This window comes from Pseudoalteromonas sp. SR43-5 (assembly GCF_014163835.1).
Classification (GTDB): Bacteria; Pseudomonadota; Gammaproteobacteria; order Enterobacterales; family Alteromonadaceae; genus Pseudoalteromonas; species Pseudoalteromonas distincta.
In genome coordinates this window covers 1-50073 of record NZ_JACJEA010000032.1, presented here as the reverse complement: position 1 = coordinate 50073, position 50073 = coordinate 1, and the positions used below count along the sequence as shown (strand labels likewise).

Below are 50073 nucleotides of genomic sequence, written 5' to 3'. Positions count from 1 at the left end.
GGATGCGAATAATACACCCTTTATTTTTCGAGTCAACACTTTGTTTTAAACTTTCTTTTTAGAAGATTTAAAACCGAAGTTTTATTTAACTCTCTGAGTAGTTCGTGCCTCGCTATGCGTTGGCGCTTCCCGTCTCAGTGGGGTCGCATTATAGGGAGCGGCGGATTTTACGCAAGCGTTATTTGCATAAAATAGTAATTAAAATTAAGCCCCAAGCAAGCGCACACGATAAACACAAGTTACCCACAAAACCCTGTTGATAACTCTGTTTTTGAACTTTAAAACTAAACACTTTTATCCTGATGTGATAAGTTGCGGTCACTTTTTTTAACTCATGTATTTAGGCAGTATCCATGACAGACATAATAAATAGTATAAGTGCCCTTCTATGGGGGCAAGTTCTCGTCTACTTATTAATAGCAGCGGGCCTCTTCTTTACTTTTCGACTAGGCTTTATTCAATTTGTGCAATTCCCACATATGTTCAAAGTTATGTTTGGTTCTCGTAAATGTGCCGATAACGAAATTTCATCCTTTCAGGCTTTTTGTACTTCATTAGCAGCTCGTGTCGGTACTGGTAATATGGCAGGTGTTGCTGTTGCCTTATATCTAGGTGGCCCAGGTGCTATTTTCTGGATGTGGCTTATTGCATTAATAGGTATGGCTACAAGTTTTGCCGAGAGTACTTTAGCTCAGGCTTATAAAACAAAAGATGCAGATGGTAATTTTAGAGGTGGCCCTGCTTATTATATGCAAAACGGTTTAGGCAAACGTTGGATGGGAACTTTATTCTCGTTATGTTTAATTTTAGCCTTTGGTTTAGTATTTAACGCAGTACAGTCAAACTCTATTGCTGCAGCATTTGAAGTAGCGTTTGATGTACCTAAGTATATAGTAGGCATTTGCTTGGTTATTGGTTCTGGCATTATTATTTTTGGTGGCCTAAAAACAATTTCTCGCTTTGCTGAAATGGTTGTGCCATTTATGGCATTAGCTTACCTGCTGGTTGCTCTTTATGTATGCGCAATTAACTTTACTGCACTACCAGATGTGCTAGTGCTTATTATAAAAAGTGCTTTTGGTATTGAACAAGCTGGTGCTGGTGCTATTGGATACGGTGTCACACAAGCGATGATCCAAGGTATAAAGCGTGGTTTATTCTCAAACGAAGCTGGTATGGGTAGTGCAGCTAATGCCGCGGCTACTGCGACGCCTTACCCTCCTCACCCAGCATCACAAGGTTATGTGCAAATGTTAGGCGTATTTATTGATACTATTGTTATTTGTACAGCGACTGCTTCTCTTATTTTACTATCGCAGCAATTAGTACCTGAATCTGGTGTTATGGGGATTGAACTTACACAAGCAGCATTACAAGAACATGTCGGCAACTGGGGTACTTACTTTATTGCTATTGCTATATTGTTTTTTGCCTTTACTTCTATTGTGGCCAATTACTCTTACGCTGAAACAAATTTAATGTTTTTAGAGCACAACTCTAATAAAGGTATGTTTATCTTTAGACTTGTTGTTTTAGGTATGGTGATGTTTGGTGCTGTTGGTGAGCTTGGTTTAATTTGGACGCTGGCAGATATATCAATGGGTTTAATGGCCATTGTAAACGTTATAGCGCTATTTATGCTTTCAGGTGTTGTTGTATGGCTTTCAAAAGACTATAACGAACAACGCAAAAAGGGCTTAATACCCACCTTTGACAAAAGTAAGCATCCTAAACTTGCTAAAGAGGTTGACCCAGAGGCCTGGGAATAGAAAATAATCAGCGAGCTACGGCTCGCTTTTTTAGTTCTAAAAATAACAAATACTACGCTTAATCATCTCATTTCTTATAAATAAAAGTTATATTAATTTTAAAACTATTTTATATTTAATTACGTAGTGCGTAGGATGTATGAATTAAGTTATCTATAAAAAGGAGATCCGATGGATGACATGACAAAAAAATACAGTATAGACACTACTGATTACCAAGTTGGGCAAGATAATGTACAAAAGTGGGGATTTGATATCCATAACCCAGTATTTGGTATAAGCGCCTTCTTAGTTGTTTTATTTGTAATACTTACCCTAGTTTTTGACCCTACCGTTACCCGTGATGCACTAACCTCGACTAAAGACGCAATAATTAATCAATTTGATAGTTACTTTATGTTACTAGCCAATGCCTTTGTGATCTTTTGCGTTATTTTAGCATTTTCTCCTTTAGGTAAAATTCGGTTGGGTGGCGTAAAAGCTCGTCCAGAACATGGTTACATGTCATGGCTTTCAATGCTCTTTGCAGCAGGCATGGGGATTGGCTTACTGTTTTGGGGAGTTGCTGAGCCAACTGCATATTATACTGGTTGGTATCATATGCCTATGGGCGTTGAGCCAAATTCACCGCAAGCACACTCATTAGCTTTGGGTGCAACCATGTACCACTGGGGTTTACATGGATGGGCGATTTACGCAGTTGTTGGATTAAGCTTGGCTTTTTTTGCATTTAATAAAGGCCTTCCTTTATCTATACGTTCGGTTTTTTATCCATTATTTGGTGATCGCGCCTGGGGGTGGCTTGGTCATATCATAGATATACTCGCTGTACTGTCTACTTTATTTGGTTTAGCTACATCGCTAGGCCTTGGCGCTCAACAAGCTACCAGCGGGATAAATTACCTGCTAGGCACTGATTACGGGACCGCTTTTCAAATATCTGTTATTGGTTTAGTAACGTGCATTGCAATTTTCTCAGTTATTAGAGGTATTGAGGGGGGTGTTAAAGTACTGAGCAATGTTAATTTAATTTGTGCATTTATTTTATTATTAGCTGTTATTGCCCTTACTTTCTCTGATGCAATTACTGCTATTTGGTTTACCCTTGGGGCGTACGTAGAGCACTTTGTACCTTTGAGTAATCCATTCAATAGACCCGATGAAGATTGGATGCACTCTTGGACTGTGTTTTATTGGGCATGGTGGATATCATGGTCGCCGTTTGTTGGGATGTTTATTGCTCGAGTTTCAAAGGGACGCACTGTACGCGAGTTTTTACTCGTCGTCATTGGCCTACCAACGCTTCTTAGTTTGGTTTGGATGGGCGTGTTCGGAAATATGGCAATTACACAAGTTATAGATAAAGTTGGCCCACTTGGACAAAATGGTTTAACTGATATCTCAGTGACTTTATTTCAAGTATACGAGCAGTTACCTCTTTCTAGTTTTATTTCTATTATTTCTATAGCACTCGTTTTGGTGTTTTTTATAACGTCGTCTGATTCAGGATCGCTAGTAATAGATGGTATAACTGCGGGCGGTAAAATAGATGCACCAGTGCCACAACGTATATTTTGGGCTACAGTCGAAGGCGTGATTGCAGCAGTATTACTCTGGGTTGGTGGCTCGCAAGCATTGCAAGCGCTTCAGTCGGGCGTAGTTACTACAGCTTTACCGTTTTCAATAGTACTTATTTTAATGTGTGTTGCGCTTATCCAAGGCTTGTTGAGCGAGTATCCAATTTACAAAGCTCAGAGTAAACTGCAATAACAATTTATCCTTTATAAGCGATCCTCAAGGGTCGCTTATAAAATCTTCGCAATTCATATAACTAAGTGCTTAACGCATTCCCTATACTCCCACCTTAAATTTATTTTAGACACCGCACTTCTATTACATTCATTAATGCCACCCCTCGTTAAAACTTAGGTACAGGAGTAATTGCCAAGAAAATTAAATAACCAGCGTTCTGATTTTTGCTTTGTTATAAACAGGTGCTCTTATACCAATTCAGTTAATTAACCAGCTGGGATAAAAGTAGTAACTGTTAAATACAAACAGGCAGCTTTATAAATGTATGATGGTGAAACTCTAAGATATTAAAAAGAAATAGATTTTAAAGGTAAGTAGGTATTAAAAATAAGATTAGAGAATTTAAGTAAGAATAATTTTTGAATGTTTTAAAATTAGAAGCAATTTAGAATTTAATCTGAGGATTTGAATAAAGATGGTGCCCGAGGCCGGACTTGAACCGGCACGACTTGTTAGTCGAGGGATTTTAAATCCCTTGTGTCTACCAATTCCACCACTCGGGCATCGAGTTTGCTAATTAAAGCGTGTGGAGTAAATTATATGGAGGCGGAACCCGGAGTCGAACCGGGGTAAACGGATTTGCAATCCGGTGCATGGCCACTCTGCCATTCCGCCTAAATGTTTCCAAATAATTTGGAGCGGTACACGAGGCTCGAACTCGTGACCTCGACCTTGGCAAGGTCGCGCTCTACCAACTGAGCTAGTACCGCAAAATACTATTTTATCAACTTTAAATTATCTTGGTTAAACAATTTAAAGTGGTGCCCGAGGCCGGACTTGAACCGGCACGACTTGTTAGTCGAGGGATTTTAAATCCCTTGTGTCTACCAATTCCACCACTCGGGCATCGAGTTTGCTATTTAAAGCAAGTGGATAAAACTAATATGGAGCGGTACACGAGGCTCGAACTCGTGACCTCGACCTTGGCAAGGTCGCGCTCTACCAACTGAGCTAGTACCGCATCATATTAATTCTAAATTAACCATTTTATAAATTACACTTGGTAATGCAATTAAACCACAAAGTGGTGCCCGAGGCCGGACTTGAACCGGCACGACTTGTTAGTCGAGGGATTTTAAATCCCTTGTGTCTACCAATTCCACCACTCGGGCATCGAGTTTGCTAATTAAAGCGTGTGGAGTGTTGAAATGGAGGCGGAACCCGGAGTCGAACCGAGGTAGACGGATTTGCAATCCGGTGCATGGCCACTCTGCCATTCCGCCCCAGTACGGGGTATTAACCTTAAGATAAACTTGGAGCGGTACACGAGGCTCGAACTCGTGACCTCGACCTTGGCAAGGTCGCGCTCTACCAACTGAGCTAGTACCGCATTTTATTTATCAGTTATTTGAATTAGCACATGATGATTTATGTGAACATTCAGGTAACTGATTAATTACCGTTTCGTTTATCTCGGGGGCTATGCCCTCTCAACACGGACGCATTCTACAGAGATTATTAAACGCGTCAATACAAAAAATGCTAGTTTTGAACTGTTTGCTTGTTTTTTATCTAAAACGGTGCGTTATTATACATTTAGAGTTAATTTTTAGTCAATTCACCCCATGCTGCACGTAAATATTGCATCATAGAACTCAAGGTTAAAAAGGTCGCAATGTACAGTAGTCCAAAACTTAAATAGTTCATCCATGTATCATATTGCCAAATCAAACCGATAATGGCTAACATTTGTGCAGCCGTCTTAATTTTACCCATGTTTGATACAGCGACATTACCACGCTTACCCTGCTCTGCCATCCATTCACGAAGTGCAGATATGATAATTTCACGGCTTATTATAATAAGAGCAGGTATTGTCATGTACATTGACTGGTACTGATCAGATAACGCTACAAGTGCGGCACATACCATTACTTTATCAGCAACAGGATCTAAAAAAGCACCAAAAGGGGTTGATTGCTCAAGCTTTCTTGCTAAATAACCGTCTAGTATATCGGTGATTGATGCAAGCCAAAAAATAAAGGCGGCAGCAAAAAAAGCCCAGCTATAAGGCAAATAAAATATCACCAAAAAAACGGGGATAAGAAAAAGTCTAAATGTTGTGAGTGTGTTTGGAATATTCCACATAACTACTTGGATATGTCTTTTTTGCTATATTCGCATGTAGGGCTAGCCCTTGTCATGCAAATGGTTAAATATCTTCTCAGCCATGTCAGGGCTGATCCCAGGAACTTTCTTTAACTGTTCTATATTAGCAGCTTTTACTCCCTGCATGCCCCCTAAATATTTTAATAATGTTTGCCGACGCTTAGAACCGACTCCATTTATTTCTTCTAGTAGTGATTGCGTACGTTGTTTTTGGCGTTTATTACGATGACCTGCAATTGCAAAACGATGAGATTCATCACGTATATGCTGTATTAAATGTAGCGCAGGTGCATCTGAATCCATAGGAATGGTTTTTCGACCACCGTCAATTAATAGTGTTTCAAGGCCTGGCTTACGGCTAGTACCTTTAGCAACACCTACTAACAAAGGCATTTTTGTATGTGGCCAGTTAGAAAAGTACTGCTCCGCGCGCCCCAGCTGCCCCTTACCACCATCAATAAAGATAACGTCTGGAATTTTGTCTTCATCTACTAATTTGTTGTAACGCTTATTAAGTGCAAACTCCATTGCAGCATAATCATCACCACCGGTTATACCCGTTACATTATAGCGCCTATACTCTTTCGTATTTGGGCCTTGTGAGTCAAATACAACACAACTTGCAACAGTGTTCTCCCCCATGGTGTGGCTTATATCAAAACACTCCATTCGGGTAATATCATCAAGTCGCAGTGTTGCTTTTAATTGTGCATAACGTTTATTAATAGAGTCTTGGGTACTTTGCTTAACTGCAATACTGTTTAATGCATTTTTATTGGCCAGTTGTAAGTATTGAGCACGCTCACCACGGGTAACTACTTTAAGGGTTACTTTGCGCTCACTTATTTGTGTGAGTGCTTCACCGAGTGCCCCGCTCTCTTCTATTTCAAACGGTAATATGATTTCTTTTGCAATACGCCCTGTTGCTCCTGGCGCTAAATAGTACTGTCCTAAAAATGAAGTCAATATTTCTTGCTCACTTGAATCTTTAGGTACTTTTGGAAAATACGTTTTACTACCTAATACTTTGTGATCGCGGATCATTAATAAATGAATACCATTTAAACCATTTAAATGAGCAAAACCAACTACGTCCATTTCAGCAAAATTACCTGATATAGACTGTTGCTCCTGCATTTTACGAAGTAGCATTATTTGGTCGCGAACTTTTGCCGCCAGTTCAAAGTTTAATTGTAGGCTGGCTGCTTCCATTTTCTTTATTAAATCAGCAATAACTTCGTGAGATTTACCCGTTAAAAACTTACGGACATAGTCAACTTGCTCGCTGTAATCATCATCCGTAACTTTATTCACACACGGAGCTGAGCAACGCTTAAGCTGATATTGCAGACACGGGCGACTTCTTGCGCGGTAATAAGCATCTTCACATTGACGAACAGGAAATATTTTTTGCATTAACCGCAAGCTTTCAGATACCGCTCCCGCGCTCGGAAAAGGTCCAAAGTACTCACCTTTAATTTTACGGCTGCCACGATGAAACGCTAAACGAGGGTGTTTATGGCTAGTTAATAAAATATAGGGATACGACTTATCGTCGCGTAATAATATGTTGTAGCGAGGCTGGTATTTTTTTATTAGATTATTTTCAAGCAACAGCGCTTCTGTTTCAGTATTAGTAAGTGTGACGTCAATATCACAAATATTACTCACTAAAACGCGTGTTTTGCTATCGGTAATGTTACTTCTAAAGTAACTGCTCACACGCTTTTTTAAATGCTTAGCTTTACCAACATAAATAACTTGGTTGTCACTATCAAGCATGCGGTATACACCCGGCTCACTTGATAGCGTTTTGAGAAAATGTACGTGATCAAATTCAGACATAAATTATAGTTAGTACGAAACGTCTATATCAATCATTTTATGACGAATTGCTAAATGGGTAAGCTCAACATCACCACCTACATTTAGCTTTTCAAACATACGGTAGCGATAGCTATTTACTGTTTTTGAACTTAGGTTTAAACGCTCAGCTATATTTTGTGCTTTTTCACCTTTAGTGATCATAAGCATAATTTGCAGTTCGCGTTCAGATAAGCTCTGAAAAGGATTTTCGTCTGTGCGACCTGTCACTTGCGCAAGTGCTATTTGCTGTGCAATTTCAGGGGCAATATAACGCTGACCGGCATGAACACAACGGATGGCACGCACCATTTCGTCAGAGCCAGCACCTTTAGTTAAAAAGCCATGTGCACCAATTTGCATTACTTTACTCGGAAACGGGTCTTCACAGTTAACGGTAAGCACAATAATTTTTACATCAGGGCAGTAACGACAAATCTTTTTAGTCGCTTCTAATCCGCCCATGCCTGGCATATTCATATCCATTAATACTATGTTTGGCGCATGCTGACGACAAAACTGTACAGCCTCTTCGCCAGTTTTAGCTTCACCAATTACTTTAAACCCTCGTACATCATCAAGAATACGCTTTATTCCTGTTCGTACAAGTTCATGGTCATCAACTAAAAGTACATTAATCAATGGAACATCCTCACTTACCTAACAACATGCAATTTAATTAAATTAATTTGCCACAGTAACATACATAAAGCGAAACAATAACTAATATTATTGCCTCGCCCTAATAGTTTAAGATGACGATTTTTCGCTAAATCTGTCAACCCATAACGCAATGATACCATCACCCGTTACATTACACGCAGTACCAAAGCTATCTTGTGCCAAATAAAGTGCAATCATTAATGCAACCGCGCCTTCATTAAACCCAAGCATGCTTGTTAATAGACCAAGCGCCGACATAACTGCGCCACCTGGAGCACCTGGTGCTGCAATCATTACTACACCTAACATCATAATAAACGGTAGCATACCCATTAATGAAGGGACTTCCATGCTTGGCGATAAAAACATAACAGCCATTGCACAGGTTACTATAGTGATAGTTGAGCCAGATAAATGAATGGTTGCACACAGTGGTACGGTAAAGTTTGCTACATCTTCTTTAACGTTATTTGCTTTACTTGATTGAAGCGATACTGGAATCGTTGCTGCACTTGACATAGTACCTAACGCTGTAAAGTAAGCTGGTAGCATATTTTTAACTAATTCGATTGGATTACGTTTTAATAGTACACCTGTCGCTATATATAAAACGCTTAACCATAACCAGTGCATAACAAGCGCTGCAATTAGTACTACGCCAAATGTTCGCAGTGTATCTACCACAGTACCCGCTACCGTCATTTCGGCAAATACACCTGCAATGTAAAATGGTAAAGCAGGGATAATTACTTTTGATAATAATCCGTCAATCACATCTCGGCCCTGATCAGACACCTTTTTAAGCGTATCAAGCTCTAATTGGCTCATGCCTATACCAAATACAAAAGCAGTTACTAATGCGGTCATTACCCCCATCAAAGGTGGAATTTCTAAATCAATAAAGCTGCCAATTTCTGTAGCAACTTCTGCCTCGAATGTAATACCACCGCTTAAAAAAGGGATAACAGCACTTACTAATAAAAATGCAAGCGTACCTGCAATAATTGTAGAGCTATAAGCAAACCCGACTGTTTTACCAAGTAAGTGACCAGACCCTTTTGGTAGGCCTGCAATACCTGATGCAATAAAAAATAATATAATAAGTGGAATGGTAAAGGAGATAATTTGACCAATCAGCTCTTTTACTGTGAATAAAAGTTCAACACCAGTTATAGGTACATATAGTCCAACTAGGATACCGGCCACAATACCGGCAATTAATTTTAAGATTAATTTCATTGTGATTGCTTAATTGAATTTAGATACGTGTTTTTATCATGTTTTAGACGCATTGTGTGATAAAACTATTCAAGTTACATTCATATGCACAAATATTAAACAAACACAGCTTAATTCAATACTCTTTTGAACATTTTTTGACTAAACGAAGTTTTACTCTTTAAATTTTAAATTAAGCCCGCACCTATAATAACTAAAGCACCGCTAATAATTGATTTTTATTTCGACTGGTTATAAGCCCAATAGATATATGTTATAGCCAAACTTTACTTTAGTTTTTTTAAACTCACAGTAAAGTGTGTTTATATAGTTAATAGCAAAGGCTATTAACACGTTGATCAGATTGCATCCAAAGGAACATTATGTCTACTATTTTTGAAGATAACTCACTAAGCATCGGTAATACACCGCTGGTAAAACTTAACCGTGTTACAGGTGGGAATGTATACGCTAAAGTTGAATCTCGTAATCCAAGCTTTAGTATCAAATGCCGCATTGGTGCATCGATGATTTGGGAAGCTGAAAAGTCAGGTCAGCTTGTTGAAGGTAAAGAACTTATTGAACCAACATCTGGGAACACCGGTATTGCACTTGCATTTGTTGCAGCAGCACGTGGTTACAAGTTAACGCTTACTATGCCAAACACCATGAGCCTAGAACGTCGCAAGCTATTAAAAGCATTAGGTGCAAATCTAGTACTTACCGACGGTGCAAAAGGTATGAATGGCGCAATTGAAAAAGCAAAAGAAATTCAAGCAACAGCACCTGATAAGTATATTTTATTACAACAATTCGAAAACCCTGCAAACCCAAAAATTCACTTTGAAACAACAGGCCCTGAAATTTATGATGCGCTTGATGGCAAAGTAGACTTTTTTGTAGCCGGTGTAGGTACTGGTGGTACTATTACAGGTGTTAGCCGTTACCTTAAAACAGAAAAAGGTCTAAACGTTAAGTCTATTGCTGTTGAGCCAACTAACTCTCCAGTTATTAGCCAAACGCTTGCCGGTGAAGAAATTAAACCAGGTCCTCATAAAATCCAAGGTATTGGTGCTGGCTTCATTCCTGGCAACTTAGATATGGACTTAATTGATGGCGCAGAGCTTGTATCTAACGAAGACGCAATTGCAATGGCGCATCAGTTAATGAAAAAAGAAGGTATTTTAGTAGGTATTTCGTCAGGTGCAGCGGTTGTTGCAGCTAAGCGAATTGCTGAAAAGCCTGAAAACGCAGATAAAAATATTGTTGTTATCCTACCTAGTGCAACTGAGCGCTACTTATCAAGCCCAATGTTTGATGAAGAGTTTAGTGAACAAGAACTAGTACAATAAGTAATTTTAAGATTTTTAGAAGGATGCTTTAGGCATCCTTTTTTATTATTTATTATCCAATTTTCTATTTATTGCCTGCCATACCTTTACATCTGCATAGATAAACCACACACTTTAAAAAAACTAATTAATAATAATTAATATGAAAAAAATCACGAGTTTATTAAGTTTGGTCATCTGTTTATTTTTATCAGCCTGTGGTGACGATACCAAAACACTTGGCGACACTCCTGGCGATACAGCAACCGCTTATTTTGATGCGCTTTATAACCAGCAAGACCTTCAAAAAGCCAGCACCATGGCAACCCCCAACCTTACACGTATAATGAAATCCTACGGCACCGCTAAACAGTTTTCTCGTAACTTAGTAAATATGCAATACGATGAAGTCACCATTGAAGTTGATATGACCAATATGAGCGTCCGTGAACAATACGGCGATAACGCTAAAATAAACCTTATTTTTACCGGCTATTTAAATGGTGATAAAATTGACGAAATGCGCAGTGTAAAAATGCTTCGTAAAAAGGGAAAATGGTATATAGATAAAATTGTTGCCGACCCTTACGCTCGTTAAAAATAAATGAATTAAACATAAAAAAGGCCTTACATTCGTAAGGGCTTTTTCGCTTTAGCAGGGCGTGTTGATCTTTGTGGATTGAAATTTGTTCAATCTAGGGGCGATTTAATCGCGGCGCGAGGTTTGTAACCTAGTGGGCTAAGTAAAAACCGAGCAACAAAGAGTTAATCGTCCCTAGAAAGAACCCAAAGGGCAGCGCATGTTTGGCATTTATGCTGCGTTATCGCCTATTTATGGGGAATAACCACACTACATAGGCTCTGCCTTGCCTAAAAACCAAACAGTCTGCTGCAAATTCAACCACGAAAGGTCAACACGCCCTAGTATTCAAAGTACTGCGCTACAGCTCACCAGGTTGAAAGTTATCAACTGCAATGGCTTTCTTACGTAGCTTATTAGCATGATGCATTGCATCAGCATCCGTTTGCTCTAACAACTTATTTTCAAGCGCATAATTTATAGCACCTTCAATATCAAGCGTTGCAGGCACACTGCCCTTACGCTGCCATTGTTTTAAGTCTTTAAACTGCGCTTGCATATCATGCATAGCTAAAAATGCGCTTTCCATGACCCCTGTACCTGCATTTTCATCTACATAACATAAATGCGTTAAGCGGTTTCTAAATACACCAGGTTGAGTCATAAGCTCGCAAATACTTTGTGCTATTTCATCACTTGGTCTGTGGTAATGGTTTCCAAGCGGGAACACGATACGTTTAAGGATAAAATTCACAACCGGATTTGAAAAGTTTTTAAAGAAGCCATTAAACGCTTGGCCAATTTCAAATAATGAGTTCTCAATTGCATATTTTACAAATGGTAAATCAGCTTGTTGGCGCCCTTCATCTTCATAACGTTTTAAAACAGTTGATGCTAAGTACAAATGACTTAATACATCACCCAAACGCGCTGATATCATTTCTTTACGTTTAAGTTCACCGCCAAGCATTAACATTGCAACGTCTGTACAAATAGCTAAGCCTCGGCTCATTCTACTCAGTTGTTTATAATAAATAGCCGTTTCACCACCTACAGGCGCTTTAGCAAAATAACTACGTGTTAAGCCATGCACAAATGCCATACCTGCATTACTTGCTGCAAATATTATATGGTTCATTAATAAACCATCAAATTGTTCAAGTGCTGCGTCGTCATCTTCCATTGCAGCGGCTTCCATTTCTTTTAAAACAAATGGATGACAGCGTGTTGCACCTTGGCCAAATATCATTAAGTTACGCGTTAAAATATTCGCGCCTTCAACTGTAATTGATACTGGAATCCCCATATAGCCATGCGCCAAATAGTTATTAGGCCCTACTTGAATTCCTTTACCTGAATGAATATCCATTGCATCATTCATTACCGTACGACCCATTTCAGTCATATGGTATTTAGCAATCGCTGTTACAACCGACGGGCTTAATTTTAAATCAATCGCACCTGCGGTCATTAATCTGCACGACTCAAGTGTGTAAGTTAAACCACCAATACGTGCAAGTGCCTCTTGGACACCTTCAAACTGCCCTATAGATACACCAAACTGCTGGCGTACCATGGCGTATGCCGATGTCATTTTTGAAGCTAAATGTCCAGTTGCTGCACTTAATGCTGGTAGTGATATACCACGCCCTGCACTTAAACACTCAACAAGCATTCTCCAGCCACGCCCTGCGCATTCTTGGCCACCAATGATCCAGTCCAATGGTATAAATACATCTTTACCGTAAGTGGTACCATTCATAAAGGCCATATTAAGCGGATAATGACGCTCACCCGTTTCGACACCCGGATGATCGGTTGGTATAAGCGCACACGTTATGCCTAGCTCTTTTTTATCACCTAATAAAGCGTCTGGATCATACATTTTAAATGCTAAACCGAGTACAGTAGCAACGGGTGCAAGCGTAATGTAACGCTTTGACCAATTTAAACGCAAACCCATTACTTGCTCGCCATTGTGCTCACCCATACACACCACACCGGAATCAGGAATGCTGCCAGCATCAGAGCCCGCCTCTGGTCCCGTTAAGGCAAAACAAGGAACATCTGTACCATTAGCTAAACTTGGCAGCCAACGATCTTGCTGCTCTTTAGTGCCATAGTGAAGAAGTAACTCGCCCGGACCTAAGCTATTAGGCACCATAACAGTGACTGCGGCTGTTAAGCTTTTAGTCGAAATTTTTGACACTATCGTCGAATTAGCAATTGCTGAGAACTCACGACCGCCAAATTTTTCAGGAATGATCAGTGCAAAAAAACCTTCTTTTTTTAGGTAATCCCACACTTCTTTTGGTAAGTCTTTGTCTTTTTGTACAATTTGATAATCATCAAGCATCGCCAATAAGGTTTCTACTTGGTTAGCCATAAATGCGTTTTCTTTATCGCTAAGCTCTGGTTTTGGAAAGTGGTGCAGTTTTTGCCAGTCTGGGTTACCACTAAATAACTCACCATCCCACCAAACATCACCTGCTTCCATTGCCTCTCGCTCTGTTTGCGATAATGGCGGAAGCACCTTTTTGAACATTTTAAACGTAGGACGACTAATCAAGTTTAGGCGAATATCTTTAACCGCAAAAATAACCACCACCACGACCAGCAATATTATAAATATTAACATGTGCACATTCCTTACACATTGAATGAAAATAGTAACTTAATTATGACCCATCTTAATTTAAATACAATCATTGCACGACGAGTCGTGAGCCTTAACGCATTCATTTTATTGTTTTAAACATCACTGCTATTATCAACGTTTTAATAACAATAAATTAAAGGAATAGCATGACCCCTTTTAGATTTAAACTAAGTATGAGCGCCTTAATGGTAGCAAGTACTCTTGCTTTAACGGCCTGCGATGCGCAAGTATCTATCGACACTACCGATTCACCACACACTAAAAAAGCTGTAACAGCTAAAGATGCAAATACATTTATAACAAACACAGAAAAAGAACTGAGTGCACTTTATTTAGAATCGAGCCGTGCAGAGTGGATTTACGCAAACTTTATTACTCACGATACATCTGCTCTATCGGCTGAAGTTAACCGTAAAATGACCGAAACAGTCGTGCGTTTAGCAAATGAAGCTGCAAAATACGACGAACTAGAGCTTGATTACGATGCTCGCCGTAAGCTTGATAAACTAAAACTAGCACTTACACTTCCAGCCCCACAAGACGCTGATAAAACAGCGAAGCTTTCACAAATTGTCGCAGAGCTTGGCGGGCTATATGGTAAAGGTAAATACTGTAAAGAAGACGGCACCTGTTTAAGCCTTGGCGACATGACTTCAAAAATGGCCACCAGCCGAGATTACAACGAACTACTTGATTTATGGCAAGGCTGGCGTGAAATATCAAAACCCATGCGCCCACTTTACGAGCAACAAGTGGCACTTACCAACGAAGGTGCAAAGGAGCTTGGTTATGCCGATACGGGCGCTATGTGGCGCAGTAAATACGATATGCCTGCTGATGACTTTACCACTGAGCTTGACCGTATTTGGGGCCAAGTTAAACCACTTTATAACTCGCTACATTGCCATGTTCGCGCAAAGTTAGGTGAAAAGTACGGCACCGACAAAGTACCTCAAGATCAGCCAATACCAGCGCACTTACTTGGTAATATGTGGGCGCAAGCATGGGGTAATATTTACGATGTAGTTGCACCAGAAAACGCCGATCCGGGTTACGACGTAACCGAGTTATTAGCTCAAAATAATTACGACGAACTTAAAATGGTCAAAGGGGCTGAAAACTTTTTTACCTCAATGGGTTTTGATGCACTACCAGAGACATTTTACGAGCGTTCACTGTTTGTAAAACCAAAAGACAGAGATGTGCAGTGTCATGCATCAGCATGGAATATCGATAGCAAAGACGATTTACGCATTAAAATGTGTATTCAGCGCACAGGCGAAGAGTTTTCAGTTATTCATCATGAATTAGGTCATAACTTTTATCAACGCGCTTATAATAAACAGCCTTTATTTTATCAAGAAAGTGCAAACGATGGTTTTCATGAAGCCATTGGAGACACCATTGCCTTATCGGTTACACCGGGTTACTTAAAAGAAATCGGCTTACTTGAACAAGTACCTGACGAATCTAAAGATATCGGTTTGTTGATGAAAATGGCACTTGATAAAGTAGCCTTTGTACCGTTTAGCTTAATGGTTGATCAGTGGCGTTGGCAGGTATTCTCAGGTGAAGTAACCCCAGAGAACTACAATAAAGCTTGGTGGGAATTACGTGAAAAATACCAAGGAGTGCAAGCTCCTATCGCACGTAGCGAAAACGACTTTGATCCGGGTGCTAAGTACCACGTTCCGGGTAACACGCCTTATACACGTTACTTTTTAGCGCATATTTTACAATTTGAGTTTCATCGCAGCTTATGTGAAATTGCCGGTAACGATAAAGCCATTCATCGCTGCTCTATTTATAATTCAAAAGAAGCAGGGGATAGGCTAAACGCTATGCTTGAAATGGGTTCATCTCGCCCTTGGCAAGAAGCGCTTGAAACTGTAACAGGTAAACCGCAAATGGATGCAACAGCAATGCTCGATTACTTTGCACCATTACAAACATATTTAGATAAACAAAACGAAGGCCGCAACTGCGGCTGGTAAATAGCGCTGAATAAAAAGCCCGCTCAAATGAGCGGGCTTTTTATTCATATTCTAATTTTAGTTAAATTAGAACTGTAAGCTTACATTTGCAAAGTAAGCATCATAATCAGAATCATCCCAGTTATTGCCGTAACCTGCTTCTAAACCAACATTGTTGTTGAAAAAGTGTTGAGCACCAAGAGTGTAATCATCATTTTTATTAACTGTAACAAAAACCGATGTTGCTTTGCTGAAATAGTAGTTAGATGCTAATTCCCAGTTACTTGAACCGCCATCAACATCTTCAAATTTACCTTCAACAGTCAAGTAGTTACCTTGCTGTAAATCAACAAAGTACTTAGCTGCTACTGCACGGTAATCAAACTCATCATCTGTTGTTACTGTAAAGCCAATATAATCAGTGCTGTTTAACTGGTGGTTATATGCCAAATCAAACACAAACTGATTGTCAGCATCTTCTACATCAACAAACGTAGCTTTTAATACAAGGTTTGGGTTAAAGAAGTAACCAGCTGAAAGTTCAATTACATCCGTGCTTGAGCCAAAATCACTATCGAAATTATTGTACTGTGCACCTAATACAAAATCTTCTACAAAATACTCACCGCCAATGCTGGTAACATCTCCAAAATCATTATCACTGTATGCACCATAAACATTTGTTTGCTTATTGATGTATTCAAATTGATCGTAAGGACCTAAAGTCGCTTTTGGAGAAAAATAATAAGTTGAGTCAACAGTTATTGTGTCATCACCATCTACATCCACGTATCCTACATGGCTGATTGATTGGTAAGTATCTGCAGCTATTGCAGTGGTTGCAGCGCTTGATAATAAAATGCTCGAAATGATAACGGCTAATTTTTTCATTTTAAATTCCCTATAAATATTACTTTTTATGCCTCAGCTGTCTAGCTAAAGTCGGGGCGCATCCTAACGTCAAAAAAATGAACAAAAACTGAATAAGAGGGCAAATTAAAACCACTTGAGATGTAAATAATTACAAGTGAATGTAAACAACAGGTATCAACAAAATCTACATAACAATAGTCTGTCATCATTTAAACTCAAAAAGTAACAAATAAGGTACAAGTTGTCGCTAAATTAAACACAACTTAATTATTCGATAAACCTCATCAATATAACCTCCCCTCACTAAATTTTTCTAATTTCTCAAAATAATGACTATATTTAATTCATTATTTCTGAATTTATAATAAAAACTAGGTTTGTATAAGTGCATATTTTTATCTGTTTTTTCCAATAACCATTATTTACCAGCAAAAAAAACTCCAATACTCATTATTTTATAGCTATTATCATCGACTCTACTTAATGGCTTTAATAACAATCTAGCCATTTATGGCAACTCTATTTATAACTTAAAGGGGTTATTTAGATGGGCATAATAAAAGCCGTAATTATGGTTGGTAAAAGAACAAACGTTTATAAACAACAAAGCCCGCTAAATTTAGCGGGCTTTTGATAATACTTTTGTATTAACTAAGTACGGGACTTAATTAAAACTGGAAACGCATGTTAGCAAAGTACGCATCGTTGTCAGAATCATCAGCGTTGTTTTCGTAACCCACCTTTACACCAATATTTTTATTGATGAAGTGCTGAGCACCAAAGCTGTAAGTGTCTTGCTTGTTGTAGTTAGCAAATACAGATGTTGCTTTTGAGAAGTAGTAGTTAGTTTCTGCTACCCATTGGTTTTCTGCGTCATCAATGCTTTCGTATTTACCTTCAAAAGTTAGGTAGTTACCTTGCTGTAAATCAATAAAGTATTTAGCAGCAACTGCACGGTAATCAAAATCGTCGTCTGATGTAAGTGTAACACCTACGTAATCTGTGCTGTTTAGCATGTAGTTGTAAGCTAAATCAAATAATGCGTAATCGTCGCCGTCTTTGTTTTCAACTAGTGTTACTTTTGCAAGTAAATCAGGGTTGAAAAAGTAACCACCCGTCAGTTTATAAAGCTCACTGTTAGAACCTGAATCTGGGTCTAGGTTTTCGTAAGATGCGCCAACAACAAATTCATTAATGAAGTATTCACCACCAACTGATGTTAAATCGCCAAAGTCGTCATCAGCATAGCCACCATATACGTTAGTTTGTTTATTGATGTATTCAAACTGATCGTACGGACCTAAAGTTTTTTTAGGAGATAAGTAGTAAATAGAATCTACAGCAACGGTGTCGTTGTTATCGCTATTTTTGTAGCTTAGGTTACTAATTGAATTATAGCTGTCTGCAGCAGCCGCAGTGCTAGATAATAAAATGCTCGAAATAATAACTGCTAATTTTTTCATTGTAAGACTTCCCTATGTACATTGCTTTTTATGCTCTAGCTGTATTGCTAAAGTCGAGGCACATGCTAACGTTAGGAAACTGAATGAAAACTTAACTAACCAGTTGTATTTATTAAGTTAATTGTAAGGAAGTGTTGTAAACTGTAAAATTAAAGTAGTTGCAACATCTAGTCAACAACTACTTAAAACATGTACTGTATTAAAGCGCGTGTTGGCTAATAATTCGGTAAACATCGTTAATATTATCGCCAGACTTAAACTCTTTACTAATTGGTGTTGGATCTGAGCCAACCCATATTTTTAGCTCGGCATCTAAGTCAAAATGGCCTGCACTTTCTTTACTAAACTTGGTAATTTTAGAGTAAGCAATACTCACCATTTCCATTTTAGAACCGGTCATACCTTGCTTATCAATTAAGATTAAGCGCTTATTAGTAAAAATAAACATATCACGTACTACTTTATATGCTTTTTCTACTTGCTCGCCGTCAATTAATGTATTGGCGAGGATTTTTTCTAAATCAGAATCGTCAACTTCGCTTGCATTACCCATAAGTCCGCTAAGTAAACCCATTATACTTTCTCCTGTTTAAATATTTGATTCTCTAATGTATGACCATTAACTAACTGCCGGTACTGCCAGTGTTGTTGATGACAAAAATTCAGTAGTGCAATATCAAGTGGATCGCTCGTTGGCTGATACTCAACTACGTATTCTTTATGTTGGCTCATATACACACGACTCACACCTGCAATTGCTTGAAGCTGTTGCTCAACATTTTGATAAGCCTCGCTTAGCATTAATGTATAAAAGTGTTTATCGGTATTATTAGTTTTTGTTTGATGCTCGCTTAGTACGCCTTTATCTAAATGAAGTACCTGTGAGCATAGTCGCTCAAGCTCAGTTAAATCGTGAGAGCTTAAAATAAATGTAGCCTGTTCACTTAATTCTGATACCAGCTCACGTACTTCTCTGGCATGAATCGGATCAAGCCCTGCGGTTGCTTCATCAAGCATTACAATTTGTGGTGCGCCAATAAGTGCTTGCGCTATCGTAACGCGCTTGCGCATACCGTGCGATAAATCCCCCGCACGCTGCTTTGCAATTTCTTTTAAGCCAACTAAATCAAGTACACGTAGCGCCTCAGTTTGGCTTTGCTTTGCCCCCATACCTTGTAGCTTTGCATAAAAGGCGAGTTGCTTATCTATATTAAAACGAGGGTCAAGTTGCGCGTCTTGCGGTAATGCACTTACTTTATTAAATAAAGCAGCACTACCAGGTTTATGCCCTAATATTTCAAGGCTGCCTTTACTTGGCGCAATATAGCCGCACAACAAACTAAATAAGGTAGTTTTACCCGCACCATTTGGCCCAACAAGTGCCACTGGCGCGCCTTTGTTAATTTCAAAGTCCACATTATTAAGCGCAAGTTTTGCACCATACGATTTACTCAAACCGCTAGCTGTAATTAATGGTCTCATAGTGAGCTCCTTGCAAAAATACGTTGAGCAACGCTTAGTAATACCGCAGTTTGCACAAGGGGAATAGCCACAGCGCTCAATAATGGTAAATTTTGCCCCGCTAATAGCTCTATTTGCACACCCGGAAATAAATAATCAAGCAAGCCTAATGCGGGTATTTGCCATTGCAATATACCAACTAAAATACCGCCTGCTGCAAAATATAAAATTGCCAATACAATAGATAAACGCGATGAGCGAGCAAAGGTATTAATTAACGTCATTAGTGCTACAAATGGGCACAAAGTAATCACTAATATTAAAAATATAGAAAGCGCACGGGCAAAACCACCAGCCAGTAAACTTGGCTCTCTAAAACCCAATACCGCGAGTGTAGCCACAAGCGTTATACCCACTAAGCAGGCTAATACTCCTAGCTGCCCTAAAAAACGGCCAAACAGTATTTCAAAGCGAGTGGAGCGCAGTGATAAAAACCTTAGTGTGCCGCGCTCTCTATCGCCTACCGTTTGGTCGCTACAAATAAATAAACCAAAAACGGGAAAGCTATAAAGGGCTATTAACCAGTACATAGCAAATTCCGCCTCAGGCCAATCCAATAATTTACTTAAACCAATAGAACCTGATATATCACGGGCTATTTGCTCAAAATCGGGCGCACTTACAATGCCTACTGCCTGCCCTATTGGGTAGCGCAGTATTATTAGCCACACCAATGCAAAGGCAGCTAATGCAATAAGTCCACGTTTAGTTAAAAACATACGTACAAGCTCAAATCCCGCTATTTGCGTTAATCGCCCTACGTTTATCGGTAATGGTGTTGCCATTGACTATCCTTAATGACTTTTTATTTTCTGTGTATTTATCCACACTAAGTGTAAACACCTTGAATTACCAGCAAAAAAAAGCTCACCTGTGGTGAGCTTTGTAACAATACATTTAAATGTAACAACATAAATTGCGATATAAATTATAAATACTGCTTATAAACCTCAAGTGCTTGGCTTAAATCGCTAATTAAATCTTCTACATCTTCAAGGCCTATGTGCAAGCGAATAACCGGCCCTAAATCCCAGCCTGTATTTGAGCGCAGCCCTTTCATAGTTAAATTAGCCGTTACTAAGCTTTCAAAACCGCCCCACGAAAAGCCCATTTTGATATGCTCAAGGCTATCTAAAAATGCATCAATCGCTTTTTGATTGCCGGTTTTCATCACAAATGAAAACAACCCATTACTGCCATCAAAGTCACGTTTAAAGAACTCATGCCCTGGGCAGCTTTCAAATGCAGGGTGTCGAATATGATCAACAAGCTCATGTTGCTCAAGCCATTTAGCTACTTCTATTGCTGCTTTTTCATGTTGATTTAAACGCACACCCATTGTACGCAGGCCTCTAAGTGCTAAATACGCATCATCGGCACTGGTACATTGCCCTAGTAAGTATGAGTTTTCGCGCAAGGTTGGCCAGTACTTTTTATTAGCAACAGCCACCCCCATCATCACGTCTGAATGGCCAACAATATACTTTGTTGCAGCTTGAATACTAATATCAACACCGTGCTCTAACGGGCGATAATGTAAGCCGTTACCGTAGGTATTATCAAGCATGGTCATTACGTTGTGCTCATTGGCTACTTTTACCATAGCGGGCACATCTTGCACTTCCATCGTAATAGAACCTGGAGATTCTAAAAACAACACTTTAGTATTTGGCTGAATATAATCTTTAATACCTGCGCCAATGGTTGGCGGGTAATAGGTTGTTGTAATGCCCAGCCCCACTAAAATTTTATCGCAAAAATCGCGAGTTGGTTCGTACACGTTATCAACCATTAAAATATGATCACCGGTTTTTAAAAACGATAAAAATACTTGGCTGATCGCCGCAGCGCCACAAGGGTACAATGCACACCCTTCGCCGCCTTCAAGTTCTGTAATCGCTTCTTGTAGCGCAAAGTGTGTTGTTGTTCCTCGGCGCCCATAAAATAACGTTTTATCGCCACGGGTTTTAGCTGCTTCTTTTAAATCGGCTACAGTATCAAATACAATGGTAGATGCACGCTGTACAACGGGATTTACTACGCCATGTGTATAGGCTTTTTTTCGCCCTGATGATACCAGCTGAGTGTTTTTATTACTTTTACTCGACATTGTTAATCCTTAAGGGTTTGTGCGCCAATGCTCAATTAAATAACGAGAGATAGAGTCGGTTCTAGGCAGCTTTAAATGCTCACCTTCTTCGTGCCAATTACCAAATTGTGCTAGGTCTTCACGGCTAAACCATTTTGCATCGTCTAGCTCTTCTTTATCTACGTTAATTTGCTCAGATGTCGCCTCTGCAAAAAAACCAAGCATAATTGACGATGGGAACGGCCATGGCTGAGATGCTACATAACGTACATTATCAACCTCTATACCTGCCTCTTCTTTAACTTCACGCGCAACAGCTTGTTCCAGTGTTTCCCCTGGGTCTACAAATCCAGCAAGCGACGAATACATACCAATGGGCCACGCAGCTTGGCGACCTAACAAACAGCGCTCTACTCCGTCAGCAAAGACTTTAGTTACAACCATAATTACCGCAGGATCGGTGCGGGGGAATGTAGGATGCTTACAGTTTTCGTTTTCACACACTCTAGAGTGACCGGCTTCCACTGAACGGTTTTTACTACCACAGCGCCCACAAAAACGATGCGTGGCATGCCAATAACATAAACCTCTCGCAAGGGCCGCTATTGAGGCATATTTAATGGTTACTTGAGGCCCATATTGGCGAATATCAAAAAACTGAGCGCCCTCTATTAAAGGTGTAAGTACGCTTTCATCCAGATCAGATACATCCAGTGCAAACACACCATGTTTAGCATTGTTTAAACCAACAAAAATAGCACTCGTTAAATCTAAATGTGCCACTTGTTGATATGTTAAATAGCTTACTTTAGGGGTATCTTTAATAAATAGGGTTTGATTATTTTTAACTAAAACCCATTTACTTTGCGCCGACATTTGCGCTTTAAGCCACGATGGGTCTTTACGAAAATTTGAGCCTCTGTCTAGTGGCATGTTGCTGTAATGAAGCATGTAAGTCCTTGGTAACTCGTTATGCTTTAAAATTACCATAATCATTTAGCAAACCCAATTGATTACAGTAATAAAAAAAGCCTATATAAGGCTTAATTCATCTATTACGGCTTTGTATTAAAATCTCTCATGTTGCAGGCACTTAGCTTGCACTTTTTTAACTATTTTTTACTGTTAAAGTAGCAAAGTATTATCAATTAAATGAAATTGCTCTGCGCTTTGTTTTAATACCTCAGCAGTTAACCTGTCAGCACCGTATACATCGCACGGTACATTATATTGATTTTTTAAATGCCCAAGTAACAAAGCAAAATCACCATCGCCAGAGAGCAAAATAACCTTATCAAGGCTTTTACCCTGCTCTAACATGTCTATTGTTATGCCTACATCCCAGTCACCTTTTGCACTGCCATCACGGCGTTGAATAAATGGCTTTAGCTTTACCTCAAAACCAATCGCACGCAAAATATTTTGAAACTGATTTTGCTTTTCATCTCCTCGATAAATTGCATACGCAAAAGCACACTCAATATTGTATTGCGCCTCCATCATTCGCCAAAACGCATTGTAGTCAAAATTTTTTCCGTAGCTTTCGCGGCACGTGTAATAAATATTTTGCACATCAACAAAAATACCGACCCGTGGTTTCGTGCTTTGCTGCTCGTTTTGTAAAGTCATTTAGTGTCCTAGTGAGGATTAATAGCAATAAAAGTAACGTTATAAAATAAGTGTACCTTGCAATTTATATTTAAGTAACCTAAATTAGTTACATACCCTTATGTAACCAATATTGGTTACATGTTAAAAAGTAACCATTTTGAGATTTTTATGATTGGTGTGATCAGCGGCGATATTATTAAATCGCAAACAATCCCTAAGCAGCAATACGATGCCATGCTTTACCAACTAGAGCAAAGTTTGCGAAATATTTCGGGTGAGCAAACCCTTTGGAATATATACCGAGGCGATGCCTTTCAGTTACAAGTTAACAATCCTGAGCTCCTTTTTAAAAATGCCATACTTGTATATTTACACCTTAAATCGTCAGGTTATGAACTACGACAAAGCTTGGCGCTTGGGCAAATAGATAACCCACGCAGCGATATAAAAACAGCAACGGGTTCAGCTTTCACTCTTTCGGGACAAGGCCTTGATAAAATAGGCAATCAACGCTTTGTTTTTAATATTAACGAGCAGCAGCTCGATGAAAGCTTAAATCTTAATTTAGCCTTTGCCGACGTATTGCTCACTAAAATCACACAAAAACAAGCAAATGCCCTGTACGTCTATTTAACATCACCAGACAACAGCCACGCGGCACTGGCTAAAGAGCTCAAAACAAGTCGCGAAAACGTAACCAAACTACTAAATTTAGCGCACTACCAACTTATAGAGCGCTTTATTAAGCACACACAACACGTTATAAAAAATATAATTAAAGGAGGTGAATAATGGCGTTTTCACTTTTACTGGTAGCGCTTATTATTGGCCACTTACTCGCTGATTTTTACTGGCAACCTATGAGTTGGGTAAACGACAGAAATACCCGTCACTTTAAAGCCAGTAAGCTTTATTTTCATGTACTAGTGCATGGTGTAACAAGTGCACTCATTATTACCGTGTGGGAATACATATTCGGGTGGCAGCAACTAAGCAGTGTTTTAATTGCCACGGCGAGCATTATATTGAGCCATTACTTTATTGATATAGCTAAATCGTATTCTAATAAAGGCGTGGTACCTTTTTTACTAGATCAAATAGCGCACATACTCGTTATTATTGCGCTCAGTATTTGGTTAACTGATAACAGTAGCTTTATGGCTGCAATTAATAATATGCTCACTGATCCCAAAATACTGTGGGTGGTATGCGGTTATTTAATTATTTTAAGTCCCAGCGCCGTATTTATAAGAATGATGTTAGAGCGTTTAACAAGTAACTTTTCAAGTACTGGTAGCTTACCACTTGCAGGGCAAAGCATTGGTATGTTGGAACGCGTACTTATGCTGAGCTTTATATTACTTGACCAATTTGCAGGGCTTGGCTTTTTACTTGCGGCAAAGTCAGTATTTAGGTTTGGTGATTTAAGTGCAAGCAAAGATAAAAAACTTACCGAGTACGTTATGCTTGGCACACTACTTAGCGTAAGTGTTACTTTATTTGTAGGTTTAGGTATTAACTATTTAATCAGGCAGGCAATACAGTAAGTACAAATTACAGACAATAAAAAACGCGCTGCTTCTATTTAATTAAAGAAGGGAGCGCGTTTTTTGTATCTGCCTTTAACTAAATTCTAAATTAATTAAACGCTAGTGCAATCACTAATAATGATTAATCGTTATTGGTGCGACGACGGCGTTGGCCATTACCGCCAACAGATTCACGCTTTGCCCATGGGTTTTGCGCGCTGTCATCTGTTTTAGCAGCTGGCTTTTTAGAACCACCACGGCGTGGGCCGGTACCATTACCACCATTGTTCGGCTTTTTGCTGTTAGGCTTGCTGCTATCAGATTTAGGCTTATTAAAAGGCTGCTTTTTCTTAGGCTTTTTTGCCGGCAGTGGGCGAGCATCTAATGCGCGTTCAGCTACTGGGTTAATAGGCTCAAAACCGTCTTCCTCAGCACGTGGAATAAGCTCACCAATAAAGCGTTCAATACCGTATAAATCAACAGCATCATCAACCGTTACAAACGAAATCGCATGACCCGACGCACCAGCACGGCCTGTACGGCCAATACGATGAACATAATCTTCATATACGTTTGGTAAGTCGTAGTTAACAACATGCGGTAATTCAACAATGTCTAAACCACGTGCAACAATGTCTGTTGCTACTAATACGCGTACTTCACCACTTTTAAAACCATCAAGTGCTTTAACACGTGCGCCTTGTGATTTATTACCATGGATAGCCGCGCCTACAATGTCATCGCGTTCAAGTTGTTTAACTAAGCGGTTAGCACCGTGCTTTGTACGGCTAAACACTAATACTTGTTGCCAATCGTTAGTGCGAATTAAGTGGCTTAGCAATGCTGTTTTACGTGTTTTATCTACCGCGTAAACGCACTGAGTAACACTTTTCGCTGTGGTATTTTTTGCAGCAACTGAAATTTCAACTGGGTCATTAATTAACCCTTTTGCTAATGCACGAATTTCATCTGAAAATGTAGCCGAAAACATCAAGTTTTGACGTTTAGCAGGCATTTTAGCAATTAAGCGTTTAATGTCGTGAATAAAGCCCATGTCTAACATACGGTCAGCTTCATCGAGTACAAGCACTTCAACGCTATCAAATTTAACTGCATTTTGATTATGTAAGTCGATTAAACGACCCGGCGTTGCGACTAAAATATCAACACCTTTACGAAGACGCTGCATTTGTGGGTTAATTTTAACGCCACCGTAAACTACAAATGAGCTCACATCAGAATGCTTAGCGTACTCTTCAACGTTTTCGCTTACTTGCAAAGCAAGTTCACGTGTAGGCGTTAAAATAAGCGCACGTACGTGATTGCTTTTAGCTTTAGGACCCGACGACAAGCGCTCAATAAGTGGTAATGTAAAACCCGCTGTTTTACCTGTACCTGTTTGCGCTGCTGCCATAACGTCACGGCGTTCAATAATTGCAGGAATTGCTTGAGCCTGAATCGGCGTTGGCGTTTCATAGCCCTTTTCTAAAACCGCATTAACCAAAGACTGTGATAAACCTAAACCTTCAAAACTCATATAAACTCTCTTTTAAATAAGGCTACATTAGCCAGTTGCGCGCATTATACCTGTAGTAGCTAAGAATGCATGCCATTATTTACGTTGCAGGCAATTGAGCATAGTTTATTAAAATTAAACCTGTGATCAAGTTGCTTAAAAATGCAAAAAACGGCCATAGGCCGTTTTTTGTTTATACTTAATTACTCTAAGTATTAGAGTTACTTAACACCTAACTCACGCAAACGTTCTTGCAAGTAGCTATCTGCCGTGTAGCGCTCTGAAAGCACAACATCTGGATGCGGGTGTAAAAATAACGGTAATGAAATACGCGATTTAGTAGATGCTTTACCCGTTGGGTTAATTACACGGTGAATTGTCGATGGGAAATACCCGCCCGACGCTTCTTGTAGCATGTCGCCGATATTAATAATTAAGCTGCCAAAATCACATGGCACGTCTAACCAACCGCCATCTGTTTTTTGAACTTGTAAACCTGGCTCATTAGAAGCTGGTAATACAGTCAATAAATTAATATCGCCATGGGCTGCTGCGCGAATAGCACCAGGCTCTTCATCACCCGTCATTGGTGGATAATGTAGGATACGTAACAATGTTTGCTCAGAATCGGCAATCATGTCTTTTAAATCAATTGAAAACTTAGCACGTACATCAGCTGGTGCTTCAGCCTGAACCCAGCTTAACAATGTGCCAGCAAATTCACTTGCTAAACGGTAGTATTCACGTACATCAGCTTCAAGCTGGGCAGGAACGCGACCTTTAGGGTACACATGAAAGTACTCTTTAATGTCTTTTATTGTAAAGCCTTTCGCTACTTCTGATACTGAAGGCGGAAAGTAACCGTCTTGAGTTTCTTTAGAGAATAAAAAGTCGTGCTTTTGCTCTGAGTTAAAAAAGTCTTGCCAATTTTTGTAAATAGACTCAACTAAAGACTGTGGGATTGGGTGGTTTTTTAAAACACCAAATCCAGTATTTCTTAACGATTCAACAAATTGTGCAGCCGCATCGGGAGCTTTATAATCAACAGTAGGTAATTGCATTGTACGTTCCAGTGAATAGGTTGTGTGAAGTGAGTTGCTTTTAATAGTGCTAAATTACTTATATAAAGTAGCAAAGCCTTCATTATAGCGCTATGCGAGGATAGACAAATGACCTCAAAAACATAAGGACATATGTCCGCAAGGCATAGTCACTGTCACTTTGTTTGATCAAGATCAACTAATAAAAAAACGTTGAATTTGCAAGGTTTAGTAACTATCTCTGGTTTATTATTAGAATATATTTTATTTGTGTAAATAAGGCTCCCCATGCGACAAAAAGTATCTTTTAAAAGCGGCGATTTAGAACTTGCCGGCCAACTTGAACTTCCCTCTGGTGACGTTAAGTTTTACGCGCTATTTGCACACTGCTTCACATGCGGAAAAGACATAGCAGCAGCTACACGTATAAGCCGTGCACTTACGCAACAAGGCATAGCTGTACTGCGTTTCGACTTTACCGGTTTAGGCAATAGCGATGGCGACTTTGCTAACAGTAACTTTTCATCGAACATTCAAGATTTAGTTTCAGCGGCTGATCATCTGCGTGAGCACTTTGCAGCGCCGCAATTACTCATTGGCCACAGTTTAGGCGGCGCTGCGGTACTGGCTGCTGCTGAGCACATTCCTGAAGTATCGGCCATTACAACTATTGGTGCACCGTCAGATGCGCAGCACGTAGCGCATAACTTTGAAGCACATCTTGATGAAATTAACGCAGCAGGTGAAGCTAAAGTAAACTTAGCTGGTCGTGAATTTACCATTAAAAAGCAATTTATTGACGATATAGCCAAGTACGATAAAAGCCACATTAGTAAGCTTAAGCGCGCATTATTAGTAATGCACTCCCCTATTGATGCAACTGTAAATATTAGCGAAGCCGAAAAAATTTACGCATCAGCTAAGCATCCTAAAAGTTTTATTAGCCTAGATAACGCCGATCACTTACTTACTAATAAAAACGATGCCGACTACGCTGCAGAAATTATTGCAACGTGGGCTAATCGCTACGTTAAATATGACAAAACAAAATACGCCGCAAGCCTAACGGGTGGCAATGTACTTGTTGAAGAAAAAGATCATGTATTTACTCAGCACGTAAGCACCAAAGATCATACTTGGCTTGCCGATGAGCCAATAAAGGTAGGCGGTAAAAACTTAGGCCCCGATCCGTATCATCACTTATTAGCGGGGCTTGGTGCCTGTACGACAATGACACTGCGCATGTACGCTACACGTAAAAACTTAGCGCTAGAGCATGTCAAAGTAGAACTTGATCACACTCGAGATTACAACCAAGATTGCGACGATTGCGAGCAAACCGGTAACCTAGAAGCCATTACCCGTAAAATCACTTTAATCGGTGATTTAACACAAGAGCAGCGCCAGCGTTTACTCGAAATAGCCGACAAATGTCCTGTGCATAAAACACTACATAACAATCCTGTTATTGTAAGTGAATTGGTAGAGTACCTACCATAAAAGTAATATAGCGCAGCTAACACTGCGCTATGCTTTTAAATATAAGATTGATTAAAATTTATTAAAAAATTGTATAGCTTCAATATTAACCAAAGCTGTAGGATCACACGTATACTCAAATTCTTCCATCTGCTCAGTACTGTGCTTATTCGGTGATGAGAGAATTGCGGACTCTGGGGCATAAGCTTTTAAGAGAACACCTCCTGATTCAATTGCGTTTAGACCACTACCAAACATCTCTGCAACACTTTGCAAAGGAGTCCAACAGAAACCAATCTTATTTTGATCATATAAAAATTGGCACTCACCACGATATAGTACCAATGCTTTCCCGGTGTATTTTGGAAGAGTCAACTTTAAGACACTGAGTAAGAGTTTATCATTTGAAAGCTTACGCCTTAATTGCCCTCCGTTCTCAGTCCAAATAAGATGAATTTTATCTTTTTGAATATGTAACTCGTCATATGATCTTAATATAAATTTAAAAGCTTCTGTCCAAATTGAACCTTTGAGATCACAAGTATAAATGCCAGCTACAAATTTACGACCTACTTGCTCATATAATTCCATTGTTACTCGTTCCTAAAGCTTATTACTATCTAAAAATCCCTCTACTTCTTTACTCATTCTATCCACCAGCCATTTTGGCCCGCCATCGTACATATCGTTATGACGCGATTTTTCTATTAGTGTTTGTGTAACAGGAAACTTATCCAGCTCTGAATCGTTTAACAGCACATTCGCATCAGCTGGGTAATCACTACCACGAAGCGTAAGTACGCGAATGTTTTTATTGCGTGGAATCAACATGCGGCGATGATCGAGAGTAATAATTTGGCTTACTTCATTAGGGTAAATAGAGCCGTATAACGCCGAAATATCCCCGCCGTTTGAGTGCCCAAATAAGGCGAGCTTTGTAAAGTCGTACGCTGGGTATTTACTCGATAGCTCATTAACTAAAAACTTAAGCGTTACTACGCCACGGTGCCAGTTTTCCATGCGAGTTGTTAAGTAAGGCTGCTCACGGTTTAAGTAAGGGTCACTTTTTAGCTCATGTGCAACGGCTATTGTTAAATATCCACGCTGATTAAACGCATTACTGGCAAACGTATACCCGTTATGGCTAATCCCATAACCTGCGTTAATGAACGCTACAGGGCATTTTACTTGTTCAGTGCACTTAGCATTGTTACTTGGTAGTGTGATATTGATAGGAATAGTGCGATTGCGGCTTTCATCGGTTATAACGTCGTCGTTTGCATAGCTTGTTGCGCTTATTGCTGATGTGCTTATAACTGATGCACTTAGAGCTAGTGCGCTTAACATAAAAAGCTTTTTAAGTGTTTTTTGCATATTTAAACTCATATAAATTATTGTTTTTAATTAAAAATAATTTTTACTTTATAGGTTTGCATTCTCTATTGTCAAACTATGCGATAATAGCCGCCATTGTTTAAATATATTTAGTAAAAGATCCAATAAATGAAATCATACAATAGCATTCAAGAACGCATAGAAATTTTAGAAGACAAACTAACGGCAATACATGACGAAATCGAAACACTAAAAACCCCTGCTAAAAACAACAATGAACGTATTATTTTTAAGTTTATTGAAACAGGCAGCACAGGTAAAACGAAGGATTTTGTTCGTGAGTTAGGTATTAAATCACCACGTGACGGTTTGTTTTCATCAGGAGACGTTACAAAACTAATTAAAGATGGCGCTGAAGATATTTCACCAGCGTTATTAGAAATCGCAAGACAGCTTGCCAGTGCACGTAATAAAAATGGCCCTAGCCGTTAATTACGAAGTCACGCAGTATCTAGAAGCCCAGCTAAGCTGTCGCTTCTAGTTAGTAATCATATTAAACTAAATTAATCACAAAGCTCTATATTAAGGCTGGTAAGCAAATTAAGTGCTTCGAAGCGATCAAACTTAGCATTCGCTAAAATATTATTATTCAAATCTATATTAAACGCTGTCGCACCTACAAAATCACATTTTGTTAAGTTAGTTTGAAAAAACTCACTATCGCGAAAATCTGTTCCTGTAAATTCACTACCGCTTAAATCAGCATGTCTAAAATCAACATTTTTGGCAAAGCAGTGTGTTAGTTTGAGAGCTTTGAGGGTTAATTCAAAAAAAGAACTATTACTGAGCTCGCAATAATTAAAACTCACCGGTGCGTTAAAACTAAGCGCTGGCCAATCTACGTCAGTCCATTGCAGACTATTTAATTTACAGTGGCTAAAACTTACATCTTCAAGCGAGCTGTAGTTCCATTTAAGTGACGATAAATTACAGTTTTTAAAGTTGCACTGTATAAATCGGCAATTTTTAAACTGCCCGCCTGAAAAGTCGCAATCGGTAAATGTGCACTCTTCAAACTCAGAATTTTCAGTTAGTTGCTCTTCGCGCTTTAAAGCATTAAATTGCTCGTCGAAGTAGTGATTATTATTTGAAATTGACACTATTAACCTAGTTTTTAATGGGCATAGACGCTATTTTTAGGTAAATCTTTTTTAAGCGCAAGCACTGCAATAAAAATCAAAGCAAATAGTGGAAATAGCGCTAAACAGCCACCCACAAAAGCTAAAACCCCCGGCATAGTACTTTTACGCTTACCTATTTTGTAGCTAATTACAGCAAAAATAGGAATACTCAGCACAATAAAAAAAACTAAAAATTCACCAAGTAAGGTGGCATTGATCGACATAATAATTCCTTTTTCGTCTATTCGATTAAAATACATGTTGCTGTAAATTTAACCACAAAAAAACCCTTAAGCATATAACTTAAGGGTTTTTAAATTTAGCTCAATAAGCTAAACAAAAATTACTCTTCGCTAGGTATCGATTTTTCAACAACACTAATTGCAAGCTCAGCTAACGAATCCATATTAGGCTTACTAGGCGCGTTAGTTAATAAACACGACGCTTGTGTTGTTTTAGGGAAAGCAATAACGTCACGAATGTTATCGGTACCACATAAAAGCATTGCTAAACGGTCAAGACCAAATGCTAAACCAGCATGTGGTGGTGTACCGTATTTAAGTGCATCAAGTAAAAAGCCAAACTTGTCTTGTTGCTCTTGCTCGTTAATACCTAAAATTCTAAATGCAGTTTCTTGCATATCTGCATTATGAATACGTACCGAACCGCCACCCACTTCGTAGCCGTTTAATACCATGTCGTAGGCATCTGAAATAGCCGCAGCTGGATTTGCTTCAAGCTCACTTGCAGTGATATCTTTTGGTGCAGTGAATGGATGATGCACAGCATGTAATGTGCCTTCGTCATCTTCTTCAAACATTGGGAAGTCTACAACCCAAAGTGGTGCCCAACTATTAAGGTTAGTGATTTCTAAGTCAACACCAATCTTAACGCGCAGTGCGCCCATTGCTTCATTTACTGTATTGCGCTTATCGGCACCGAATAAAATAATATCGCCAGACTGTGCATTAGTACGCTCAAGTAATTTTGTGATTACGTCTTCGCTTAAAAACTTAGCCACTGGTGATTGAACACCTTCAGCGCCTGCAGTGTGGTCATTTACTTTCATCCACGCCATGCCTTTAGCGCCGTAAATACCAATAAACTTAGTGTAATCGTCAAGCTGTTTACGAGAAAGCTTAGCGCCACCCGGTACAGTTAATACAGCAACACGACCTTTTTCGTCGTTAGCTGGACCTGAGAAAACATTAAACTCTACGTCTTTAACTAAATCTGCAACATCAACTAACTTCATTGGGTTACGTAAATCAGGCTTATCAGAACCGTAAAGGCTCATTGCCTCGCTGTAAGGCATGATTGGAAAATCGCCTAAATCAACGTTTAACAATGTTTGCCACATCTCGCGGATCATTTTTTCAGTCATACCACGTACTTGATCAGAGCTCATGAACGAGGTTTCTATATCTATTTGGGTAAATTCTGGTTGACGATCGGCACGTAAATCTTCATCACGGAAACATTTAACAATTTGGTAGTAACGGTCGAAACCCGACATCATCAACAATTGCTTAAATAACTGTGGAGACTGTGGTAAAGCGTAAAAACTACCTTTATGAACGCGGCTTGGCACTAAGTAATCGCGTGCGCCTTCTGGCGTTGCTTTAGTAAGTACAGGTGTTTCGATGTCTAAAAAGCCGTTTTCATCTAAAAAGCGACGAACAAAGCTGCTTGCTTTAGCACGTAATTTAATACGGTCACTCATTTCTAGACGACGTAGGTCTAAGTAACGGTATTTTAAACGACGCTCTTCTGAGTTTACTTGGTTAAAATCAAGTGGAAGCGGTTCAGAGCGGTTAATAATTGTAAGCTCAGTACCTAAAACTTCAATTTCACCTGTTGCCATATCTTTATTTACTTGGCTATCAGGGCGTGCACGTACAGTACCTTTTAGCTGAACACAAAATTCTTGGCGAAGTGTGTTAGCTGAACTCATTAACTCTTCAATGTCAGAGTCGAATACAACTTGTACTAAACCTTCTCTATCGCGTAAATCGACAAAGATAAGTCCACCAAGGTCACGTCGTTTGTTGATCCAGCCACATAGTTCAACTTCTTGATCTACGTGAGTTTTATTTAGCTGTCCGCAATATATAGAGCGCATAGTTTTCCTGTCAGATAAAAGGCTTAAACGGTTATATTTATTTGTTTTAAGGCGTGTGATTTAAAAAACAGGTCACCACAATACAAATAAAGCCGCTAGCAATCTAAAAATAATCAAATTAAGCCCTGCATTATACTCAACTAACATTAAGATGCTAGGGCGTGTGCCGCTTTTGCCCCTGAATTTACAGCAGCTCGTTTTGTTATTTGCTACACTATCGCCACTTTATAATAAGGCGCTAGTTTGTATGTTATATATTGGATGCCCGCAGTGGTCGAGTAATGCATGGAAAGGCAATTTATTTTCAAGCCAATGTAAAAACGCCGATATGCTTAGCCAATACGCCCAGCATTTTAACTCAGTTGAAGGCAATACCAGCTTTTACGCTGACCCATCGCCAAGTACCGTATTGCGCTGGGCAAACAGCGTACCCGATGATTTTAAATTTACGTTTAAGTTTAATCGTCGCTTTAGCCACGAGCTGCACCTAACTAATGTTCAAACCGAGCTCACTGATTGGCTTAACTTGTTCTCCCCTATTTTAGAAAAAACCGGGCAAATCATGCTGCAATTACCTAAAGCATTTGGCCCTGGTGACTTACCCAAGCTAGCCCAATTTATTAGCCTGTTACCAAAAGAGGTTAATTACGGTGTAGAGGTACGTCATACTGCGTTTTTTCAAAAGGGTGAAGCCGAAATTGCGCTTAACCAATTATTAATGGCAAATAACATAAATCGTATATCGATGGATACTCGCGCCCTATTTGCGGTAAAACCAACAACCGAAGCGCTAATAGATGCACAGCAAAAAAAGCCCCACTTACCGGTACATGCAATAGCTACTGGCTCAGAGCCTATGGCGCGCTTTGTAATAGCCGATTTACAAAACGACTATAAACCCTTTTATAAACCGTGGCTAAGTAAAGTAAAACAATGGCTTGATGAAGGAAAAACCCCTTATGTGTTTTTTCATACGGCAGATAACCGAGAAGCGCCATTATTAACAAGGCAGTTTTGCAAAGACCTTGGTTATAATCACAAAGCATTAAACCCATTTACTGGCGAAAAAGAAGCCCACCAGCCAGCACTTTTCTAAAAGTAAAACGACAGAGAAATAATAATGAGTGAATACGCACGTTACTTTACCGGCTACCCAGCTAACATTGTTGAGCAAGTATTAAGCCTTATAAATAACAAAAAGGTATGTGACTACTTACTTAAAAAGTATCCGCAAGCACATACCATTACTAGCGATAAATTACTTTATAACTACGCAACCGAGCTTAAAAAACAGTATTTAAAAAATGCACCACCGTTTGGTCGCGCTGCTTTTAAAAAGCAAGGCGACATGGTCACCAACGCACTCGGTACACATACGTATCGAATGCAAGGTAAAACCCGTAAACACGATTTAGCGATAAACAGCGACTTGCTCCGCGCTCCCGAGCCGTTATTAAAAGCGTTAGTGGTACATGAGCTCGCCCACTTTAAAGAAAAAGACCACAACAAAGGTTTTTATCAACTTTGCTGCCATATGGAGCCGAGTTATCACCAGCTAGAGTTAGATTTAAGAATTTTTTGTGTGGTCGTCGCAATGGGTGAAAATCCTTATTTAAAATAAGGATTTTAGCGTTATTTAACTGAGTGAAAATAAAGCCCATGCTTAAGTTAATGTTTCCTTCCATACCCAGTCTTTTATCCCCGTAAGCAGCTCACAACTTAACGCCAGCCCTTAATAAAAAAAGTTTAAAACTACATAATTGCCCTACATTTGAGAACTACACTCTTAAAAGTTAATTTAATCTTTGGAGTTTTTAAATGATGAAAAATACCCATGCCATTTTACTCAGTGCCCTGTGCTGCTTAACCTTAAGTGCCTGCAACGAGCAAAACAGCCAATCACTTGAACAATCAAACCTCAATGATTTTACTCTAACCAGCTCAAAAGTAAGTGATGGCGTTAATTTGCCTATTACTTATACATGCGATGGGCAAAGCATTAGCCCCCCACTTAACTGGAGTGGAGCACCTAAGGCAACCAAATATTATGCGTTAATTATGGATCATAAAGCGCCAGAGGGAATGCATTGGTATTGGACCATGTACAATATTGCCGCCGATAAAACACAAATTAAAGCGGGCGAAACCCTCGGTGAAGTAGGCTCTAATAGCGTAAACGATTTAAACCAATACGCGCCGCCTTGCTCTAAAGGTCCAGGTGAAAAAAGCTATACTTATACTGTGTACGCGTTATCTGCACCGGTTACCTTTAATAGCGAGACAAAGGTAGATCGCTCAGCATTACTCGCTGCTGTAAAAGATATTACGCTCGATACTGCAAGTATGACGGTTAAATACTCGCGAAGCGCCAGTAGCGCCGAGCACAAATCTAATACAAGACCAAATGAGCAACCAAAGCCTGATAAATCATATTTAACCGCTAACGTAAAATCACCTCGTTGCGATGCTATTAAACAATCAGTGAGTAATGCAGGGTTTGATAAAAGCGTATCTGTTACGTGCGATGAACAATATGCTTATATTGTCTCATCTACTTATCCTGATCATGAAGTAATGACTGGTATTACAGGTACTAACGAGCAAATACCCGTTCCAGCAAAAGACTACGTAGCACCTATAAAGCTAAATCCTAAAAAAGCAAAAACAATAACAACAATTGATGCAGCCGTAGGTGTTGCCGTTAACGGCGTACCAATATACGACTATTCTTCGCAAGGTGAGTTGGACGTAAATAGCTACGATGAAAAACACGACACTTTAGCACTCGGACAGTTAGATATATGTGGCGGACACGCAGGACGAGGTGATGACTACCATTATCATGTATCGCCAACGTGTATGATTGACACAATGAAAAACCAAACAAGCGATGCCATTATTGGTTGGGCTTACGATGGTTACCCGCTGTATGGCAGTAAAAACCCAGACGGCAGTGCAATTGCCAAAGGTGACCTTGATGTATGTAACGGACAAACCGACGACACATTTGGCTATCGCTACCAAACATCAGCTACGCCGCCGTATATTATTCAGTGCTTAGTTGGTGAAGTAGATACCGCAAAATTACCAAGAGTGTCACCACTTAGTGGCGATATTCAAGGTATAAGAGCCGACTTGCGCCCGCCACAAGGAGGCGTTGAAAACCTAACGCACACAATCTCTGAAAACGGCAGCCGTACAATGAGCTACTCATACAAAGGCGAGAACTACTTTACTACCTACAGCCCTGCATCACAGGGAAAAGACTGCTATAGCTTTAAACAAAAAACTATCAGTAATGGTGGCAAAGTTCAAACAGGTACATTTTGTAGAGGTCCGCAACCAAATCACCTTACTCCAACAGTCACTAAGCAAAATACAAATCCTGCCATTACGGGTAAGCATAACTTAAAGCTAGAAGCATGGGCTGATAACTGGTTTACAGCCTACATAGGCGAGCAGTTACTTGTTGAAGATTCTGTGCCTATAACTACAGAGCGTTCATTTAATGCCGAAAGTATTACGTTTTCTGCAAACTACCCTATTGAGCTTAATTTAATAATTAAAGACTTTAAGCAAAACGACACTGGGCTTGAATACATCGGCGCTAAAAATCAGCAAATGGGTGATGGCGGTTTTATTATGCAACTTACCGACACCGATACAAATAAAGTAGTTGCCGTAAGCGATAAAAGCTTTAAATGCGAAATACTGCACAAAGCGCCGCTCAACAAATTATGCGAAAGCGAATCAAACCCTGTCGCGGGCGAAGGCGTTTGTACGTTTATGTCAAAAGAAGCACCAACTAACTGGCTGCAAAGTAACTTTGATAACGCAAACTGGGCTAATGCAGTAGAGCACAACTTTGCCGATGTAGGACCAAAAGACGGTTACGACGATATTAACTGGGATGAAAATGCAAAATTAATATGGGGCGAAGACTTAGAAACCGACAACACCCTTATTTGTAAAGCAATTATTGAGCAACCTCAATAAAAGGTAGTAATTATGTATTTTTTAAAAAAATTAAAATGGCTAATGCTCGCGTGTATTTTAACAAGTATGAGCGCTCAAGTGAGCGCCCATGTATTAAAAAACACAACAGCCCAAGTAATTTTAAGAGACGGGCAAGTTGAGGTTAAAGTATTAACTAATGCTGAGCACTTAATTTCAGCGCTGCAAAGCGAGCAAGCATGGCTTATGGGCGATATTGATAAGCTTATGCCTACAAACTTAAGTGCAGAGCAACAAGAAGAGTTTGCAAAAAATGCACTTAAACAAAAAACGAGCTTACGTGTAAATCAGCAAGCTATCGTGTTTGAACGCGTCACTTTTACCACCAGCAACAACAACGAAGCGCACGACCTAGAAATTGTTTTTCAAGCGAAGCACACATTTACAACAGTAGATGAGCTTGCCATATCGTTCCCTAAAAGTTTAGGTGCAGTTCACGCAAGCTTTGTAAAACCACAATATAAGTTACTGGGTGCTGGCGATACCGCAAAAATAAAGTTCTAGTCCAAATATCAACATACCTAAAAAGCTTACTTAAAAAGGATTTTAGTAAGCAACTCCCTAAATACGCTAATTGTAGGCACATAATCAATATGCAATACTGCTTGGTACGTTAACGTCATGATTTTTACTATTTGCCAATCAGTGAAATTAATACATAAATTCTTTTTAGCTTTTTTTATCACTAATATCGCCCTTGTTGGACTTATGTTTGTGTTTATATACATGACCTTTTCGTCAGGTTTTAACGACTTTGTTGAACAAGAAGAAACAAAGCATGTCGCAATGGTTAAGCATCAACTTATTGAGCTTTATAGCGAATTAGGCAGTTGGCAACCCATTACGCAAAACACGCAATTATGGCGCTCTATTGTAGAGCCACAAAAAAAGCCAGGCGAGCCTAAAACGAATAAACACACAAGCACCCCACCCAAACCAAATAGCAGCAATGCAACGCCCTCTTTATTGTGGGTACACTTACCTGCAGGTTCCCTTAAAACAGGGCAACGTATAAGTTTGTATGATCAAAATAAAAAGGTTGTTGTTGGTAGAGCTAATTTAAACGACAACCCACATATAGAGCCTATTTTATTAAACAATAACGTTATAGGCTGGATAGGTTTAGTCCCTTCAAAACTTGTACAAAGTAGCCCAGCAGAAGCCTTTTTAGCAGCGCAATTTCATAACTATTTTATGATCACGTTACTCGTTATTGTGCTCGCATTTATTATGGCTATTGTGTTATCTCGCCATTTAATAAAACCAATAAAGCAAATAGTGACTGGCACCGATGAGTTAACAAAAGGAAATTTTGCCAGCAGAATAATTCCCTCTAGTAAAGATGAGCTAGGTACCCTATCCAACAACTTTAATGCCTTAGCCCACACGCTTGAGCAAAACCAACAAATGCGGTTTCAATGGGTGTCAGACACATCCCACGAATTAAGAACCCCACTTACCGTACTACGCTCGCATTTACTAGCCGTTCAAGATGGCGTATTTACAGCCGACACAAAGCGCATTAATTTACTCATAAACCAAGTAGATAACTTAAGCCACATTGTTGACGACCTAGCCCAACTAGCACAAACAGATAGCGTTAATTTAACCTATAACAATGCGCGCATTGATTTAATCACTATTTTTGAGCAATCAATTGAAAACTACACCGCTCGCTTTAAAGAGCATGAATTAAATGTAGATAGCAAAAGCTTAACCAAAGCCGGCAAATGTATAATAAATGGTGATAAAGAACGCCTTATACAATTATTTTCAAACCTGTTAGAAAATACCTGCAGATACACGCATAAAGGTGGGCAAGTAATAATACTTGCCCACAAAAGACCCAATAACATTGAGCTTATTTTACAAGATTCAGCCCCAAGTGTTTTACCAAACGACTTACAAAAATTGTTTGAGCGTTTTTATCGCGTTGAAAAATCTAGAAGCCGAGAGCACGGCGGCTCGGGCTTAGGACTTGCACTTTGCAAACAAATAGTAGAGGCACATGGCGGTCAAATATCGTTGCACAACTCACCACTCGGTGGGCTAGAGGTAAAAATAACGCTGACACTTTTAGGTTAAAATAATGGCATCACAAAAAATACTTATCGTTGAAGACGAAGAAAACATTGCCGAGGTACTTATTGCCTACGCTAAGCAACAAAATTACGAAACTGAGCACTTTAATAGTGGCAAAGGTGTAGTTAGTTTTGTAAAACAAAACGCAGTAGATTTAATACTTCTTGATTTAATGTTGCCAGATGTTGATGGCATAGAGCTATGTAAGCAAATTAGAGCCTTTTCAAGTGTGCCTATTATTATGCTTACCGCAAAAAGTGAGGAAATAGACCGCTTGCAGGGTTTAGAGATCGGCGCCGATGACTACATATGCAAACCCTTCAGCCCCAAAGAAGTTGTAGCACGCATAAAAGCCGTACTAAGAAGGACCAGCCAGCCTAAAACCAACATCATTAATCATAATAATTTCCAATTACACAAAGACGATTACGAAGCACGCCTAAACGACAAAAGTATTGGCTTTACCGCCATCGAGTTTAAAATATTTTTATTATTTATAAGCCACGTAGGGCGTGTTTTTACCCGCGAAGATATTATTAATAACGTATACAGCGACACAACCGACATATCCGATCGCAACATAGATACACATATTAAAAATATACGAAAAAAGATTAACGACATTCAAGCAGGGCTAAACCCAATAGCAGCGGTTTATAGTGTGGGCTATAAATTTAAAGAGTAGGTTTACTTATTCAAATAAAGCTAACATGACGCAAAAGCGCGATATAAATCGCGCTTTTATTTTAATCACTAACCTGAACACTCATAACTAAAGATTAATAGCTGAGCAGTCGTTGGGTTTCGTTTCACTCAACCCAACCTACGTAAATAGACTTAAAGCCCTAGGCCTGCCATAAAATCATCATCGCCATCATCTTGTTCTACTGCGGTAGATGCTTTTTCTTTGTCCGCTTTTTTACGTGCTTCGTTTTCAATTATGTCATCTGGGTCGAGTGCTTCTGCAATATCAAAGTCGTGTAATTTAATGAACTCTGTTTTATCCATCGCTAATTCCAAGTAAAAGATATTTTGCTTACTTGTGGTGAATGTTACGCGGCGGGCTTGCGGGCGATCCATCGTGGTATCTACCGATATTTGCACTTGCTTGTTTATTGCCATCATTTTTGGCTGGTTTTGCGTAATAGACGTATGTAATTGCTCACGCACTTTAGACGTAAAGTCGCCAACAATTTGATTCATCAACTCGCCTAGTACGTTTGATACGTCGTCTGATAAATGGCTATGCGCTATTTCATCTTCTGGCATTCCCATATTGCGCATGTAATCGCCATAAATTTCCATCGCCGCTTGCGAAGTAAAGTTGGTAATTACGAGCCCTGTAAAACCGCCGTCAAATAAAACAAAGCAACCAATATCTGGTCGCATACATGTACGTGTTATTTTTTGCACCATGGCTGAGTAGCTAATACCATTACCGCTGGCTGATGTGAGTACACCTGTCACTGAATGACAAAGGGTTGCTAATATATCGTCTGTGCTGATGACCTTACTTTTGCTCATTTAATCTTCTCTTTTGTACTTATTATTCATAATTCTAGTCAAGCTACTGAATTTATCACTGACTATCCAGTATAAAATGTTAAAATAGCGCCATTATTTACAAAGAGACTGCCTTCGTGACCATAAAAGACAGTATTTATGCCTCTGAGCAACAAGTAAAAGATTTTAGCTTTGACCAAAATGTAGTCGAAGTTTTTCCAGATATGATCCAGCGCTCTGTACCTGGCTACGCCACCATTGTAAGCACTATGGGTAAACTTGCGGGTGAATACGCACAAAGTAACTCAAATCTTTATGATTTAGGCTGCTCACTGGGCGCAGTCACGCTTAGCATGCGCCGTAACATTCGCACCGATAACTGCCATATAATAGCGGTAGATAACTCTCAAGCTATGGTTGAGCGTTGTAAGGTGCACTTACAAGGTTTTAAATCGGATGTGCCGGTTACTGTTACTTTGGGCGATATTAACGAGCTTGAGATTCAAAACGCCTCAGTAGTAGCAATGAACTTTACACTGCAATTTATTCCACATGCGCAGCGCCAAGCCGTGCTTGAAAAAATATACGCTAATTTAAAGCCTGGTGGTGTATTGCTGCTAAGCGAAAAAATTAAAGCCGAAAACGAGCAATGCGATAACCTATTAATTGATTTGCACCACGACTTTAAACGTCACAATGGCTACTCAGAGCTTGAAATAAGCCAAAAACGTACCGCCATCGAAAACGTTATGCGCCCAGATACACTAAGCGCTCACTTTACTCGCTTACAAGATATTGGTTTTAGCCAAACTCAAGTGTGGTATCAATGTTTTAATTTTTGCTCAATGGTAGCAATTAAATAAAGAGAGTCATCCATGTCTCAATGGTTTAACCAATTTTACGCATCTATCGCACAAAGCCCACTTAGTCACTGGCTAGAAACCCTCCCTGCTCAATTAAAACATTGGCAAAACGAGGCTAGCCATGGTGATTTGCCTAAATGGCAAAAAGTACTTAAAAACTTGCCTGAGGTGGCAACTTCCCATGTTGATATTTCTACAAAGGTAGAAATTGGCGCGCCAGGAGAGATGAGTGATGGCGAGCAAAAGCAAGCCATGCATTTATTAAAACGCATGATGCCATGGCGCAAAGGCCCATTTAGTGTGCACGGTATTGAAATAGATACAGAGTGGCGCAGTGATTGGAAGTGGGACCGCCTGCTTCCTCATATTGAGCCATTAAAAGGCCGCACTGTTTTAGATATTGGTTGTGGCTCAGGGTATCATTTATGGCGTATGCGCGGTGAAGGCGCAGAGTTTGTCGTGGGTATTGATCCATCTGATTTATTTTTATGTCAGTTTCAGGCAATTAAACACTACAACCCAGATGAAAACGTACACTTACTGCCACTAGGCGTAGAAGCATTACCCGAGCTTAAAGCGTTTGATACGGTTTTTTCTATGGGTGTACTTTATCATCGTCGCTCACCTATCGACTTTTTAGCGCAGTTAAAAGCGCAGCTTCGCCCAGGCGGCGAACTCGTACTTGAAACCCTAGTAATTGAAGGCGACGAAAACACGGTATTAGTCCCAACCGACCGCTACGCTAAAATGCGCAACGTTTGGTTTATTCCAAGTACTGCAGCATTAAAGCTGTGGATGGAACGCGTTGGCTTTAAAGATGTGCAAATAAAAGATTGCGCTATTACCACGCTTGAAGAGCAACGTAAAACCGACTGGATGGAAAACGAATCGTTAATCGACTTTTTAGATCCAAACGATACAAGTAAAACAATTGAAGGCTACCCCGCTCCACTTCGAGCCATATTAACCGCAAAAGCATAGCTGTTAATTTAACGCCTTTAATACTAAAAAAACGCCTACGGGCGTTTTTTTGTTTATTTAAACAACAAACAGCGGACAAGTGTCCTTGTTAATTATTTCAAAATTACATTTACGCTAGCCGCGACCTTGCAATTGTTGTAAAATACGCGCGTTTCTAAGCAACCCAAAACAACTATTTTGAGGAAAACCTGTGAGCGAACAAAAACAGTCTCTAAGCTATAAAGACGCGGGCGTAGATATCGACGCTGGTAATGCACTTGTTGAGCGTATTAAAGGCGTAGTTAAAAAAACTCGTCGTCCTGAAGTAATGGGCGGAATTGGTGGTTTTGGCGCACTTTGCGAAATTCCTGAAGGCTACAAGCAACCAGTATTAGTTGCAGGCACAGATGGTGTTGGTACTAAACTACGTTTAGCAATCGACTTAAAAAAACACGATACGGTTGGTATTGATTTAGTTGCAATGTGTGTAAACGACTTAATTGTTCAAGGTGCTGAACCCCTGTTTTTTCTAGATTACTATGCAACTGGTAAACTAGATGTAGACACAGCAGCTGACGTAGTGACAGGTATTGGCAAAGGTTGTGAAATTTCAGGTTGTGCCCTAATTGGTGGCGAAACAGCTGAAATGCCAGGTATGTATGATGGTGAAGACTACGACATGGCAGGCTTTTGTACAGGCGTTGTAGAAAAATCAAAAATTATTGATGGCACAAAAGTAGCAGCAGGCGATCAGCTTATTGCACTTGCTTCAAGCGGTCCTCATTCAAATGGCTTCTCTTTAATTCGTAAAGTACTTGAAGTGTCAAAAGCTGATACCAGCGCTGACTTTGAAGGTAAAACATTAGGCGAAACTCTACTTGAGCCTACGCGTATTTACGTAAAACCTTTACTTGAGTTATTCAAAAACGTTGACGTACATGCGCTTTCGCATATTACTGGCGGCGGTTTTTGGGAAAACATTCCACGCGTATTACCCGCTTCAGCAAAAGCTGTAGTTAAAGGTGATAGCTGGCAGTGGCCACCAATTTTTAATTGGTTACAAGAAAACGGCAACATTACTACACACGAAATGTACCGTACATTTAACTGTGGTGTAGGCATGGTTTTAGTAGTCCCTGCTGACAAACTTGAGCAAAGCTTAACAATGCTAAAAGACTTGGGCGAAAATGCATGGCACCTTGGTGAAATTCAAGATGCAGCAGCTGGCGAAGAGCAAGTTGAAATTGTAGGTGGTGCTAAGTAATGGCACCGACTCGTCTGGTAGTTTTAATCTCAGGTAGTGGCTCTAATTTACAAGCCATCATAGATGCCTGCGAACGTGGCGAGATAAACGGGCATATAGCGGCTGTTATTAGTAATAAAGCAGACGCTTATGGCCTAGAGCGTGCAAAACAAGCAGGTATTGCTACAAAAGTGCTCAGTCATAAAGATTTTGACTCGCGCGAAGCGTACGATGCGCAATTAATGAACGTTATCGACTCTTTTATGCCAAATCTAGTTGTATTAGCTGGGTTTATGCGTATTCTTACTCCTGGCTTAGTGCAAAAATATGTTGGAAAAATGTTGAACATTCATCCATCTTTGTTGCCTAAGTATCAGGGGCTGAATACCCACCAAAGAGCAATTGATGCAAAAGACGATGTTCATGGCGTAAGTGTTCACTTTGTTACTGAAGAATTAGACGGCGGTCCCGTTATTCTTCAGGCGCAAATACCTGTACTCAAGGATGATACAGCAGAAACATTAGCAAAACGCGTGCATGAGCAAGAGCATATAATTTATCCTTTGGTGGTCAAGTGGTTCAGTGAACACAGACTTACTATGGAAGCAGATTATGCAGTTCTTGACAAAAAACAACTTCCTGCACACGGCGCGCACTACCCACAATAAAAAAATAAGTGCCCTGTTATTATGTGCGGGCGCTTTACTTCCAACTAGCCTAATTGCAGGCGAATTGACCCAGTATCAAGCTAATTACGATATTTTACGCAAAGGTAAAAATCATGGTGAGGCTGTTCGTGAGCTCAAAAAAACGGGCGACGATACTTATGAACTTACATACCACAGCAATATTGAGTGGATGATTTTCTCTGACTCTCGTGAAGAAACATCAAAGTTTACCTTCAAAGATGGCAAGGTTACCCCGCATCATTACAACATGATTCGTACAGGGACAGGCCCAGATAAAGATTACAAAATTGATTTTGATACAACAAACAAAGTAGTGACTAGCAGCGCTAGTGAATACCCACTTAAATGCGAATGGACTGATGAATTTCAGGATGCTATTTCGTACCAAGTGCAAGTGCGCGAAGGATTGAAAAAAGGCGAAACAAGCTTTTCATTCCCCCTTATTGATAAAAAAGGTAACCGCCGCGACTACAACTTTGAAGTTGTTGAAAAAGAGATGATCTCCTTACCTATCGGTAATGTAGAAGCCATTAAAGTGAAGCGTTTATACGATAACGATAAACGCCAAGCAATTGCATGGTTCGCGCCAGAAATGGATTACATGCTGGTACGTATGTGGAAAGGCGAAAAAGGTATGGAGCAGTTTGAAGTTCAAATGAATTCATTTACTGTTACTGCGCCTACAGCTGTTGCGCCTGCTACAGCACAACAACCTCAAGAAGCTAACTAAATTTAATTAAACCAAAGTTAAGTTAAGTTAAGTTAAGTTAGTATTTAAAATAGGTGGGCTAAATTAGCTCACCCATTTTAAACAATGCAAATTCCCCAGGCTCCATTTTTTGCCAGCGCTCATCATTCGTCAAAGGCCTTGTAGCTATAACTGTTACTACATCGTTTGGTGTGGTCTCTTGTTGAAAATCAACCACCATGTCGGCATCAATCAACGTTGCTTTACCAAATGGCGCACGGCGCGTTATGTAGTGTAAGTTATTAGTGCAATACGCTAAAACAAACACCCCATCGGTCAATAACATATTAAACACGCCTTTTTCACGTAGCGTATGCGAAAGCTTAGCCGCATATCTAAAAACCGACGCCATATTACTTGGTCGCTGCGGGTACTTTTCACGAATTTTGTCAAGCAACCAGCAAAATGCCAACTCGCTATCGGTATTACCCACAGGTCGATAATATTCAGGTTTTAAATCATGATAATTTGAAAGCTGCCCGTTATGAGCATAGGTTATTTCACGCCCCCACAACTCACGAGTAAACGGATGAGTATTTTCAAGACATACCCGACCTCGATTACCTTGGCGAATGTGGCTAATAACCGAGACACTTTTAATGGGGTATGCTTTAACGAGCTTTGCAATTTCAGATTGATAACTCGGCTCAGGATCTTTAAAGGTTCTACAGCCTTTACCTTCGTAAAATGTAATACCCCAACCATCTTTATGAGGACCTGTATTACCACCACGCTCTAAAAGGCCTGAAAAACTAAAACAAATATCGGTAGGCACATTGGCTGACATGCCAAGTAATTCACACATTAATAAAATAACCCTTAAAAACCATACATTAAAATAAATAGCGAATATTTGTGTATTAAGCGTACACTAAATTGCAGCCCGCTATAACGGCTATACTTACTTAAAAAATGTCATTTTGCTATTAGATTTATTTATTTTTACGTTAACACTACTTACGGTTAATGCTTTGACTATACGGTAGTTATTGTGCGTTCCTCTGTCGGGTAATTAAATATCGTATTTAAGTTACTTTCTACTACAATTTAACATCGTTATGTACTTGAAAATTACTGTTACTAGCGCTACTCTAAGTGAGGTGGTCTGACCTCTATTAAGGAATAAAAATGACACTCATATTTACACTGGTTCTAATCGCGTTGCTTTGCGCTGCGGTTTACCACAGAGCAAGTTGGAACACAGCACTTGGTGTTTCGGCTATAACTTTATTAATTGGTACCTTTGCGGGTGCTTTTGGTTTAATTAGCTGGTTGATCTTTTTGATCATCGCGGTTCCTCTTTCTGTTACTGGCCTTCGTCAGCAATATATCATCAAGCCTATTTTTGCTACGTTTAAAAAAGTAACGCCAAGCATGTCTGATACTGAAAAATCAGCTATTGATGCCGGTACGACGTGGTGGGAAGCTGACTTATTTTGCGGTAACCCAGATTGGAAAAAACTTCACCAATACCCAGTTCCTAAACTTACTATTGAAGAGCAAGCCTTTGTTGATGGCCCTGTTGAAGTAGTATGTAGCATGTTGGACGATTGGGAAGCAACGCACGAACTAACCGACCTTCCTCAAGATGTATGGCAATATCTAAAAGATAATAAATTCTTTGCCATGATCATCAAAAAAGAATACGGCGGTTTAGAGTTTTCTGCATTTGCACAGTCTTGTGTACTTCAAAAACTAACAAGTAAATCAACATTACTTTCGTCAATTGTTGGTGTACCAAACTCTTTAGGCCCAGGTGAATTATTACAACACTATGGTACAAAAGAGCAAAAAGATCATTACTTACCGCGCCTAGCGAGCGGTCAAGAAATTCCATGTTTTGCATTAACTTCGCCAGAAGCGGGTTCTGATGCAAGCTCAATTCCAGACTACGGTGTGGTATGTAAAGGGCAATGGAATGGTGAGGAAGTTGTGGGTGTTAGTTTAACGTGGAATAAGCGTTACATTACACTTGCCCCAGTGGCTACCGTACTTGGTCTTGCGTTTAAGTTACAAGATCCAGATGGGCTAATTGGCGACAATAAAGAGCCAGGCATTACCTGTGCACTTATTCCAACGGACACTCCTGGAGTTGAAATTGGTCGTCGACATTTCCCGCTTAACGTACCATTTCAAAATGGTCCTACTCGCGGTAAAGATATTTTCGTACCACTTGATTATATTATTGGTGGTCCAGATATGGCTGGTCAAGGCTGGCGTATGCTGGTTGAGTGTTTATCGGTTGGTCGTGCAATTACATTGCCGTCAAATTCTGCCGGTGGCATTAAAATGATTGCCGTTGCAACGGGTGCGTATAGCCGCATTCGTCGTCAGTTCCGTTTACCTATTGGTAAAATGGAAGGTGTTGAAGAGTCACTAGCAAAACTTGCTGGTTACGCTTACAGCTCTGATGCTGCTGTTAGTATGTCTACGGGTGCGGTTGATTTAGGCGAAAAGCCATCGGTAGTTTCTGCCATTATTAAATACCACCTGACAGAGCAAATGCGTGATGCAACTATTCATGCAATGGATGTACTTGGCGGTAAGGGCATCATGCTTGGGCCAAATAACTATTTAGGTCGTGGCTACCAAGGTGCACCTATTGCCATTACCGTTGAAGGTGCAAACATCTTGACCCGTAATATGATTATTTATGGTCAAGGTGCAATTCGCTGTCATCCATTTGTACTTACCGAACTAGGTGCGTGCGAAATTGAAGACCGTGAAGAAGCGCTTAACGTATTTGATAAAGCGCTAATGGGTCACATTGGTTTTACTATGTCGAACCTTGTACGTACTAAATGGCTTGCACTTACCGGCGCTCGTTTTACAAGTGTGCCGTACAACGACGAAACCGCTGAGTTTTACCGTATAGCGTCACGCTTTAGTGCATCACTTGCTCTTATGTCAGACATTAGCATGGCAGTATTTGGTGGCTCACTAAAACGTAAAGAACGTATTTCAGCACGTTTAGGTGACTTACTTAGTTACTTATACTTAGTGTCTGCAACGCTTAAGCGTTACAACGACGAAGGCCGTAAAAAAGAAGATTTTGCTCTAGTAAAATGGAGTTGCCAAGATCACCTTTATCATTGCCAACGCGCACTTGCTGATTTAATTAATAACATGCCTTCGGCTCCACTACGTGCCGTGTTAAAAGTATTGTTATTCCCGTTTGGTCGCCCGGTTCGTAAACCAACTGACCAACTTGAGCATAAACTTGCGCAACTACTACAAGTACCTAGTGAAACGCGTAACCGTTTAGCAAGCTACGTATACTTAAAAAATGAGCCGCTTAACCTTGTGGGTCGTCAAGAGCAAACGCTTAAAGACATCTTAGACGTTGAGCCATTATTTGAAAGAGTATGTAAAGAGAAAGGCCTTAAACTGCCATTCTTCCAGCTTGATAAAGTAGCGCAAATGGGACTTGAAGCAGGCATTTTAAGCCAAGCAGAGGCTGATAAACTAGCTGCTGTTGAGCAATCTCGTTTAGATGTTATTAACGTTGATGACTTCGACCCTGCTGACTTACTTGCAGGAAAAGCCGCACGTAATAGCGTTAAAAAAGAAGCTGATGCTGCTTAACTAAGCTAAGCATTTACAGACCAAAAGCCAGCATATAACGTGCTGGCTTTTTTGTGCACAATAAAAAGTTTTAACAACGTGATGGAGTAGTTTAATTCGTTAGATTGTTTAAATAATTATACAGCTTGGTATAACAGGCAGCTCTAACATCTAACCAACCCTAAAAGCTCTGTATTGATTAAATACCCCTAATTCACCTCTATACTCCTGTAAAAACTTAAACCCTCTCAAGAGCTCTACAAGTACAACACTATAAAGTTAATGACTATACCAATTAGCAATAATACTTAGAGCCTGCCTAGCAGTGTTAAAAATCTCTGATATACGACTGCATAGATGCAGGAGATAGATCAATGCAGGATCATTTGCCGAAAACAACTGAATAACGAATTATTCCTTATTATCGACATGCTTTTCTTACGTCAAAATAGATTACTTAATTAAGCGAATTGGGGTTAAACCTGGCGTTAAGTTAACTACGGTAAAAGTTTCAAAGTTACGAAAGAAGGGATACAGCGCAATGCACAAGCACTTAACCAGAGCATCGGCAGATTGATATAGGTATTGATACGGATAATAAGGAATATAAGCAGGTTCGTACAAGGAATGTGTTTGATAGCTGATAGCTGATAGCTGATAGCTGATAGCTG

At 39.7% G+C, this 50073-nt stretch carries 44 protein-coding genes and 8 tRNA genes; 21 read left to right on the top strand and 31 right to left on the bottom strand.

Going from position 1 to position 50073, the window contains the following annotated elements:
* Window positions 1–353: 353 nt before the first annotated feature.
* Together H5090_RS16810 and H5090_RS16805 are read left to right on the top strand one after the other, a co-directional pair.
* The gene (locus H5090_RS16810) at window positions 354–1769 is read left to right on the top strand and encodes a sodium:alanine symporter family protein (RefSeq protein ID WP_024603385.1); all 1416 of its coding nucleotides are present in this window, start codon (window positions 354–356) and stop codon (window positions 1767–1769) included.
* 171 nt (window positions 1770–1940) lie between these two features.
* On the top strand, window positions 1941–3539 hold the full coding sequence (locus H5090_RS16805; protein WP_182696262.1) for a BCCT family transporter: 1599 nt from the start codon (window positions 1941–1943) through the stop codon (window positions 3537–3539).
* 458 nt (window positions 3540–3997) lie between these two features.
* Here the strand turns inward: H5090_RS16805 and H5090_RS16800 are convergent.
* From H5090_RS16800 to H5090_RS16745, 12 genes are all read right to left on the bottom strand, one after another.
* Window positions 3998–4084 (bottom strand) — tRNA-Leu (locus H5090_RS16800).
* A 38-nt stretch (window positions 4085–4122) separates the two neighbouring features.
* Window positions 4123–4196 (bottom strand) — tRNA-Cys (locus tag H5090_RS16795).
* Window positions 4197–4215: 19 nt separating this feature from the next.
* Window positions 4216–4291 (bottom strand) — tRNA-Gly (locus H5090_RS16790).
* A 49-nt stretch (window positions 4292–4340) separates the two neighbouring features.
* Window positions 4341–4427 (bottom strand) — tRNA-Leu (locus tag H5090_RS16785).
* Window positions 4428–4466: 39 nt separating this feature from the next.
* Window positions 4467–4542 (bottom strand) — tRNA-Gly (locus tag H5090_RS16780).
* 64 nt (window positions 4543–4606) lie between these two features.
* Window positions 4607–4693 (bottom strand) — tRNA-Leu (locus H5090_RS16775).
* 37 nt (window positions 4694–4730) lie between these two features.
* A tRNA-Cys gene (locus tag H5090_RS16770) sits at window positions 4731–4804 on the bottom strand.
* 31 nt (window positions 4805–4835) lie between these two features.
* Window positions 4836–4911, bottom strand: a tRNA-Gly gene (locus tag H5090_RS16765).
* Window positions 4912–5123: 212 nt separating this feature from the next.
* Entirely contained in the window at window positions 5124–5669 is a 546-nt protein-coding gene (pgsA, locus tag H5090_RS16760; protein ID WP_032827134.1) for a CDP-diacylglycerol--glycerol-3-phosphate 3-phosphatidyltransferase, read from the bottom strand.
* 42 nt (window positions 5670–5711) lie between these two features.
* Window positions 5712–7535, bottom strand: coding sequence for an excinuclease ABC subunit UvrC (uvrC, locus tag H5090_RS16755; protein WP_182696261.1), 1824 nt, complete (start codon window positions 7533–7535; stop codon window positions 5712–5714).
* Window positions 7536–7544: 9 nt separating this feature from the next.
* Window positions 7545–8195 (bottom strand): UvrY/SirA/GacA family response regulator transcription factor, encoded by a 651-nt coding sequence (uvrY, locus tag H5090_RS16750; RefSeq protein ID WP_002963136.1) that lies wholly within the window; start codon window positions 8193–8195, stop codon window positions 7545–7547.
* A gap of 108 nt (window positions 8196–8303) precedes the next feature.
* Complete coding sequence (locus H5090_RS16745; protein ID WP_182696260.1) at window positions 8304–9455, bottom strand: dicarboxylate/amino acid:cation symporter; 1152 nt, start codon at window positions 9453–9455, stop codon at window positions 8304–8306.
* 362 nt (window positions 9456–9817) lie between these two features.
* Here H5090_RS16745 and cysK point away from each other — a divergent pair, with 362 nt between their 5' ends.
* Window positions 9818–10786 carry a cysteine synthase A gene (cysK, locus tag H5090_RS16740; protein WP_002963138.1) on the top strand — a complete coding sequence of 323 codons (969 nt, stop codon included), beginning with the start codon at window positions 9818–9820 and terminating at the stop codon, window positions 10784–10786.
* Window positions 10787–10928: 142 nt separating this feature from the next.
* Window positions 10929–11363 carry a hypothetical protein gene (locus H5090_RS16735; protein ID WP_002963139.1) on the top strand — a complete coding sequence of 145 codons (435 nt, stop codon included), beginning with the start codon at window positions 10929–10931 and terminating at the stop codon, window positions 11361–11363.
* A gap of 343 nt (window positions 11364–11706) precedes the next feature.
* Here H5090_RS16735 and H5090_RS16730 read toward each other — a convergent pair whose 3' ends face one another.
* Window positions 11707–13983, bottom strand: coding sequence for an acyl-CoA dehydrogenase (locus H5090_RS16730; RefSeq protein WP_182696259.1), 2277 nt, complete (start codon window positions 13981–13983; stop codon window positions 11707–11709).
* A gap of 167 nt (window positions 13984–14150) precedes the next feature.
* Here H5090_RS16730 and H5090_RS16725 point away from each other — a divergent pair, with 167 nt between their 5' ends.
* Window positions 14151–15998, top strand: coding sequence for a M2 family metallopeptidase (locus tag H5090_RS16725; protein ID WP_182696258.1), 1848 nt, complete (start codon window positions 14151–14153; stop codon window positions 15996–15998).
* Window positions 15999–16064: 66 nt separating this feature from the next.
* Here H5090_RS16725 and H5090_RS16720 read toward each other — a convergent pair whose 3' ends face one another.
* The 8 genes from H5090_RS16720 to H5090_RS16685 form a co-directional block, all read right to left on the bottom strand.
* Window positions 16065–16868 carry a putative porin gene (locus H5090_RS16720; protein ID WP_182696257.1) on the bottom strand — a complete coding sequence of 268 codons (804 nt, stop codon included), beginning with the start codon at window positions 16866–16868 and terminating at the stop codon, window positions 16065–16067.
* A gap of 650 nt (window positions 16869–17518) precedes the next feature.
* Entirely contained in the window at window positions 17519–18313 is a 795-nt protein-coding gene (locus H5090_RS16715; RefSeq protein ID WP_002962833.1) for a putative porin, read from the bottom strand.
* A 199-nt stretch (window positions 18314–18512) separates the two neighbouring features.
* Entirely contained in the window at window positions 18513–18887 is a 375-nt protein-coding gene (locus H5090_RS16710) for a PH domain-containing protein (RefSeq protein WP_007377979.1), read from the bottom strand.
* Complete coding sequence (locus H5090_RS16705) at window positions 18887–19795, bottom strand: ABC transporter ATP-binding protein (protein WP_007377980.1); 909 nt, start codon at window positions 19793–19795, stop codon at window positions 18887–18889. Before H5090_RS16705 ends, H5090_RS16710 begins: the two co-directional genes overlap by 1 nt.
* Window positions 19792–20619: an ABC transporter permease gene (locus tag H5090_RS16700; RefSeq protein ID WP_182696256.1), complete on the bottom strand. Its 828-nt coding sequence runs from the start codon at window positions 20617–20619 to the stop codon at window positions 19792–19794. Before H5090_RS16700 ends, H5090_RS16705 begins: the two co-directional genes overlap by 4 nt.
* Before the next feature lie 143 nt (window positions 20620–20762).
* Window positions 20763–21944 carry a cystathionine beta-lyase gene (locus H5090_RS16695; RefSeq protein ID WP_008139073.1) on the bottom strand — a complete coding sequence of 394 codons (1182 nt, stop codon included), beginning with the start codon at window positions 21942–21944 and terminating at the stop codon, window positions 20763–20765.
* Window positions 21945–21953: 9 nt separating this feature from the next.
* On the bottom strand, window positions 21954–22874 hold the full coding sequence (gene nudC / locus H5090_RS16690; protein WP_182696264.1) for an NAD(+) diphosphatase: 921 nt from the start codon (window positions 22872–22874) through the stop codon (window positions 21954–21956).
* Window positions 22875–23048: 174 nt separating this feature from the next.
* Complete coding sequence (locus H5090_RS16685) at window positions 23049–23552, bottom strand: NYN domain-containing protein (RefSeq protein WP_182696255.1); 504 nt, start codon at window positions 23550–23552, stop codon at window positions 23049–23051.
* 150 nt (window positions 23553–23702) lie between these two features.
* Between H5090_RS16685 and H5090_RS16680 the strand changes: the two genes are divergently transcribed.
* The gene (locus H5090_RS16680; RefSeq protein ID WP_007586990.1) at window positions 23703–24326 is read left to right on the top strand and encodes a hypothetical protein; all 624 of its coding nucleotides are present in this window, start codon (window positions 23703–23705) and stop codon (window positions 24324–24326) included.
* Entirely contained in the window at window positions 24326–25081 is a 756-nt protein-coding gene (locus H5090_RS16675; RefSeq protein ID WP_182696254.1) for a DUF3307 domain-containing protein, read from the top strand. The genes H5090_RS16680 and H5090_RS16675 overlap by 1 nt, the downstream gene beginning before the upstream one ends.
* Before the next feature lie 124 nt (window positions 25082–25205).
* Here the strand turns inward: H5090_RS16675 and H5090_RS16670 are convergent, their stop codons facing one another.
* Together H5090_RS16670 and H5090_RS16665 are read right to left on the bottom strand one after the other, a co-directional pair.
* Window positions 25206–26600 carry a DEAD/DEAH box helicase gene (locus H5090_RS16670; RefSeq protein ID WP_024595752.1) on the bottom strand — a complete coding sequence of 465 codons (1395 nt, stop codon included), beginning with the start codon at window positions 26598–26600 and terminating at the stop codon, window positions 25206–25208.
* 200 nt (window positions 26601–26800) lie between these two features.
* On the bottom strand, window positions 26801–27640 hold the full coding sequence (locus tag H5090_RS16665; RefSeq protein WP_008172584.1) for an isopenicillin N synthase family oxygenase: 840 nt from the start codon (window positions 27638–27640) through the stop codon (window positions 26801–26803).
* A 267-nt stretch (window positions 27641–27907) separates the two neighbouring features.
* Between H5090_RS16665 and H5090_RS16660 the strand changes: the two genes are divergently transcribed.
* The gene (locus H5090_RS16660; RefSeq protein ID WP_182696253.1) at window positions 27908–29119 is read left to right on the top strand and encodes a bifunctional alpha/beta hydrolase/OsmC family protein; all 1212 of its coding nucleotides are present in this window, start codon (window positions 27908–27910) and stop codon (window positions 29117–29119) included.
* 51 nt (window positions 29120–29170) lie between these two features.
* On the opposite strand, the gene H5090_RS16655 is transcribed toward H5090_RS16660, so the two are convergent.
* Together H5090_RS16655 and H5090_RS16650 are read right to left on the bottom strand one after the other, a co-directional pair.
* Window positions 29171–29689, bottom strand: coding sequence for a hypothetical protein (locus H5090_RS16655; protein WP_182696252.1), 519 nt, complete (start codon window positions 29687–29689; stop codon window positions 29171–29173).
* Window positions 29690–29701: 12 nt separating this feature from the next.
* Window positions 29702–30472, bottom strand: a complete 771-nt coding sequence (locus H5090_RS16650) for an alpha/beta hydrolase (protein WP_182696251.1) — start codon at window positions 30470–30472, stop codon at window positions 29702–29704.
* Between the two features lie 129 nt (window positions 30473–30601).
* Between H5090_RS16650 and H5090_RS16645 the strand changes: the two genes are divergently transcribed.
* Window positions 30602–30925, top strand: coding sequence for a hypothetical protein (locus tag H5090_RS16645; protein WP_002959968.1), 324 nt, complete (start codon window positions 30602–30604; stop codon window positions 30923–30925).
* A 71-nt stretch (window positions 30926–30996) separates the two neighbouring features.
* Here H5090_RS16645 and H5090_RS16640 read toward each other — a convergent pair whose 3' ends face one another.
* From H5090_RS16640 to aspS, 3 genes are all read right to left on the bottom strand, one after another.
* Window positions 30997–31593 (bottom strand): pentapeptide repeat-containing protein, encoded by a 597-nt coding sequence (locus H5090_RS16640; RefSeq protein WP_182696250.1) that lies wholly within the window; start codon window positions 31591–31593, stop codon window positions 30997–30999.
* 14 nt (window positions 31594–31607) lie between these two features.
* Window positions 31608–31838 (bottom strand): hypothetical protein, encoded by a 231-nt coding sequence (locus H5090_RS16635; protein ID WP_033028287.1) that lies wholly within the window; start codon window positions 31836–31838, stop codon window positions 31608–31610.
* Window positions 31839–31957: 119 nt separating this feature from the next.
* Window positions 31958–33736 (bottom strand): aspartate--tRNA ligase, encoded by a 1779-nt coding sequence (aspS, locus tag H5090_RS16630; RefSeq protein WP_165724192.1) that lies wholly within the window; start codon window positions 33734–33736, stop codon window positions 31958–31960.
* Between the two features lie 247 nt (window positions 33737–33983).
* Between aspS and H5090_RS16625 the strand changes: the two genes are divergently transcribed.
* The 6 genes from H5090_RS16625 to H5090_RS16600 all read left to right on the top strand — a co-directional run bounded on the left by H5090_RS16625 (window position 33984) and on the right by H5090_RS16600 (window position 40517).
* A complete protein-coding gene (locus H5090_RS16625; protein WP_182696249.1) occupies window positions 33984–34832 on the top strand; it encodes a DUF72 domain-containing protein in 849 nt (282 codons plus the stop codon).
* Between the two features lie 24 nt (window positions 34833–34856).
* Entirely contained in the window at window positions 34857–35357 is a 501-nt protein-coding gene (locus H5090_RS16620; protein ID WP_165722927.1) for a M48 family metallopeptidase, read from the top strand.
* A 197-nt stretch (window positions 35358–35554) separates the two neighbouring features.
* Window positions 35555–37732, top strand: a complete 2178-nt coding sequence (locus H5090_RS16615) for a YHYH protein (protein WP_182696248.1) — start codon at window positions 35555–35557, stop codon at window positions 37730–37732.
* A 12-nt stretch (window positions 37733–37744) separates the two neighbouring features.
* Window positions 37745–38254 carry a hypothetical protein gene (locus H5090_RS16610; RefSeq protein ID WP_182696247.1) on the top strand — a complete coding sequence of 170 codons (510 nt, stop codon included), beginning with the start codon at window positions 37745–37747 and terminating at the stop codon, window positions 38252–38254.
* A 222-nt stretch (window positions 38255–38476) separates the two neighbouring features.
* Complete coding sequence (locus H5090_RS16605) at window positions 38477–39835, top strand: ATP-binding protein (protein WP_259395119.1); 1359 nt, start codon at window positions 38477–38479, stop codon at window positions 39833–39835.
* A 4-nt stretch (window positions 39836–39839) separates the two neighbouring features.
* Window positions 39840–40517, top strand: coding sequence for a response regulator (locus H5090_RS16600; protein WP_182696246.1), 678 nt, complete (start codon window positions 39840–39842; stop codon window positions 40515–40517).
* 152 nt (window positions 40518–40669) lie between these two features.
* Here the strand turns inward: H5090_RS16600 and H5090_RS16595 are convergent, their stop codons facing one another.
* Complete coding sequence (locus H5090_RS16595; protein WP_182696245.1) at window positions 40670–41356, bottom strand: DUF3334 family protein; 687 nt, start codon at window positions 41354–41356, stop codon at window positions 40670–40672.
* A gap of 116 nt (window positions 41357–41472) precedes the next feature.
* Between H5090_RS16595 and cmoA the strand changes: the two genes are divergently transcribed.
* The 5 genes from cmoA (at window position 41473) to H5090_RS16570 (ending at window position 45820) form a co-directional block, all read left to right on the top strand.
* Window positions 41473–42198, top strand: a complete 726-nt coding sequence (gene cmoA / locus H5090_RS16590) for a carboxy-S-adenosyl-L-methionine synthase CmoA (protein WP_007378000.1) — start codon at window positions 41473–41475, stop codon at window positions 42196–42198.
* 12 nt (window positions 42199–42210) lie between these two features.
* A complete protein-coding gene (gene cmoB / locus H5090_RS16585; protein ID WP_138488804.1) occupies window positions 42211–43179 on the top strand; it encodes a tRNA 5-methoxyuridine(34)/uridine 5-oxyacetic acid(34) synthase CmoB in 969 nt (322 codons plus the stop codon).
* A gap of 190 nt (window positions 43180–43369) precedes the next feature.
* Window positions 43370–44422, top strand: a complete 1053-nt coding sequence (gene purM / locus H5090_RS16580; RefSeq protein ID WP_002959993.1) for a phosphoribosylformylglycinamidine cyclo-ligase — start codon at window positions 43370–43372, stop codon at window positions 44420–44422.
* Window positions 44422–45069: a phosphoribosylglycinamide formyltransferase gene (gene purN / locus H5090_RS16575; protein ID WP_002959994.1), complete on the top strand. Its 648-nt coding sequence runs from the start codon at window positions 44422–44424 to the stop codon at window positions 45067–45069. The genes purM and purN overlap by 1 nt, the downstream gene beginning before the upstream one ends.
* Window positions 45023–45820, top strand: a complete 798-nt coding sequence (locus H5090_RS16570) for a DUF3108 domain-containing protein (RefSeq protein ID WP_404936237.1) — start codon at window positions 45023–45025, stop codon at window positions 45818–45820. Before purN ends, H5090_RS16570 begins: the two co-directional genes overlap by 47 nt.
* A gap of 58 nt (window positions 45821–45878) precedes the next feature.
* Here H5090_RS16570 and H5090_RS16565 read toward each other — a convergent pair whose 3' ends face one another.
* Window positions 45879–46643 (bottom strand): class II glutamine amidotransferase, encoded by a 765-nt coding sequence (locus H5090_RS16565; RefSeq protein WP_165724201.1) that lies wholly within the window; start codon window positions 46641–46643, stop codon window positions 45879–45881.
* Window positions 46644–46966: 323 nt separating this feature from the next.
* On the opposite strand from H5090_RS16565, the gene fadE reads away from it, so the two are divergent.
* Window positions 46967–49423 carry an acyl-CoA dehydrogenase FadE gene (gene fadE, locus H5090_RS16560; protein ID WP_182696244.1) on the top strand — a complete coding sequence of 819 codons (2457 nt, stop codon included), beginning with the start codon at window positions 46967–46969 and terminating at the stop codon, window positions 49421–49423.
* A gap of 432 nt (window positions 49424–49855) precedes the next feature.
* Here fadE and H5090_RS20685 read toward each other — a convergent pair.
* The coding region (locus H5090_RS20685; RefSeq protein ID WP_220490802.1) for a hypothetical protein at window positions 49856–50073 on the bottom strand (218 nt) is incomplete at its 5' end.

What these genes read in the sequence shown, in the direction of transcription:
- H5090_RS16730 (WP_182696259.1), bottom strand. Translation starts at nt 13,983, where the DNA reads ATGTTAATATTTATAATATTGCTGGTCGTGGTGGTGGTTATTTTTGCG.
- H5090_RS16660 (WP_182696253.1), top strand. Translation starts at nt 27,908, where the DNA reads ATGCGACAAAAAGTATCTTTTAAAAGCGGCGATTTAGAACTTGCCGGC.
- H5090_RS16720 (WP_182696257.1), bottom strand. Translation starts at nt 16,868, where the DNA reads ATGAAAAAATTAGCCGTTATCATTTCGAGCATTTTATTATCAAGCGCT.
- H5090_RS16565 (WP_165724201.1), bottom strand. Translation starts at nt 46,643, where the DNA reads ATGTGTGAATTACTTGGCATGTCAGCCAATGTGCCTACCGATATTTGT.
- H5090_RS16600 (WP_182696246.1), top strand. Translation starts at nt 39,840, where the DNA reads ATGGCATCACAAAAAATACTTATCGTTGAAGACGAAGAAAACATTGCC.
- H5090_RS16705 (WP_007377980.1), bottom strand. Translation starts at nt 19,795, where the DNA reads ATGAGACCATTAATTACAGCTAGCGGTTTGAGTAAATCGTATGGTGCA.
- H5090_RS16685 (WP_182696255.1), bottom strand. Translation starts at nt 23,552, where the DNA reads ATGACTTTACAAAACGAGCAGCAAAGCACGAAACCACGGGTCGGTATT.
- H5090_RS16615 (WP_182696248.1), top strand. Translation starts at nt 35,555, where the DNA reads ATGATGAAAAATACCCATGCCATTTTACTCAGTGCCCTGTGCTGCTTA.
- H5090_RS16670 (WP_024595752.1), bottom strand. Translation starts at nt 26,600, where the DNA reads ATGAGTTTTGAAGGTTTAGGTTTATCACAGTCTTTGGTTAATGCGGTT.
- H5090_RS16655 (WP_182696252.1), bottom strand. Translation starts at nt 29,689, where the DNA reads ATGGAATTATATGAGCAAGTAGGTCGTAAATTTGTAGCTGGCATTTAT.
- H5090_RS16665 (WP_008172584.1), bottom strand. Translation starts at nt 27,640, where the DNA reads ATGCAATTACCTACTGTTGATTATAAAGCTCCCGATGCGGCTGCACAA.
- uvrC (WP_182696261.1), bottom strand. Translation starts at nt 7,535, where the DNA reads ATGTCTGAATTTGATCACGTACATTTTCTCAAAACGCTATCAAGTGAG.
- H5090_RS16700 (WP_182696256.1), bottom strand. Translation starts at nt 20,619, where the DNA reads ATGGCAACACCATTACCGATAAACGTAGGGCGATTAACGCAAATAGCG.
- H5090_RS16645 (WP_002959968.1), top strand. Translation starts at nt 30,602, where the DNA reads ATGAAATCATACAATAGCATTCAAGAACGCATAGAAATTTTAGAAGAC.
- fadE (WP_182696244.1), top strand. Translation starts at nt 46,967, where the DNA reads ATGACACTCATATTTACACTGGTTCTAATCGCGTTGCTTTGCGCTGCG.
- H5090_RS16805 (WP_182696262.1), top strand. Translation starts at nt 1,941, where the DNA reads ATGGATGACATGACAAAAAAATACAGTATAGACACTACTGATTACCAA.
- H5090_RS16650 (WP_182696251.1), bottom strand. Translation starts at nt 30,472, where the DNA reads ATGCAAAAAACACTTAAAAAGCTTTTTATGTTAAGCGCACTAGCTCTA.
- H5090_RS16625 (WP_182696249.1), top strand. Translation starts at nt 33,984, where the DNA reads ATGTTATATATTGGATGCCCGCAGTGGTCGAGTAATGCATGGAAAGGC.
- H5090_RS16680 (WP_007586990.1), top strand. Translation starts at nt 23,703, where the DNA reads ATGATTGGTGTGATCAGCGGCGATATTATTAAATCGCAAACAATCCCT.
- cmoB (WP_138488804.1), top strand. Translation starts at nt 42,211, where the DNA reads ATGTCTCAATGGTTTAACCAATTTTACGCATCTATCGCACAAAGCCCA.
- H5090_RS16610 (WP_182696247.1), top strand. Translation starts at nt 37,745, where the DNA reads ATGTATTTTTTAAAAAAATTAAAATGGCTAATGCTCGCGTGTATTTTA.
- aspS (WP_165724192.1), bottom strand. Translation starts at nt 33,736, where the DNA reads ATGCGCTCTATATATTGCGGACAGCTAAATAAAACTCACGTAGATCAA.
- H5090_RS16595 (WP_182696245.1), bottom strand. Translation starts at nt 41,356, where the DNA reads ATGAGCAAAAGTAAGGTCATCAGCACAGACGATATATTAGCAACCCTT.
- H5090_RS16635 (WP_033028287.1), bottom strand. Translation starts at nt 31,838, where the DNA reads ATGTCGATCAATGCCACCTTACTTGGTGAATTTTTAGTTTTTTTTATT.
- pgsA (WP_032827134.1), bottom strand. Translation starts at nt 5,669, where the DNA reads ATGTGGAATATTCCAAACACACTCACAACATTTAGACTTTTTCTTATC.
- H5090_RS16675 (WP_182696254.1), top strand. Translation starts at nt 24,326, where the DNA reads ATGGCGTTTTCACTTTTACTGGTAGCGCTTATTATTGGCCACTTACTC.
- H5090_RS16715 (WP_002962833.1), bottom strand. Translation starts at nt 18,313, where the DNA reads ATGAAAAAATTAGCAGTTATTATTTCGAGCATTTTATTATCTAGCACT.
- nudC (WP_182696264.1), bottom strand. Translation starts at nt 22,874, where the DNA reads ATGCTTCATTACAGCAACATGCCACTAGACAGAGGCTCAAATTTTCGT.
- H5090_RS16605 (WP_259395119.1), top strand. Translation starts at nt 38,477, where the DNA reads ATGACCTTTTCGTCAGGTTTTAACGACTTTGTTGAACAAGAAGAAACA.
- H5090_RS16745 (WP_182696260.1), bottom strand. Translation starts at nt 9,455, where the DNA reads ATGAAATTAATCTTAAAATTAATTGCCGGTATTGTGGCCGGTATCCTA.
- H5090_RS16710 (WP_007377979.1), bottom strand. Translation starts at nt 18,887, where the DNA reads ATGGGTTTACTTAGCGGACTTATGGGTAATGCAAGCGAAGTTGACGAT.
- H5090_RS16620 (WP_165722927.1), top strand. Translation starts at nt 34,857, where the DNA reads ATGAGTGAATACGCACGTTACTTTACCGGCTACCCAGCTAACATTGTT.
- purN (WP_002959994.1), top strand. Translation starts at nt 44,422, where the DNA reads ATGGCACCGACTCGTCTGGTAGTTTTAATCTCAGGTAGTGGCTCTAAT.
- H5090_RS16695 (WP_008139073.1), bottom strand. Translation starts at nt 21,944, where the DNA reads ATGTCGAGTAAAAGTAATAAAAACACTCAGCTGGTATCATCAGGGCGA.
- cysK (WP_002963138.1), top strand. Translation starts at nt 9,818, where the DNA reads ATGTCTACTATTTTTGAAGATAACTCACTAAGCATCGGTAATACACCG.
- H5090_RS16725 (WP_182696258.1), top strand. Translation starts at nt 14,151, where the DNA reads ATGACCCCTTTTAGATTTAAACTAAGTATGAGCGCCTTAATGGTAGCA.
- H5090_RS16810 (WP_024603385.1), top strand. Translation starts at nt 354, where the DNA reads ATGACAGACATAATAAATAGTATAAGTGCCCTTCTATGGGGGCAAGTT.
- H5090_RS16735 (WP_002963139.1), top strand. Translation starts at nt 10,929, where the DNA reads ATGAAAAAAATCACGAGTTTATTAAGTTTGGTCATCTGTTTATTTTTA.